Origin of the sequence: Janthinobacterium sp., assembly GCF_031995485.1 — a bacterium.
Lineage (GTDB): Bacteria > Pseudomonadota > Gammaproteobacteria > Burkholderiales > Burkholderiaceae_D > Janthinobacterium.
Window position 1 is genome coordinate 1 of record NZ_DAMAGB010000010.1, and the last position, 57,228, is coordinate 57,228.

The following is a 57,228-nucleotide window of genomic DNA, read 5'->3' on the forward strand; positions in this document are numbered from 1 at the left end:
GGCTGTAAAGCGCCCTATAATACCAATGATGAAGCCAACCAATCTGATTATTCTCGTATTGTTCTACTCCCGCCATGGCGCCACGCGCCAGCTGGCCGAACTGATTGCGCAAGGCGTGGAAAGCGTACCGGGCTGCGATGCGCGGCTGCGCACCGTGCCGGCCGTCTCCACGGTGGCCGAAGCGACCCAGCCGGAAGTCCCGGCCGACGGCGCGCCGTATGTGGAACTGGACGACCTGCAGGAATGCGCGGGCCTGGCGCTGGGCTCGCCCACGCGCTTCGGCAATATGGCCGCCGCCATGAAGTACTTCTGGGATGGCACGGCCAGCGACTGGCTGTCCGGCAGCCTGTCCGGCAAGCCTGCCTGCGTGTTCACGTCCACCGGCAGCCTGCACGGCGGCCAGGAATCGACCCTGCTGTCGATGATGATCCCGCTGTTCCACCACGGCATGCTGGTGATGGGCCTGCCCTATACCCATCCCGAGCTGATGACCACCTCCACCGGTGGCTCGCCGTATGGCGCCACGCACTGGTCCGGCATCGCCGGCGACAAGGCCATCAGCGACGACGAAAAGCGCCTGGCGCTGGCGCTGGGCCGCCGCCTGGCAGAAAACGCCGTCAAGCTTGCGGGCGCATGATGCACGGCGCGCTGCACAAGTATTTTCACTGGGGCGCGATGGCCAGCCTGGCCGTGCTGATCGTCTGGTGCGTGCTGTGGGAAATGGTCATCGCGCCGCTGAAACCGGGCGGCTCGTGGCTGGCCCTGAAGGCCGTGCCGCTGCTGATCCCCCTGTACGGCGTGATCAAGCGCGACGTGTACACCCTGCAGTGGTCGTCGATGGTCATCCTCCTGTATTTCACGGAAGGCGTGGTGCGCGGCTACAGCGACACCAGCCCCGCTTCGGCCTTCATGGCCTGGGGCGAAGCGATCATCGTCTGCGTCTATTTCTGCTGCGCCCTGCTGTACCTGCGTCCGTATAAAAAAGCGGCCAAGCGCATGGCGAAGGAATTGCTGGAAAAAGTAAATAAGGTCAATATCAAAAAATGAGCGATCGTGCCGACTTCCTTGCCGCCTGCCGCGAACTGCTGGGCGACACCCATGTACTGACCGAGGCTGGCGACATGGCGCCGTTCCTGACCGACTGGCGCGACCGGTTTACGGGCGTGGCGCTGGCCGTGCTGCGCCCCGGCTCGGTGGAACAGGTGTCCGCCATCATGCGCGCCTGCAGCCAGTGGGCGATACCGGTAGTGCCGCAAGGCGGCAATACGGGCCTGGTGCTGGGCAGCATACCGGACGCGTCGGGCACGGCCGTGGTGCTGTCGCTGGCGCGCCTGAACACGATCCGCCAGATCGACCCTGTCAACCGCACCATCACGGTCGACGCGGGCTGCATCCTGCAGACCATCCAGGAGGCGGCCACTGCCGCCGGCTGCCTGTTTCCGCTGTCGCTGGCGGCCGAAGGCAGCTGCACCATCGGCGGCAACCTGGCCACCAATGCGGGCGGCACGGCGGTGCTGCGCTATGGCAATACACGCGAGCTGTGCCTGGGTTTGGAAGTGGTCACGCCGCAGGGCGAAGTCTGGTCCGGCCTGCGCGGCCTGCGCAAGGACAATACCGGCTACGACTTGCGCGACCTGTATATCGGCGCCGAAGGGACGCTGGGCGTGATCACCGGCGCCGTGATGAAGCTGTATCCGCAGCCGAAAGCGAGCATTACGGCGCTGGCCGCCCTGGCCTCGCCAGGCCACGCGCTGCGTCTGTTGAGCCTGATGCAGGACCATTGCGGCGCCAGCCTGACGGGCTTCGAGCTGATGTCGCACTACTGTTTGCAACTGGTGGCCGAGCAGTTCGCGCAGCTGCCGCGCCCGTTCGCGCAGCCGCATGGCCAGTACGTCTTGCTGGAATTGTCCAGCAGCCAGTCCGAAGCGCATGCGATCGAACTGCTGGAGGCCAGCATCGGCGCGGCGCTGGAAAACGAACTGATCGAGGACGCCGTGGTCGCCAGTTCGGTGGCGCAAAGCGAAGGCCTGTGGCAGCTGCGCGAGCATATTCCGCTGGCCCAGGCGCAGGCAGGCAAGAATATCAAGCACGATATCTCGCTGCCGATCTCCCGCATCGCCGACTTCATTGCCGTCACCGACGTGGCGCTGGAAGCGGCGTTCCCCGGCTGCCAGCTGGTGTGCTTTGGCCACCTGGGCGACGGCAACCTGCATTACAACGTGGCGCCGCCAGCGGGCATGACGGACCGCGATTTTCTGGCCAACCAGGACGCCATCAACCGCATCGTGCATGACCAGGTTCACGGCTTTGGCGGCTCCATCTCGGCCGAACACGGCGTCGGCGCGCTGAAAAAGGCCGATCTGGCCCGCTACAAGTCGCCGCTGGAACTGCAGCTGATGCGCGCCGTCAAGCAGGCGCTCGATCCGCAGAACATCATGAACCCGGGGAAGATATTGTGAAAGCGTTAGCCTTGCTGCTATTGGCAGCAGCCAGTACTGCCAGCGCGCAGACCGTCTACAAATGCGTGCAGGACGGCCAGACCAGCTACAGCGAAGCGCCGTGCGCGGCCGGCCAGCTGCAGATCATCGAGGTGCCGCCCCCGCCGCCAGCCGTCGACAAGGGCGCCGCCACGCGCCAGGAGCGCGTCGCCAGCCAGCTCGAATCGGTGCGCAAGCAGCGCGAAGCACGCGAAGACCAGGCGCGCGCGCGCGGCGCGCAGCAGGCCGAGGTACGTGAAAAACGCTGCGCCCAGCTGCGCCTGGAGCAGAAATGGGCGGCGCAGGACGCCGTCGGCGCCGCTGACCGCAACCGCGATGCGGCACAGCTGAAAGTGCGCCGCGCCGGCGAAAAACTCGCCATCGAATGCCTGCATTGAGCGCGCCCGCCAGCGGAACCGCTGCCTCCTCGCAAAGACTGCTGTCGCGCTGGCTGCTGCTGGGTGAATGGCGCGCCCACCCGGTGCGCGCGCTGGTCGCCATCCTGGCCATTGCCATCGGCGTATCGCTGGGCTTTGCCATCCACCTGATCAACGCGGCCGCCTTCAACGAGTTCTCCACCGCCGTCAAGAGTTTGTCCGGCCAGGCTGATGTGCAGGTGGCCGGGCGCGAAGCGCTGTTCGATGAAAGCATCTATCCGCAGCTGGCGCAGCGCGATGGCGTGGCCGTCGCCTCGCCGGTGCTCGAACTCAATGCCGGCGTCGCCGGTGGAACGGAAAAAAGCGGCACGCCGCTGCAGATCCTGGCGCTCGACGTGTTTCGGGTTGGCTTCATCTCGCCCGACCTGATCGGCGCGCCTGCTGACGGCCAGCCGTTCGACACGCTGGCCGACGACGCCATCTTTCTGTCGCCGGCCGCGCTGCGCTGGCTGGAGCTGGCGCAAGGCGAGCAGCTGGCGCTCAAATCCGGCACCGGCAGCGTCTCGCTGCGCGTGGCCGGCTCGCTGCAGCGCGCGCGTGCCGGCCAGCGCATCGCCGTGATGGATATCGGCGCGGCCCAGTGGCGCTTCAACAAGCTGGGCAAGCTGTCGCGGATCGACCTGAAACTGCGCAATGGCGTGAACCGCGACGCGTTCCAGGCGCAACTGGCGCGCGACCTCGAAGCGCAGTATCCGGGGCGCTTCCGTGTCGGCCAGCCCAACGATGAAAACCAGAACAGCCGCAACAATAACCTCAGCCGCGCCTACCGCGTCAACCTGACCGTGCTGGCGCTGGTGGCCCTGTTTACCGGCGCCTTTCTCGTGTTTTCCACCCAGGCGCTGTCCGTGATCCGCCGCCGCAGCCAGTTTGCGCTGCTGCGCGTGCTGGGCATGGAGCGCGCTTCCTTGCTGCGCCAGGTGCTGCTCGAAGGCGCCAGCCTGGGCGTGGTCGGCGCGGCGCTGGGCATTGCGGCAGGCTACGCGCTGGCCGCCGTGGCGCTGCGCTTTTTTGGCGGCGACCTGGGCGCCGGCTACTTTGCGGGCGTGCAGCCGCAGGTGCAATTCACGCCGGTCGCCGCCATCGTCTATTTTGCGCTGGGCCTGGGCGTGGCCCTGCTGGGCTGCGCCGCCCCCGCGCTGGAAGCGGCGCGCGCGGCGCCGGCCATCGCCTTGAAATCGGGTAGCGAGGAAGCGGTCACCACGCGCCTGGCCAAGACCTGGCCGGCGCTGGCCTGCCTGGCGCTCGCCGGCTTGCTGACATTGCTGCCGCCCGTCTTCGAGCTGCCGCTGTTCGGCTACCTGTCGATCGCCCTGCTGCTGATCGGCGCGATTGCGCTGATGCCGCAGCTGGCGGCGGTGGTGTTCCATTTCCTGAACCGCCTCTGGCTGCGCACGACGATCAGCGCCCGTTCGCCGGTGCCGAGCCTGACCCTGGCGCGCCTGGCCAATGCATCCGGCCAGGCCGGCATCGCACTCGGTGGCGTGCTGTCGAGCTTCAGCCTGATGGTGGCGATGGCCATCATGGTGTCGAGTTTCCGCGTCTCGGTCGACGACTGGCTGTTGCAGGTGCTGCCGGCCGACGTGTATGTGCGCGCCTCCGCCGGCGGCAATACTTCGGGCCTCGATCCGCGCGAACAGGCGGCCGTTACCGCCCTGCCCGGTGTGGCGCGGGCCGACTTCCAGCGCCTGCGCAGCGTGTCGCTGGCGGCCGACCGGCCCAATGTGGTGCTGATCGCGCGCCCGATCAACCTGCAGGATCCGGGCAAGAGCCTGGTGCTGGTGGGCGATACCCTGCCTGTTCCGCCCGGTGCGAAACCGGTCTGGCTGTCCGAGGCCACGGCCGACCTGTACAGCCGCAAGCCCGGCCAGACGATTGCCCTGCCGCTGGCCGGCGGCCTGCACGAGTTTTATATCGCCGGCATCTGGCGCGACTACGCGCGCTCGAGCGGCTCGATCCAGATGCCGCTCGACGCCTACCGCGCCATCACGCAAGACATGGATGTCAGCGACGCGGCCATCTGGCTGGCCAAAGGCAGCAGCGCCGCCAGCCTGCAGCAAGGCCTGAAAGCGCTGCCGTTCGGCGACAGCCTGGAAGTGTCGGAGCCGTCCGCGATCCGGGCGCTCAGCCTGCAGATTTTTGACCGCAGCTTTGCCGTCACCTATCTGCTCGAGGCGATTGCCATCGTCATCGGCCTGTTCGGCGTGGCCGCCACGTTTTCGGCGCAGACGCTGGCGCGCGCGCGCGAATTCGGCATGCTGCGCCATGTGGGCGTCACGCGCGGGCAGATTCTCGGCATCCTGGCGCTCGAAGGCGGCGCGCTGACGGCGCTGGGCATTGCCACCGGTTTCGTGCTGGGCCTGCTGATCAGCTTTGTGCTGGTGTTTATCGTCAATCCGCAATCGTTCCACTGGACCATGCAGCTGCACCTGCCGTGGCCCTTGATCGCCACCGTCGCCGGCGCGCTGCTGGCCGCTGCCGCCGCCACCGCGCTGGTCTCGGGCCGCCAGGCACTGTCCGGTGGTCCCATTCGCGCCGTCAGGGAGGACTGGTAATGCGCCGTTCGATTTTGTTATTGCTGGCGCTGGCCCTGCCGGTTTTCGCCGCGCCGCCCGCGTTTGCACCGGTCACTGCGCTGCCGGCCGGCCAGTCCTTGACACTGCCGCACGACTTCGGTGCCCATCCCGCCTATAAAACGGAATGGTGGTACGCCACCGGCTGGGTCAGGACGGCTGGCGGCGAGCAGCTGGGCTACCAGGTTACATTCTTTCGCAGCGCCACCGCCACCGATGCGGACAACCCCAGCGCGTTCGCGCCCAGGCAGCTGATTATCGGCCATGCGGCGCTGTCGGATCCGAAGCTGGGCAAGCTGCTGCACGATGAAAAGAGCGCGCGCGAAGGTTTTGGGCTGGCCTATGCCAAGGTGGGCGACACCGACGTCAAGCTCGATGGCTGGCGCATGCAGCGCCAGCCTGACGGCAGCTACCAGGTGGCGCTGGCGGCGCGCGACTTCAACTTGCAGCTGACACTGGCGCCCACGCAGCCGGTACTGCTGCAGGGCGAAGGCGGTTTTTCACGCAAGGGGCCCCTGCCCGCACAGGCCAGCTACTACTACAGCGTGCCGCAGCTCGCTACCCGTGGCACCATCGCGCGCAACGGCGGCAAGCCGGAGGCGGTGACGGGCACTACCTGGCTCGATCACGAGTGGTCGAGCCAGGTGCTCGATGCAAACGCCAGCGGCTGGAACTGGCTGGGCGCCAACCTCGATGACGGCGGCGCCCTGATGGCCTTCCAGATCCGCAGCACGACAGGTGCTAAACTATGGGCCCATGCCAGCTGGCGCGATGCGTCCGGCAAGGTGACGCAGTTCGCGCCGGGCGAGGTCGATTTCACGCCCACGCAGCTGTGGCGCTCGCCGCGCACCAGGGCCGAATACCCGGTCGCCACCGAAATTCGCACCGGCGCCACGCGCTGGCAGGTCACGCCATTGCAGCCGGACCAGGAACTCGATTCGCGCCGCTCGACGGGGGCCGTGTACTGGGAAGGCGCGGTGACGGTCAAGCGCGACGGCCAGCCGGCCGGCCACGCCTATCTGGAAATGACGGGGTATGTGGCGCCGATGAAGCTGTAATGACCAGCAGTACCCAATATGTAATCAAAGCGAAGACCAATGACAACCAGCACCGAAGCAAGCAGCACCGACAAGACCCCCTCCGCCAGCACCAGCGCGACCGGCAGCAGCCGCGAACTGCAAAAAGGCAGCCTGGCCGCCTTCAAGGGCCTGATGCCCTTCCTGACGCCCTACCGCAAGCAGTTCATCCTGGCCGGCATCGCGCTGGTGGTAGCGGCCGCCTCCACGCTGGCCATACCCGCCGCGTTCAAGCAGATGATCGACCTGGGTTTCGGCGGTGCGGCCGGCTCGAAAAGCATCCAGCACGTCGACCTGGTATTCCTGGCGCTGTTCGGCGTGGCTTCGATCCTGGCGCTGGCCACGGCCGCGCGTTTCTATACCGTGTCGTGGCTGGGCGAGCGCGTCACGGCCGACATCCGCAGCGCCGTGTACCGCCACGTCGTCACGCAAAGCCCCGAGTTCTTTGAAACCACGCAGACCGGCGAAGTGCTGTCGCGCATTACCACCGACACCACCCTGATCCAGGCCGTGGTCGGCACCAGCATCTCGATGGCGCTGCGCAATGTGCTGCTGTTCCTCGGCGGCCTGGTGATGCTGTTCGTCACCAGCGCCAAGCTGGCCGGCATCATTATCGGCCTGCTGGTGCTGGTGATCGTGCCCATCATCGTGTTCGGCCGCAAGGTACGCAAGCTGTCGCGCGATTCGCAGGACCGCATCGCCGACGCCTCGGCCATGGCCGGCGAAATCCTCAACGCCATGCCCACCGTGCAGGCGTTTACGCACGAAAAAATCGAATCGAAACGCTTCGGCGACTCCGTCGAAGGCGCCTTCATGACAGCCATGCGCCGCATCCGCGCGCGCGCCCTGCTGACCATGATCGCCATCCTGCTGGTGTTCGGCACCATCGTGTTCGTGCTGTGGCTCGGTGCGCGCGCCGTGCTCGACGGCTCGATGACGGGTGGCGACCTGGGCCAGTTCATCCTGTACGCCTCCATCGTGGCCGGCGCCATCGGCGCGCTGTCCGAAGTGATGGGCGAAGCACAGCGCGCGGCCGGCGCCACCGAGCGCCTGCTGGAACTGATGGCCGTCAAATCGGACATCATGTCGCCCGCCGCCCCGCTGGCCCTGCCGGCGCGCGCCGCCAACGGCGCCGCCCTGGGCCTGGACGACGTGATGTTCTCGTATCCGTCGCGCCCGGACACGGCCGCCCTGGACCATGTCAGCCTCGATATCCGCGCCGGCGAAACGGTGGCCGTGGTGGGCCCGTCGGGCGCCGGCAAGACCACGCTGTTCCAGCTGTTCCTGCGCTTCTACGATCCGCAAAGCGGCAGCATCCGCCTCGATGGCGTCGATATCCGGCAGCTGGACCTGCATACGCTGCGCGACGCGATCGGCATCGTGCCGCAGGACACCGTGATCTTTTCAAACGACGCAATGGAAAACATCCGCTATGGCCGCGCCAATGCCACCGACGAGGAAGTGATCGCGGCGGCGAAAATGGCGGCCGCCCACGAATTCATCGAGCGCCTGCCGAACGGCTACAAGTCGTTCCTTGGCGAGCGCGGCGTGCGCCTGTCCGGCGGCCAGCGCCAGCGCATCGCGATCGCGCGCGCGCTGCTGAAAAACCCGCCGCTGCTGCTGCTCGACGAGGCGACCAGCGCGCTCGACGCCGAATCGGAACGCCTGGTGCAAAAGGCGCTGGAAGCGGCCATGGTTGGCCGCACCACCGTCATCATCGCGCACCGCCTGGCCACCGTGCAGCGCGCCGACCGCATTATCGTGATGGAAGACGGCAAGATCGTCGAGACGGGCACGCATGCCTCGCTGGTGGCGCTCGGCGGCATCTACGCCAACCTGGCAGCGCTGCAGTTCCACAACGTGCAGATCAACTGAGTCGTGACATGAATGCTTTTTTTCACGCCAGCCTTGGCATTACCGACTTCTGGACTTTCCTGCTCGGCACCATCTTTATCGTGATCCTGCCCGGCCCCAATTCGATGTACGTCTTGTCGGTGGCCGCGCAGCGCGGCGTGCGCCCGGCCTACCAGGGCGCCTGCGGCATTTTTCTGGGCGACCTGATCTTGATGGTGCTGTCGGCCTGCGGCGTGGCTTCGCTGCTCAAAGCCAGCCCTGCGCTGTTTTACGTGGTGAAGTATATCGGCGCGGCCTACCTGGCCTGGATCGGCATGCAGATGCTGGTCGGCTGCTGGCGCAAGCTGCGCGCCAGGGACGTCGCGCACACCACGGCTGACACGCCGGTGGCGGTGAAGGAAAGCGATCCGTTTCGCAAGGCGCTGATCATCAGCCTGATGAACCCGAAGGCGATCCTGTTCTTCATCTCCTTCTTTATCCAGTTTGTCGATCCAGGCTTTTCCACGCCGGCGCTGTCGTTCGTCGGCCTGGGACTGATCTGCCAGGTGTGCAGCTTTACCTACCTGACCGCCATTATCTTTGTTGGTGCGCGCCTGGCCGAAACCTTCCGCCGCCGTCGCCGTCTGTCGGCCGGCATGGGCGGCGGCGTGGGCGCCATGTTCATCGGCTTTGGCGCCAAGCTCGCCACCGCCACACTGTAAGCACGGAGACCGCCTTGACCGATACTGAACTGCGCCAGCGCTGCCACACCGTCGTGCCGGGCCAGCGCCAGCCCACGCCCGCACAGACCTTTGCCGCCATGGCCGCGTGGTGCGAAGCGCACGACGTGGCGCACGACACCTATGGCGAAGGCGCGCTGATCGAGGCGTTCGAAAACAAGATCGCGGCGCTGCTGGGCTTCGAGTCGGCCGTGTTCTGCATCACCGGCACCATGACCCAGGTCACCGCGCTGCGGCTGGCCTGCCAGGACCGCGGCTCGCGCCTGGTGGCCCTGCATCCGACCTCGCATATCCTGCGCCACGAACGCGGCAACCATGAGCTGCTCGACCATTTCAAGGCGCTGTTCATCGGCGACCCGCACCGTCCATGGACGGCGGACGACCTGCGCGCCGTGCCCGATGCGCTGGGCGCGGCGCAGGTGGAACTGCCGATGCGCGAGATCGGCGGCCAGTGCCCGTCATGGGATGAACTGAACGAGATCAAGCACCACTGCCGCGACAACAATATTCATCTGCACATGGACGGCGCGCGGCTGTGGGAAACCCGGGCGGCTTTCGGCCAGCCGCTGGACGCGATCTGCGACGGCTTCGATTCCGTGTATGTGTCGCTGTACAAGGGCATTGCGGGCCTGGGCGGCGCCGTGCTGGCCGGCAGCCCGTCATTCGTTGCCCGCGCCCGCGCGTGGTTCCACCGCCAGGGCGGCAATATCGTGCACCGCACGCCGTATGTGGTGGCCGCGGCAATGCAGTTCGACGCGCGCCTGGCCGCCATGCCGCAGTATTTTGCGCGCACGCAGTGGCTGTACCGGGTGCTGAAGGATTACCCGGCGATCGCCGTCAATCCGGCCCGGCCGCAGGCCAATATGCTGCATTTGCATCTGCCCGTCTCGCGAGAACGGGCGATCGCGATCCGCAACCAGGTGGCTGAAGAGCACGGCATCTGGCTGTTCGGGCGCGCCAGCCATGGCGCGTTGCCGAACCACAGCGTGGTGGAATGGTATGTGGGGGATCAGTTGCTGGAAATGGCCGATGACACGGTGCGCAAGGCGCTGGATTTGCTGGTCGCCGGATTTCAACCCTGAACCCATGAAGAGCCGGGGTCGGACCCTGAGGGTCCGACCCCAGTTTTGCCGCGGGGTTTGAACGCTTGAAACTTGTAGACATGCAGGTCGGGTTAGCCCCGCAGCGCGTAACCCGACACCGCCATTACAGCGGGCGCAGGTCGGATTAGCCCGAAGGGCGTAATCCGACACCACCGGCAAACTCGCTTAAAACTTGTAGTTGTAAGCCAGTCCCAGCAACTGCATGCGGGTCTTGAACAGGCCCTTGGTGGTTTCGCCATTGCCGGTGCAGCCGGTCGTCACCGGCGAGCACAGGTTGGTGTAGTTGACCGCCGCATCCTTGAAGTCGATGAAGCTGTAGGCCAGGTCCAGCGAGGAATTGGCGTCCAGCTTCCAGTTCGCGCCGATCGAGTACTGCATGCGGTCGCTGTCCGGCAGCGCCGGGTGGCGCAGTTCGGCGCTGCGCACGGGCGCCTGGTCGTGGGCGATACCGGCGCGCAGCAGCAGATTGCTGCTGTACTTGTAGTTGGTGCCCAGCGAAACGCGGTAGGTGTCTTTCCACTGCTGGCGTATGCGCTCGTCGCCTTCGGCCGTCGGCGGGAACTGGATGTCGAGGTTTTCCAGGCGCGAGGTGCGGGTCCAGGTGACGTCGCCCATCAGCGCCCATTTGTCATCCATCTGGTGAAAGCCGTTGATCGACAGCGTTTCCGGCGTGCGCAGTTCGACCAGCGCGCCGGAATTGACCTTGCGCGAAGCGGCGGCGATAAAGGCATTGACGGCCGCGTTGTTCGACACCTGCGAAAAGTCCCACACCGTGTTGCCCTTGAGCTTGTGCGAGATCGACGAGCGGTAGGCGATACCGATGCGCGTCGCTGCGTCCATCTGGTACAGGTAGCCCAGGTTGAAGCCGAAGCCCCAGTCCTTGCCGTCCATCTCGGCGTGGCCGTCTTTCGCGCCCACCAGCGCGGCGCCGGCAGCCTGCGCCGCAGCCAGGCCCTGGGTGCGGGCGATATTGGCCAGGAATGCCTGCGAGGTAGCCGGCGCGTGCTGTGCCAGGAACGCCACGGAACCCGGTACGTCGACGGCCTGGCCCAGTTCGGCCTTCATGAATTCGGCGGTCACGCCGAAGCCGAACGAGTGGTGCTCGTTGACCTTGAACGCGACGGAAGGATTCAATGCGATTGCTTCGAGCTTGATATTGCTGATCGCGTAGCGGCCGCTCCACTCGTTGCCGTAATCGAGCTTGGCGCCGTACGGCACGAACAGGCCGGCGCCGACGGTCCACTGGTCGTTGATCTTCTTGCTGGCATACAGGGCCGGTGCGAACACGGCGTCCGGTGCGTAATCCTTGGTGGTGCCGCCGGGCGTACGGTTGGTGAAAGTTGTCGATCCCGTGTCCTGGAACGAGGAATGCGGCAGCACCAGAGTGCCGCCGCCCAGCAGCTGCGTGCCTTCCAGGCGCGACATGCCGGCCGGGTTGTAGAAAATGGTCGAGGCGTCGGACGCTTCGGCGCCATTGGCGTCGGCGCTACCCTGGCCGGACACGCTTTGCGAGCCGAAACGGTAGCCCGAAGCCTGGGCGGTGGTGGACAGGCCGGCCAATGCGGCGGCGATGATCAGTGGCAGATACGATGGTTTCAAGTGAGTCTCTCTTTATCATTGTCATGCTTGGTGTGTGTCGTGCATGGCGACCGCGACTCCAATCACGGTCGGCACCGCCGAAGCATATAATATTTTCGAAAATAAAGCGAACGGTCGCTCTATTTTACGAAGCGAGAGAAAATGGCGGGTGCGTGCGGGCCGGATGCTCGATCAGGAAGCGCTTGAGCATCAGCTCGAGCATCTGCTCGGCCGGCACCGGCCGCGAGATGAAATAGCCCTGCACTTCATTGCACTGCAACGCGTGCAGCATGTCGAGCTGTTCGCGCGTTTCCACGCCTTCGGCCACCACGCTCATGCCCAGCGCATGGGCCATCGAGACGATCGCGCGCACGAATACTTCGCCCTGCTCCGAGCGGCCCAGCTCCATGGTGAAGGCGCGGTCGATCTTCAGGCCGTCCATGGCGAACTTCTGCAGCTGCGACAGCGACGAATAGCCGGTGCCGAAATCGTCGACCAGCAGGCGCACGCCCAGCGCGCGGATGGCCGCCAGCTGCTCCACCGCGCGGTTCTGTTCATCCATCATGGCCGACTCGGTGATCTCGACTTCGATCAGCTGCGCGTCGATGCCATGCCGCGACAGCGCGGAGGCCAGCACCCGGTGCACGTCGCCGCGGCCGAACTGGCGCGCCGAGACGTTGATGGAAACAGGCACCAGCTGCAGGCCATAGGTCTTCCAGCGCGCCATCTGCTGGCACACCTTTTCGATCACCACTTCGCCCAGCTGCGAAATCAGGCCGCTACTTTCGGCCACCGGGATGAATTCCAGCGGCGGTACCATGCCATGCACGGGATGCTGCCAGCGCACCAGCGCCTCCATGCTGCACAGGCGGCCGCTCATGGTGTCGACGCGCGGCTGGTAGACGACCAGGAATTCATCCTGCTCCAGCGCGGTGACCAGGCTCTGTTCCAGTTCGCGCCGGTGGCGGATGGTTTCGAACAGGGCCGGCTGGAAGAAGCGGTGATGGCCCTTGCCCGCTGTCTTGACCGCGTACATGGCGATATCGGCATTCTTCATCAGCACTTCGGTTTCGGCGCCATCGCGCGGATACACGCTGATGCCGATCGAGGCGCCCATCTTGTGGCGCTCCGCGCCCAGGTAGAACGGCTCGTCGAAGGCGATGGCGATGCGCTGCGCCACCTGCTCGGCGCGGCTGTCGTCTTCGACCGGATCGAGCAGCACCACGAATTCATCGCCGCCGAGGCGCACCACATGGTCGCCGGGACGCAGCACGGCGTTCAGGCGCAGCGAGGCGGCGCGCAGCACCTTGTCGCCTTCGGCATGGCCCTGCGTGTCGTTGATGTCCTTGAAGCCGTCGAAGTCGATGAACAGCAGCGCCAGCATATGGCCACCGAGCGCCGCGCGCGCCAGCGCGCCGGGCAGGAACTGCTGCAGCCAGTAGCGGTTCGGCAACCCGGTCAGGCCGTCCTCGTTGGCCACGCGCCGCAGGTCCTGCTCGTGCAGCTTGGCCGCGCTGATATCCTGCAAGGTGACGGCCAGCCGGTCGCCGCTGCGCACCAGGCGCCGGCGTATCCAGCGCAGCTTGAACGGATTGCCGTCGGCCAGTTCGATTTCCTCCTCCGAAAAGCCGGACACCATGGCGGCCCGGTAGTTGTGCATCAGGTCGCGGAAATACGGCTCGTGCGCGCGCGACTGCAGCCGCATGCCCAGCAGCTGCTCGCGGCGCACACCGAAGAAGTCCGCGCCCGGCTCGTTGCAGTCGACCAGTTCGAAATCTATGATCACGCCGTCGGCATTGCGCAGCGCGGCGATGATGTAAAAGCCGTCGCTGGTGCCCTCGGTGGCCATGCGGTAGGCATTGCGCACGCCTTCGGACTGGTGATGGCGCCAGGCCAGGCGCAGCGACAGCCCGGTGGCGATACAGGTAAACGCCAGCAGCAGCAGGCTCACGGCCGTGGCGATGCCCAGATAAATCGTGCGCGTTTCCTGGTACGGCTGCAGCACCTGCGTGTCGGCCAAACCGACCACCGCCGTGAACGGATAGGCTTTCAGCGCGTGCCAGCCGACATAGCGGTTCTGCGCGTCGGCAAACGCCGTGCGCCCACCCGACTGCATGGCGCCGCTGTCGGTGTCGAGGAAACCGGTATCGAGAAACGGCGCGCCTTCGGGCACCAGCACGGTCGAACCCAGGCGCACGCTGAACAGCTCGCCCTCCTCGCCGACCATGGCCGACATGCCCAGCTTGCCGAAATTGACGCTGTCGTAGAATTCGGAAAAATAGGCGGAGCGCACCGAGATCAGCAGCACACCGTCGAAATTGCCGTCGGCGTCGTCCAGCCGGCGCGTAAAATGCACCAGCGTGCCGGCACCGCTTTGCCCTTCCCTGCCCAGCGCGATGCGCAAGGCGCTCGAATTGCTGCGCCAGTGACGCAGCAGAAAGTCGCTGCGCTCGGTATCGCGCAGGCGCTGCATGGGCGCGGTACTGGTGACGGCCTGGCCCTTGCGGTCAAAAATGGCCACCAGCGCAAACTGCGGCATCGCATACATGCCGCGCGTCTTGAGCTGCTCCAGGCGCAGCTTGCCATGGGCATTTTCCCATTCATACTTGAGCTGCAAGGTCAGCTGGTCCATCTGCTCGACCGTGCGCAGCAGATACTGGCTGTAGGCACGCGACAGCGAGGCCACATTGCCCAGCGCCTGCTGCTGCGCGACCTTTTTTTCCGCCTGCAGCTGCAGCAGGGTCGCCGTCCACAGCACGGCCGCCAGCGCCAGGCCCAGCAAGGGCCAGGCCAAGATCAGGCGCAAATTGGCCTTGAGAAAATCGGCCTTGCGCATCTCCACCATGGCAGTGTGATGCCGATCAAAAAATTGTCGCAAAAACATGGTACGCAGGGAGCCGTTTCTTATTATTTCTTTGTGAACACATAAGTTACCACAGAGTCATATGTGCAAGCCAATTTAACATGCGGCCGAAGGGCCTTTCCGTGGCCCGCCAGGCCGCTGCGTTACAATCACCATCCTTACCGTTGGAGCGTACCATGCAGCAATATCAAGATTTGATCAAGACCGTCCTCGACACCGGCAGTTGGCAAGACAACCGCACCGGCATCCGTACCCTGAGCGTGCCCGGCGCCATGATGCGGTTCGACCTGGCCGCCGGTTTTCCGGCCGTGACGACCAAGAAACTGGCGTTCAAATCCGTGATCGGCGAACTGTGCGCCTTCCTGCGCGCCTCGCGCAATGCGGCCGAGTTCCGCGCGCTGGGCTGCAAGGTATGGGACCAGAACGCGAATGAAAACGCGCAGTGGCTGGCCAACCCGTACCGCGAAGGCGAGGACGACCTCGGGCCCGTGTACGGCGTGCAGTGGCGCCAGTGGCCCGCCTACAAATTGCTCGATGCGGATCAGCCGGCGCAGATCGCCGACGCGCAGGCCAACGGCTATACGCTGGTAGCCCCCATCGCCGAGGACGGCGTGCAGAAAGTGCTTCTTTACAAGGCGGTCGACCAGCTGCGCGAATGCCTGGACACCATCATGAACAATCCGGGCAGCCGCCGCATCCTGTTCCACGGCTGGAACCCGGCCGTGCTGGACGCCGTCGCCCTGCCCGCCTGCCACTTGCTGTACCAGTTCATCCCGAATGCCAGCACGCGCGAAATCTCGCTGTGCCTGTACGTGCGCAGCAACGATATTGGCCTGGGCACGCCGTTCAATATCGCCGAAGGCGCGGCCCTGCTGCATCTGGTGGCGCGCCTGACCGGCTACACGCCGCGCTGGTTCACGTATTTCATCGGCGACGCGCACATCTATGAAAACCACCTCGACATGGTGCAGGAACAATTGAAACGCACGCCCTTCGCCGCGCCGCGTTTCGTCATTTCCGAGCGCGTGCCGGACTTTGCGAACACCGGCAAGTACGAACCGGAGTGGCTGGAAAAAATCGAGCCATCCGATTTTTCGCTGGACGGCTACGAACACCATGCGCCGATCAAGGCGGCCATGGCTGTCTGAATGCAGTAGCAAACGCGCGGTTCCGCTCTGGTTATGGAAGCGCGCCTTGCAACTGGCTGGACTTTTTCGCTCCCGCCTTTAATAGTTCCTGCATGATGGCTTGATTTTTGTTCTCGATGGCTTCATCGAAGGCAGTGGTATGCAGATTCTCGTCGATGTACTCGAGATCGGCTTTTTGGGCCAGCAAAAACCTGACGTGGTCAAGATGGTTGAATCGAGCCGAATACCAGAGCACATAGCCGGTATTGCTGCCCTTGAAGTCGGCGCCGTGGCTGACCAGCAGATCAAAGACTTTCCTGGTGACTGGATTGTCGATGTCCTTGTAAGCGTTTGAAAACTTTTCAATCGAGAAAAAAGCGTGCCCGGACTGCTTCAGCGAGAACTTTAACGGTTCTCCCCTGGAAAACACCCACTGCAGCACGTTCAACCGTTGTTCCGGTGACAGTGTTTCACTATACACCGGGGCAAACACCACATCGGTCCAGTTCTGCTCATGACCGGCCTCGGCGACCGGAAAACCTTTTGTTTCCAGCTGTTCCAGCAGATCGACCCGGCCGGCCTTGCCCAGGTCCACCATCAATTCTCGGACATACCCCCATGTTTTTTCGCGGTCGGGGATCTGATCGAAATAGCCAAAGAATTCGGCAGGCGTGCCTGACCTGATCGCGTTATAAGTTTTGGTGGTCGCGCTGGCGTTGTATCGGTAATCGGATAGCTGCTTTTTGGTGATGGATCTGATTTCAGGCGAGAACAGCAACAGCGCACTGACAGCCAGAATGGCCAATGCGATTGTGGCGCCATGCCTGTTATTCGCGTACAGGAAAATCGCCAGTATCACCGTATGGACATGCACGATGCAGGCGATAACAAAGATAAAAAAGGCGATCAGCGCATCGCCGTTGGGGCCACTGCCATCACTGGCCATCGGAAACGTCTTGCGCATCAAGAACAGATAGACGACAGACAGCAAACAGCATAAAAACACGCTGGTCTTGAAATAGGCTTTCATTATTTACCGGGCCTGACATGATGGAAACAGGCAACATATTACAATATAAATATTATTTTACCTGTTCAGTACCTTCTCGATTCCTGCATATCGGAAACGCATGAGATTAACTTTCAAACACTATTTCCTGAATAATCACTTTGCTTGTAAAATCAGCAGACCGACCTAATCAGGAATACGATGGCGATCACACCACTGGCAGCACTGCACCGCAAACTGTTCGACGAAACCGATGGCGGCAAGTTCGCCACGCTCAAGGACAGGCTGATCAAGAAACACGGCGAAACCGACCGGCTGGCCGTGATGGAGATACTGAGCGACTATGCACGCGAGGGCCAGCTGCTGCACTGGCGCAGCTCACTGGTCAACTCCATCGTGGGCCTGATGCAGCCGCAAGAGCTGAAGGACTTTTTCACATGGGCCGTGACGCAACCCACGCTCGCTTACTGGGGCATCGACGGCTTGCTGAAAAGTGCTGGCAAGGAGGCGTACGGCACCGTGGTGGCGCTGGCTGTCGCGGATGCCATGCCGCGGGAAGTCAGGGCCAAGGCCGTGAAAAGCCTGGCCGTGTTCAGCCGCCAGCCATTCGACGCCGGCCTGTCGCAGGACCCCGGCCATTGGAAGCTGGACAGCCTGCGGCTCGATGACGTGCTGGCCTGGCAGCGCGCGGGCTATCCGGACGGTGCGGGCTTTGCGCCGCCAGCCACGCATGCGTCGCTGGCTGATCCTGTATCTGTGCTGGAAAAAGCCGCAGCCCGGCTGGAGAAACGGCTGGCGAAGGAACGCAAGCAGGACCAGGACCTGGCGCGTCCATCGAACTGGCTGGTCATCGCCAGCGAGGCCGACCTGGCCGCCATCGACCAGCACTGGACCTTGCCGGAACAATACCGGCGCTTCCTGGCCCGGTATTCGCCGCTGCGCGTGCATATCGACAGCAAGCGGTATTTCCAGGGTCTGAATCTGTATGGTGCGGCAGAGCTGATCAAGGCGCAGCACGGGTATGCATACAATCCCGTTGACCAGAAGGTCATTGTCGGCTGGCCGGCCAACTATGTGGTGATTGCCGATGCGGGCGCCGATCCGTATTGCCTGGATCTGTCAGCCATCGCTGACGGCGACGCCCCCGTCTACACGGCGGAACATGGTGCTGGCACCTGGGAATTCGTGCGCCATGCGGACAGTTTTGTCGACTTCCTCAAGGAAGTCGCCAAGGCCTGAAACGCCGAGGCAATTTTTCACCCCAGCGGCAACGACTGGGATCGGCCCCTCAGGGTCCGATCCCGGCCTTTTCGCCGTTTGGGGTAAATCTTGACATCAGCCCGGTTCGCCACCCGGTCCACCCGGCCCAGGACCACCTGGCCCGCCCGGTCCGCGGCCGCCCGGCGGACCGAAGCGCGGCTCGCGCTCGCCTTCTTTCGCTGCCGAACTGGCGCCGCCGATACGGTAGGACAACCCCACATACACCATGCGGCCATCGAAACGGCGCGTGCTGGTTTCGCGCAGCGAGGCGCTGTTGATGACAGTTTCCATCTTGTTGGTGCTGAGTACATCCGTCACGTTCATGACCAGACTCAGCTGCGGCGTCACCGTATGGCGCCAGCTCATGTTCAGCGTATTGTTCGGCGAGCGGTAGCCCTGGCCCGACAGCGTCTTGCCCTGCATCTGCAAGGCCATCTGCAACTGGTTGGACGGATTGAGCTGGTAGTTCAGGCGCGCGCGGCCGCTCAGGGAGTTGGCGATGCGCGTGCTGCGGTTGCCCAGGTCGTCCTGCGAGGTCTGCTCGCTGCGTGCCAGGTTGCCGCTGGTATTGAGTGTCAGCGATGGCGTCAGCTTGCCCGACAGGCTGAATTCCAGGCCGCTCGAATGGCTGCCGGCGCCGTTTTCACGCGTGGTCAGCAAGACATTGTCGCTGATGAAGTAACGGTAGTCGACAATCGCGTCCTTGTCGCGGCGGTGGTAGCCGCGCAGGCTGCTTTCCAGGCCGAACAATTTGGTTTCATAGCCGACCTCGAACGAATCGGTCTGCGTCGGTTTGAGTTGCGGGTTGCCGGACGAGACATTGAATTCGTCGCGGTACACCACGTACGGGTTCAGGTCGCCCGCGTTCGGACGGCGGATGCGGTGCGCATAGCTGAAACGCAGGTTGCTTTCGTCGTCGACCTTGTAGGTGGCGAACAGGCTGGGAATATAGTTCACATAGCTGTTGCCCGCTTCGATGCCGCCCGTGATCTGGCGGATGTCGAGGTCGGTGTATTCGGCCCGCAGGCCGGCCAGCGCACCCCAGCGCTCCGACAGGCGCATCTGGTAGGAGCCGTACAGCGCGATGGTGCGCTCGTCGAGTTCGTAGCGGTTGCTGCGCATCGGGTTGACGGTCTCGGCCAGCGTCAGCGGATTGATGTCCGTGTACAGCGTATCGAACCTGCTCTTGTTGTCGGCCACCTTGTAGCCGAGCTTGGCGGTGCCGCCGGCCAGCGGACGCTCGTAGTCGCCGCTGAAGTCGACGATGCGGTTGCCCGTGTCGCTGTGCTGGCGCGCACGGCTGTCCTGCGCGTTGCCGGTGGCAATCGCATAGACGTTGGCGTAGTCGCTGTTGTTTTCATTGTCGGACGACGACACGCGCAGATCGATCTTCAGCGTTTCGCCCGGCAACTCGCCCTTGTGATCGTAGCGCGCCCCCCAGCTGTAGTTGCGGCTGTCGCCATTGCGCAAGGTGCTGCGCACATAGTCGCCGATGGTATTGCCCGCGCTGTCGCCGTTGATGTAGCGGTCGGTCGAACGCGCGTCATTGCTGCGGCCGTTGTACGACACGCTGGCGGCCAGCGTGTCATTGGCGTTCAGGTTGTAGTTGACGGTGCCGTTTACGCCCAGCGAATCGTTCAGGCCGTTGCTGATGGAGCTCTGGCTGCTGGGGGCAAACGCGCCCGTCTGGCGGTCGAGCCGCTCGCGGCTCACTTCGCCCTCCGAATTGCGCCCGTCGTGGCGGAAATTGACGCCGCCCTGGAAACCCCATGGGCCTTCGTTATACGTGCCCGACACGGCCGTGTTGTAGCGGCCGGCGATGCCCTTGTTGGCATTGACGGTGGCAAAGCCGCCCGGCTTGCGGTTGCGCCGCATCACCAGGTTCAGGATGGGGCCGCCACCGGCTTCATTGCCAAACTGGGCGCCCGGATTGTTGATCACTTCCACCGATTCGATATCGTCGGCCGCCATCGCGTTCAGCGTGGCGCCGCGCGAATCGCCCTGCAGCATGGCCGACGGCTTGCCGTCGATCAGGATCTGCACATTGCTGCTGCCGCGCAGCGACACGGTGCCGTCCGGATCGACCGCCACCGACGGTACATTGTTCAGTGCATCGGCGGCGGTGCCATTGGTGCTGCCGACATCGGATTTGACGTCGTAGACCTGGCGGTCGATGCGGCCCGTCGGGCGCTCGGCCGTGACGCTGACGGAAGGCGTGGTATCAGTTGCGGCGGCAGCCTTGGCTGGCGGCGCGGTGGTGACGACGGCGTCGGCCGCCGGTGCGCTCTGGGCCTGGGCCTGGGTGGACAGCAGGCTGCCGCTGGCGAGGCAGCAGAATAGGAGTTTTTGCATGTATGGTCGGGTAATGGGTGGCGATGGTGGCCGCATGGCTTGCCATCTGTAGATGAATCAATGGCATGATTTTAGGTGGCACGCCAGGTGAGAACAATTGGTATTTACTCAGTTTAACGTTTAAAACGGTGTTGTAGCATTCCTGCCTCATCGTGCAGTGCCTCCATGGCACGCGCTGGCCGTGATAGATAGATAGATAGATGGATAGCTAGATAGCAAACACAATTATTTAGGCTATACTGAAGTCTTGCTAATCATTGTTATCAATCGGTAGAGAGCAATCATGATGGAAATTGAACTTGAAGCAGCGACCGATAGCGTCGTGTCGTTCGCCGGACGCCCCTCCGAACTCAGCGACCAGTTGCATGGACTGAAAAACGAGCGCGTGGTGGTGATCGCCATAGATGATATTTCACAGAGCGAGAATGACGCGCTGGAGAACATGTTGCGCGGCGCTGCCAGGCTGTTCAGACAGACGACGGAGGAGCAACTGGCCGAACAGATAGCGTTCCTGGCCAAAGCCTTCGCCCCGAAAGAACCCCCTACGCCGGTCATGTTGAAAGAGGCGGAAATGATGGCGCGCGCGCAGAAGGCCGTCTTCGCTTCTGCCGACTGGCTGACCGCATCGCAGGTGGCCACCGTGGCCGGCTTCAGCGACTCGAACCTGAGCGCCCAGCCCAGCAAATGGCGGCGCGAAGGAACCATCTTCACGGTCCGGCTCGATGGCACCGAATATTTTCCCGGCTATGGACTGGACCGCGACCATGGCTACCGCCCGTTGAAAGCGCTGAAAAAGATCATCGATCTGTTCAAGGGCAGCAAGGAAGGCTGGGGCCTGGCGTACTGGTTTTCTTCCCATAACAGTTTTTTGGGAGGCAAGCGGCCGCAGGACCTGCTGAAGACGGCGCCTGAACGCGTACTTGCCGCTGCGCAGGATGAACTGGAAGGCGTCGCACATGGCTGATCCGGCGACGACGCCGCTGCATCTGACAACATGCAAGTTGCCAGCCGGGACGTCATTGCACAGGATACATCAGAACATCTATGGGGCAATCCAGTTCAATCCTGGCGTCAAAGGCAATGCCCGCTTTTCCCCTGTCGCCAACCCAGCCGGAAAAGCCATTCCGACCCTGTATGCAGGCGACACATTCGATTGCGCTGCCATGGAATCGATCTTTCACGACGTGCCCTACACGCCAGGATTCAAAAGCGTCGCGAAAAGCAAACTCACCGGCCAGGTGCATTCCGAAGTCACTACCGTGTCCGAACTGATCCTGGTCGACCTGCGCACGATGGCCTTGCGCAAACTTGGCATGCAGCGCAAGGACCTTATCGACACCGAGAAAGACCGCTATCCCGCCACACGTGCGGTGGCGGCACAGATCCACGATCAGCAACGCAACGCCCAGGGCTTGCTGTGGACATCACGCCAGGATGACAGCGCCAGGTCCGTAGTCCTGTTCGGTGACCGGATTGCACCAGGCAGCTTGCAACAGGCAGGAAACTCGCGCGATCTGGTCAGTGACGTGGCCGCGTATGAAGCCGTATTGAATCTGGCTGGGCGCATCGGCGTCGAGATCGTTCCCGGCGTCTGAACCTGCAACGGCTTACGCCAGCAAGCCATTCTGCCGCGCCAGCTTCAGCCAGCCCGGATATTCCGTCATCAGCAAATCGTACAGTTCCCCATCGCTGTGTTCGTCGGGCGAGCTGACGGAAAAGTAATTGGCGTTGTCGATCAGGCGCCCGCCCAGTTCATCGAGTTTTTCCAGGAATGGAAAATCGGAATCGGCAAATGCGGCAAGGAATTTGCTTTTCGACTTGCGGCCCTTGCCGATGCCCATGAACTGCCAGAAGATCGGCTCGTTGCTGGCCCAGCGCAATTGTTTTTCCGTCGTTGCCTGGTCGCTGGTGCCGCCGTCCGTTACGAACATGACATACACCGGCAGCTCGGCGCGCAAGGGCCGCGTGCGCTCGCCGCCACGGGCGTCGGGGAAGTAAAAGGCGCGGATCGCTTCCATCGCCCGGCCATAGCGCGTATCGCCTTCGAGCGGATGATGGTCAATCGCGTTGCTGACATAGGTGGTGCAGTTGCGCAAGGCCATCGGATCGGGATGGTGGACGTTCTTGCCGAACAGGAAAACGTCGATCTCGCCGTCGTCATCGAACTTGCAGCCCAGCGCCAGGATACGCTCGGCGAACTGCTGCACCAGGCCATCGCGGTACAGGCGGCCCATGGAGCCGGAAATGTCGAGGCATAAACATACCTTGGCGCGATGCTCGGACAGACCCACTTTCTGCAGCGATACGCCAGCCTGCTTGACCAGGCTGACCAGCTGCGGCGCCTCGCGTTCGACGCGCTTTTCCAGGTTGATCTTGGCTTGCGCCACGGCTGACACAGCTGCCGGGGCGGCCGGGGCCGGTACAGCCTGGGCGACCTCGCCGCCAAAGTGGCGCACCAGCGCATCGAGGCCGCCGTTGAAACCCTGGCCCACGGCCATGAAACGCCATTGCCCGTCCTTGCGGTACAGCTCGCCCAGCATGATGGCTTTTTCCTGTGCAAAGTCCTTGCCGGTAAACGCAAAGCGGGCAAATTCACGCCCGCCAGCCTGCAGGCGCAGATAACCCGACTGCATCTGCGACATCACGCCGCCGCCATCGATGCTGGCCGTCAGCACCACGCGCTCTATGCTGGCCGGCAATCGCGCCAGCTGGAACGCGAACGCGGCATTGTCGCCCTGCGATCCCGCTTTGGCCTCGACCCCGCCGCACGGCGTGCGCGGCTGGTTGAAGAAGGTCATGTAGCGGTCATCGGACAGTTTGCCGGCCCCGTCGAGGCCGAAACAGGCAAAGTCGGGCGACAGCCCTTGCACCGCCGCGCCGATATCGAGCACGCCATCGGCGGCAAACTGCGCCAGCGGCAAACGCTGGCCCTGGGACAAAGCTTCCATGGCATGTTCCTTTACACGATTTACACGATATAGCGGCGCGGATTGGCCGCATTGAAGTTATCTTCGTCTTCCCTGTCCTCGCCCTTGAAGACGACGGGACCGTTGAAGTCGAGCTGCAAGGCATCGCCCTGCCAGCGCAGCCATGGCGTGGCCTCGCTGCCGGGCTCGGACGTTTTGCCCGAAGGCTCCAGCACGATGCTGTCGGCGGACACCCGCGCCAGGCCGATCACATAGGTGTAGACGGTGTCGTCGCCGGCTGCTGGCGACTGGCGGAAATCGAACGCACATTCGACCACCTGCTCGCCGTATTCCATCACCATTTTCGGGCGCATCGAGGCGACCGATACAGCGCCATTGCCCACGGCGGAATAGACGCTGAATACCAGGCCCACCGTGCCGCCGTAGAACTGCGCCAGGGAAGGATGGACTTCGACGGTTTCCGTGGCTGGCTCCTTGCCGGTTGCGCCGGTGACGTCGCCCCGGTGCAGCACATGGGGCATCAGGTCGAAGCTGCCGGCCCGTTCCGGCGCCTGGATAAAACGCATGCGTCCGTCCGGCAGCAGCATGCCGACGCGCAGGTCGAGGTCGTCGTTATCGTCGTCGCCATCGCCGTTATCCGTCCACGTGGCCCTGACGATCAGTTTTTTCGGCGCACCCGCGCCCTTCGCCAGCGACACTTTATGGGTCTGCCCCGCCTTGGTCAGCGAAATTTTGGACAGCGATATCGTCGGCGCCACAGGCTCGGCGGCGGCTTGCGCGACCTGGCCGCCAAAATGCGCAACCAGCGCGTCGAGGCCGCCGTTAAAACCTTGCCCGACGGCCATGAAACGCCACTGGCCGTCCTTGCGGTACAGCTCGCCCAGCATCACGGCTTTTTCATCGGCAAAATCCTTGCCGCCATAGGCAAAGCGGGCCAGCTCGCGGCCGCTGTCGAGCAGGCGCAGAGTGCCGCTGTCCAGCTGCGACAAGGTTGCTGCGCCATCGATGGCGGCCGTGATCACCAGCCGCTCGATGGAAGCGGGCAAGCGATCCAGCTGAAACCGGAAACCGGCTGCGTCGCCCGCGCCCGCCTGCGCTTCGACGCCGCCGCACGGCGTGCGCGGCTGGTTGAAAAACGTCATGTAGCGGTCGTCGGACAACTTGCCGGCGGCATCGAGGCCAAAGCACGCATAATCGAGCGGCACGCCTTCGCCGGCGATACCGATGTGCAAACCGTTGCCCGTGACTGGGCCGGCCAGCGCCAGGCGCTGCCCTTTGATCAGAGGTTCCATGTGGCAAAGTGAGATGAAGAAAAGCGGAAACCGGGACAGCGCAGGCCGTCCCGGCAAGTGAACTGATTAAGCATTAATACCAAACGATACTGCCAGCGGGCCCAGGCCGCCTTTGAAGCCCTGGCCGATCGCCTTGAATTTCCATTCGCTGCCGGCGCGGTAGATTTCGCCGAAGATCATGGCCGCTTCGGTCGAGCCGTCTTCCGACAGGTCGTAGCGGGCGATTTCCTGGCCGTTGTCGCCGTTCAGGCAGCGGATATACGCCTTGCTGACCATGCCGAAGTTCTGCTTGCGATTTTCCGCGTCGTGGATGGTGACGGCCACGGCGATCTTGTCGATATCGGCCGGCACGTTGGCCAGATCGATGGCGACTTTCTCGTCGTCGCCATCGCCGCCGCCGGTGGTGTTGTCGCCCGCGTGAACGATGGAGCCGTCGGCCGACTTCAGGTTGTTGTAGAAAATGAAGTCGGCATCGGAACGGGCCTTGCCGTCCGTTTTCAGCAGGAAGGCGCTGCCGTCCAGGTCAAAAGCGGCGCCGTCGGTAGCGCGCGGGTCCCAGCCCAGGCCAACCACGATTTTTTTCAGGCCCGGAGCTTCCTTGCTCAGGTTGACATTGCCGCCTTTTTGCAAACTGATCGCCATGATGTGTCCTCTATGAATAACTGAGTGGATAAGAAAAATGCCAATTCGGTAAGAGCCGTCAGCCTACCACAAAGTAAATGGATGCCAGACGCGCACTATTGAAAATAATGCCATGAAGAAAAATTTTAGCAAGGCCAGCGCTGCCGCATGTGCCGGAATGACCGATAATGCCGCTTTTGACCGTCCACCATTGCTCCTGATGAGACCAACGTTCCCGCTCCGGCTCGACCTGCTCCCCGGCACCCTGTGCGACGAACGCATGTGGACCAGCCTGGAACGCGCCCTGGGCGACGGCTACACTTGTCATCATCTGCCCTTGCACCTGCCGCGTACCCGCGCCGGCATGCGCGAGCTGATCGCCACGCACAGCGCGCCGCAGTCGCACCTGGTGGGTTTTTCGCTGGGCGCGTACCTGGCGCTGGAGCATGCGGTAGCTTATCCGGAACGCATCGCCTCGCTGACACTGATCGCCAATTCGGCCAAAGGGCTGCAGCCCGACGAGATTGCCACCCGCCAGCGCGTGATCGCCATGCTGGAACGCAATACCTATGCCGGCATCACGCGCCAGCGCCTGCGCGAGCTGCTGCACCCGTCGCACCTGGACGATGCCGCGATCACCGGCCTGATCAGGAAGATGGCGCTCGACCTGGGGAAAGAAGTATTGATCGCGCAGTTTGCCCAGACCTTCGACCGCCCGGACCTGATGGACCGTCTGCAGGACCTGCCCTTTCCGGTGCTGATCGTCGGCGCCGAAGGCGACCAGCTGGTGCAGGCTGGCGACCTGCGCGCGATGGCACAGCGCCTGCCGCACGCCACCTTGCATCTGCTGGCACAGCCGAGCGGCCATATGGTGCCGCTGGAAGCGCCCGGCGAACTGGCCGCCGTGATGGACGCCTTCCTGAACCGGGTTCAATCTGGAGCCTGAGAGCAATTTGAACGATAATGGCGGGTATCGGGCACGGCCCCAACCAATCCAGACAGATGCAATGAACCAACTGACCATTATCGTCGCCACCGACCAGCAGGGCGGCATCGGCATCAACAACACCCTGCCGTGGAAACTGCCGGAAGACCTGGCGCACTTCAAGCGCATGACTACCGGCCATCCGATCATCATGGGCCGCAAGACATTTGACTCGATCGGCCGGCCGCTGCCGAAGCGCCGCAATATCGTGATCACCCGCAATGCCGACTGGCAGCACAATGGCGTGGAAGCCGTCACATCGGTGGCAGCGGCAATCACGCTGCTCGATGGCGTTGAGGGGTTTGTGATTGGCGGCGCGGAAATCTACAGGCAGTCGCTGGCACTGACGAGCCGCCTGATCATTACCGAAATTGGCCAGACCTTCGACTGCGATGCTTTCTTTCCAGCCATTAACAGGGAAGAATGGCAGGAAACGGCCCGCGAGGCGCATGTTTCCGCCGTTTCCGGCTTGCCATATGCGTTGGTGACCCTGCAGCGCAAAGCCTGACATGCGGCTTTTTGACGCGTCATACGCTCGTCACACCATTCAGGCAGTCTGACGCACGGTTTTAGTTATTTCGATATGATATTTTTTTCCCGCAGATGCCGCATTTCTGCGAGAATCCCGTTCTTATTTTTTTTCTGCGATTGCCTGGCCACTTGATCAGCCGGCGGTCGCGCCCTAGTCCGCCCCTCCACACCAGTTCAGGGGCGGCTTGCTTTTTTGGAGACATGCATGAAATTTCGTTTCCCCATCGTCATTATTGACGAGGATTTCCGTTCTGAAAATACGTCCGGCCTGGGCATTCGCGCCCTTGCCGCCGCAATGGAAAAAGAAGGCATGGAAGTGCTGGGCGTGACCAGCTACGGCGACCTGTCGCAATTTGCCCAGCAACAATCGCGCGCGTCGGCCTTCGTGCTGTCGATCGACGATGAGGAGTTCGGCGCCGGTTCGGTCGAGGAAACCGATCATGCGTTGAAGTCGTTGCGCGCGTTTGTCGAAGAGATCCGCCACAAGAACGCCGATATCCCGATCTACCTGTACGGCGAAACGCGCACCTCGCGCCATATCCCGAACGATATCCTGCGCGAACTGCACGGTTTCATTCACATGTTCGAGGATACGCCAGAGTTCGTCGCGCGCCATATCATCCGTGAAGCAAAATCGTACCTGGACGGCCTGTCGCCGCCGTTCTTCCGCGCGCTGGTGCACTACGCCAACGACGGTTCGTATTCGTGGCACTGCCCCGGCCACTCGGGCGGCGTGGCGTTCCTCAAGTCCCCGATCGGCCAGATGTTCCACCAGTTCTTCGGTGAAAACATGCTGCGCGCCGACGTCTGCAACGCCGTCGAAGAACTGGGCCAGCTGCTCGACCATACCGGCCCGGTTGCCGCCTCCGAACGCAATGCGGCGCGCATCTTCAATGCCGACCATTGCTACTTCGTCACCAACGGCACCTCGACCTCGAACAAGATGGTGTGGCACTCGACCGTCGCGCCAGGCGATATCGTCGTGGTGGACCGCAACTGCCACAAATCGATTTTGCACTCGATCATCATGTGCGGCGCGATTCCCGTGTTCCTGATGCCGACCCGCAATCACCTGGGCATTATCGGCCCGATTCCGCTGGCCGAATTCACCCCGGAAAGCATCGCCCGCAAGATCGAGGCGAATCCGTTCGCGCGCGAAGCGAAGAACAAGAAGCCGCGCATCCTGACCATCACCCAGTCGACCTACGATGGCGTGATCTACAACGTGGAAACCCTGCGCGAAATGCTCGATGGCAAGATCGACACCCTGCACTTCGACGAAGCGTGGCTGCCGCACGCCACCTTCCACGATTTCTACAAGAACATGCACGCGATCGGCAAGGACCGTCCGCGCGCCAAGGAATCGATGATCTTCTCGACCCAGTCGACGCACAAACTGCTGGCCGGCCTGTCGCAGGCCTCGCAAATCCTGGTGCGCGAATCGGAACAGGTCAAGCTGGACCAGGACGCCTTCAATGAAGCCTACCTGATGCACACCTCGACCTCGCCGCAGTATTCGATCATCGCCTCGTGCGACGTGGCTGCGGCCATGATGGAAGCGCCGGGCGGCACCGCGCTGGTGGAAGAGTCGATCATGGAAGCGCTCGATTTCCGCCGCGCCATGAAGAAGATCGACCAGGAATGGGGCCAGGACTGGTGGTTCCAGGTATGGGGACCGGACAGCTTCAACGACGAAGGCATGGGCCAGCAGGAAGACTGGATGATACGCGCCGAGGACGACTGGCACGGTTTCGGCGACCTGGCTCCCGGCTTCAACATGCTCGACCCGATCAAGGCCACCATCGTCAACCCGGGCCTGTCGCTGGACGGCCAGTTCGGCGAGACAGGCATCCCGGCCTCGATCGTCACCAAATACCTGGCCGAGCACGGCGTGATCATTGAAAAATGCGGCCTGTACTCGTTCTTTATCATGTTTACCATCGGCATCACCAAAGGCCGCTGGAACACGCTGCTGACGGCCTTGCAGCAGTTCAAGGACGATTACGACAAGAACCAGCCGATGTGGCGCATCCTGCCGGAATTTGCGGCGGCCAATCCACGCTACGAAAAAATGGGCCTGCGCGACCTGTGCCAGCAGATCCATGATTTCTACAAGGCGTACGACGTGGCGCGCCTGACGACGGAGATGTATCTGTCGGACATGATCCCGGCCATGAAGCCGTCGGACGCATTTGCCAAGATGGCGCACCGCGAAATCGAGCGCGTCGCCATCGACGAGCTGGAAGGCCGCATCACGTCGATCCTGCTGACGCCGTATCCACCGGGCATTCCGCTGCTGATCCCGGGCGAACGCTTCAACAAGACCATCGTCGACTACCTGCGCTTCGCACGCGACTTCAACGAGCGCTTCCCTGGCTTCGAGACCGATGTGCACGGCCTGGTGAAACGCGAGGTGGACGGCAAGCGCGGTTACTTCGTCGACTGCGTACGCATGGACGAGAGCGCCTAAAAAGCGTTCATGCTGGCCCTGAACGTTGTTAAGCGCTCTCGGTAAAGCTGCTTAATTGCACGAAAAACGCCGCCTGCCTGCCAGGCGGCGTTTTTCGTTAACGGCGCGTTTTAGCGGCTCGCGCACGCTTGCGGCAGATCAAACGCAGGGCCGTTCCGGCTTCTAAGATGGGCGCCTCGCTGGCTACATCGTGGTGGGACGGGGATGGCGCTCAAGGTCTGGCTGGAGGTCATGCAACAGGCGGCGGCCGGCACGGGCGCCCTGCTTGGTGCAGCCTTGCAGCAGGCCCAGCTGTCGTTGTGCGGCACCGGCGATGCGCCGCACGGCATCGTGCTGTTTGCGCATGCCGATACGGCGCTGCTGCAGGCGCTGGCCATCCTGTGCCGGCAGGCGCGCGTGCTGGCGATTGCCGCCGGCGCGCGGCCATTGACGTGCACCGAGCAGCGTGCCGTGATGGCGGCCGGCGCGCGCGATCTGCTGCTATGGCTGCCAGAAGCCGTCGATGCCGGCCAGGTGCTGGCGCGGCTGCAGCGCTGGCAGGCGGTGGCGCAATTGCTCGAGTCCGAGGCCGTGCGGGGCCGGCTGGTCGGTCACAGCTGCGCCTGGCGCTGCCTGCTGCACGACGTGGTGGAAATGGCCGCCTTCAGCCAGGCGTCCGTGCTGATCACGGGCGAGACCGGCACCGGCAAGGATCTGCTGGCGCAACTGATCCATCGCCTCTCCGCCTGCCGCGGCGCGTTGACCGTGCTCGACTGCACCACGCTGTCGCCGGAACTGGCCGGCAGCGAACTGTTCGGCCACGAACGGGGCGCGTACACGGGCGCGGCCGGCGCGCGCGACGGCGCGTTTGCGCTGGCCGACGGCGGCGTGCTGTTTCTCGATGAAATCGGCGAACTGCCGCTGACCATGCAGGCGCAGCTGCTGCGCGCGATCCAGGAGCGCAAGTACAAGCGCATCGGCGGCAGCACCTGGCAGCCGACCGCGTTCCGCCTGGTGTGCGCCACCAACCGCGTGCTGGAAGACGAGGTGGCGCGCGGTGCTTTCCGTGCCGACCTGTACTACCGCATCGCCGGCTGGCGCTGCCAGACGCCGCCGCTGCGCGAGCGCCAGGACGACATCCTGCCGCTGACCATGCATTTTCTGCGCGAGCTGGCGCATGCGGCGCCGCCCGCGCTGGACCAGGCAGTGCGCGAGTACCTGCTGCTGCGCGCGTATCCGGGCAATGTGCGCGAACTGCGCCAGACCGTCACGCGCCTGTGGCAGCGCCACTGCGGCCCCGGCCCGATCACCATCGGTGCGCTGCCGCCGGAAGAACGGCTGGCCGCGCCGCACTGGCCCGACCAGCAGTTCGAGGCGGCGATCCGGCACGCGCTGGCCCTGGGGCTGCAGCTGCCCTGCATCACGCGAGCCGCCGCCGAGGTGGCGATCCGCCTGGTGCTCGACGAGGAGCGCGGCAGCAACCAGCGCGCCGCCGCCCGGCTCGGCGTCACCGACCGCGCCCTGCAGATCCGCCGCAAGGCCGCTGCCTGCGCAGACAAGGCGGCGACACCATGACTTACGCCCCGGGCGCCACCCCGGTCAGCACGATGCGGCTGCCGCGCCGCCGCCAGCGCCCGCTCTCGCCACCTTGCGGCACGGCCGGGCGAAAATGCGGCAACTGCCACCGCAGCGCCTGCGTCAGCGCCTGCTCCACCGCGCGCGGGCCGCCGTCGCCGTTCTCGGCCGACTGCCCGGCCAGCTGCGCCGCCTGGCCCGCCACGCGCACGAAGCGGCGCGCCACCTCCAGTTCGTCCTCGCCAGACAGTTCGGCGCCGAATTCCAGCTCCAGCGCATTGCTGGCGGCGCGGCCCAGCGCCGAACCGAGCGCCGTGCCCACGCCCGGAATCGGGATCATCGAGCCGAGCGCGCCGCCGACGAAGGGCAAGGCCGTCTTCGCCACCGCCTTCAGGGCGCCGCCGAGGGGCCTGGCAATCTTCTTGACGCCCTTCCAGACACTTTTGAAAACCTTGCCGAGAAACTGCTCCAGTTCCTGTTCGCTGGACACCTCCAGCAGCTCCATCGCCAGCTCCAGTTCTTCCTGTTCGCCAAACAAGGCTGGCTGCGCGCCAAACTCCATCACTTCAAAGCCCGCGCCGGCGCGCTGCCGGCACTGGCCGCATTCGCATTCAAGTTGATGCATGATGATCTCCCTGGTCAGGTCAACCCCAAGTCTCGCCCATCACTTCCATCTCCAGTTCGCGCCGCTGGTTGGTCAGCACGCCGCGCCGGTGCGTGAACATGTCGCCATGGATGTCTTTTTCGATCTGTCGCCGCTGGGCGGCGGACGATAACGGCGCCACATAGACCACATGCTTGCCCATGTCCAGGCCCATCATCTTGCCGCACAGGTGATGCTGCTTGAGGCGCCGCCGCAAGTTGTCGGTCTGGCCGCTGTAGGCGCGCCGGCCATCCCTGGTATCGAATTCGATCAGGTACAGGCCCGCACCGGTGCCTTTCGGGTCCTTGACGGCGGCCTCGATATTTCCCAGCGACTGGTATTGCAGGCTGGCGCCCTGCGGGATGCGGCCCAGCGTTGCAGCGAGCACCGGCGGTACCTCGCCCTGCCCTTCATCGACGCCCTGATCCGGTTCGTCCTGCTGATCGAATCCCGGTTCAGGCCCGAGCGCCGGCTCTGGCACGGGATAGGGTACCGGATAGCTGCCCCAGCCACGGAAACGCGGCGGCAGGTACGGCAAGGGATACGCGGGATAGCGTGGTGGCGGCCGTCGCGGCTGGTAGCGTGGCGGCATGGGCCGGCGCGGGCCGCGCAATGGCGGCCGCGCACGCAGGCCGCCGCCCCGGCCACGCCCGCCGCCGCCGGGGCGGCGCAAGCGTTCGTCCTCCCACTCCTGCTCGTCCTCGTCTTCCCATTCCTGTTCCCATTCCTGCCCTTGCTCCCATTCCTGTTCCTGTTCCCACTCCATCGCCTGGGCCGGCTGCACGCCAAACGGCAGCACTTCAAATGACTCGTTCATATCGCCTCCTCACATGATCTTCCAGCAGCCCGATCACCTGTGCCAGCTGCGCCGGCACATGATCGGCCCGCAACAAAAACGTCAGCGCTCCCGCGCCGCCGTCCGTCTGCGCCAGTGCCCGCACGCCGGCCTGCGCCAGCGGCCCCTGCAGCCGGGCCAGGCCGGGCAGGCGCTGCACGGGAAACGTCCCGCCAAGGCTGGCGATGCCAGCCCGTTGCATGCTGCCGCGCCACTGCGCCACATTGGCTGCCAGCCGGGCGCGCAGACTGTCGCCATGGCGCAGATTGATATCGAGCGCCCGGCGCGCCGCCGCCAGCACCGCCGCCGACGGCGGGCTGGCATGCACGCGCGTCTGGCTGTGCGCCTCGAAGCGCCGCAGCACCGCACGGCTGGAACCCAGCAGCGCCAGCGGCACGCCAAAGCCCTTGGCCAGCGAGGCGGCGATGATCAGGCGTTCGCCGACCAGGCCATGCCGGCGCGCCGAGCCTCCGCCCCGTTTCCCGCTCAAGCCCAGTACCTGCGTGTCGTCCAGCAGCAGATAACCGCCGCCGTCCTCGGCGATCTGCGCATAGCGCGCCAGTGGCGGCGGCTGCTCGCTGCCCGGCACATAACCGTCTGCCACGATCAGCGGGCGCCGTCCGGCGCGCCGCCAGCGATGCGCCAGCTGCTGTAGCGCCGCCACCTCGCCCGAGCGGAACAGCTGCAGCGGCAATCCCAGCGCCTGCGCGCGTTCGGCGCCCCAGCGTGCGATCGGATAGCTGCCGCCGTCGATCAGGATGGCCAGCGGCTCGGCAGCGAGCATGCCGAACAGGTCCCAGAACAGATGCAGCGTCGACGGCAGCAAACAGGCGCCCTGGCAGCCCTGCAAGCGGGCCAGCTCGGCCGCCAGCGCGCGCGCGCCGGCCGGCTCCTGCAGCGCGGCCGGCTGGCCCAGCGTCAGCGCCTCCCACGGCGCCAGCAGCGTTGAGGGATGGCGCATGCCCAGGTACAGGGCACTGGTAAAATCGAGCATGCGCGCCCGCTTCCTGCTTACCCCTGCACGCTGCGCAGCTGCTGGCTGAGGCGCTGGCGCAGCAGGATCGACGGCATGGTCGCTTCGACCGCCGGGTCGCTGGTATCGACCGACAGGTCGACCCCGGTGGCGGCGCGGTAGCCGTGGATATAACCCTGCACCTGCGGCCGCCAGAAGCGGGCCCAGTTGAACGCCTGGGTCGGCTCGTAGATATCGCTCCAGTTGCCGTAGCGCACCGACAGCAGCAGCTGTTCGCCGAAGATGGCCAGGTTACGGAAGTGCATCACGCTGGTATCGGTCCAGCCCTGCAGTTTTTTCATGGCGTCGACGCGGTCCATCCACGGTTCCGGATACGCCACCATCACGCGCGTGGGCAAAAACTCGCGGAACTCGGGCCGCGCCAGCATCCATTGCTGCATCAGCATTTCGATGCGGGCGGTGGATGGCAGGTCGCCGAACTGGTTGTGCGCGCCCTGCGACAGGATCAGGTGGATCTCCTTCAGGGCATTCAGTACCGGGAAGGCGTCGGCCTTGACGGTGGTGTCGTCATCCTGCTTGTAGAACGAGGTCAGCAGCCGCAGCAGGTGGTGGAAGGCTTCCAGGAATTTCGAGCGGCTGTCGGCTGGCCGGAAGTGCTGCACTGCCTTGCCATCGAGCCGCACGCCGTAATGATGGTCATACTCGTAGTTGCGGCGCATCACGGTCAGCCGATGCTGCTCATCCTGGGTATAGCCCCACAGCAGATTGTTCAAGGGACGCAGCATGTCGATTTCCGTGTTCGACAGGGGATCGAGATGCCTGCCCGGCGCGCGCAGGTTCTGGAAGCGCTGCGTGATGGCGTTCATGGTTTGCACCAGCATGCCTTCTTCGTGCCAGTACGACCAGATCAGTTCGAGCAGGCAGGGATTGGCCAGTTTTTCCTGGATGATGCCGAAGCACAGGTCCACTTCGCCTTCCTGTCCACGCGGAATGCTGACCGGAATATCGGGCAGCTTGCGGCGGATCACGGCCAGGTAGGGCAAGGTCTGGAAGCCGTCGACATTTTCCAGGTAGTCGCTGCGCAGCACGGTTTCCAGGTCGCGCCCCAGCGGAATGTCGCGCCGGTCCAGATACGCATTGTCTTCGGCCGGGTTGAAGGCGAGCGGCTGATTGAGCACGCCGCAATTGACCATCACGAACGCTTCCGTCGCCACCTTCAGCACGCGATAGGAATCCGCGTCCGAGAACGGCAGGGCACGCCGCTGCTTGAGCTGCTGGAATACCTCGGCCTTTTTCACGAAGCGTTCCTGCTCGAAGCCGCGCACGCCGGCCACGTCGCTGCAGAACAGGCTGTCCATGAAGTGCAGGTAATTGGTAAACGACATGGCCTCGGTGCTGTTGCGGATCAGCGTCCACAGCGGCAGGTCTTCGGTCGGTTCGGTCTCCGTGCGCGACAGCGACACGCCCACATTGCCGGAAATCGGCGTCGGCTGGCGCTCTTCCGTGTCGTACTCGGCGTCGACCGCCAGCATGGCGTTCGGGCTCAGCCCCTCCGGCGTAGGCAGCAGGTTGTACACCTCGGGCCGCTGCGACAGCATCATCTGCGCCGCAAACCGGTGCATGCCGGCGCGCCGCACGCGCGTGAAAAACGCATGCAGCTTGCCGCGCAGCGGCATCCACGGCGAGGCCGCCAGCACCTGCACCAGCGCGCGGCCGTCGGCACTCTGGTCGCCATCGAACGAGACGGTGGCCACCGCCCGGTCGCCGACGCGGCCGAAATTGCAGTCGCTGGGCTGGCAGTCGCCGGTTTCAAATACCAGCTCCACCTGGGGATTGATCTGCGGCTGGAAACACAGCATGGCGCTGCAGCCGGCCTGCACCTGCACGCATTGCGGCGCCGTGGCGGGGAAGTTGCCGTACATGCCCACGTAGCTGCCGCTCGGCAGGTGGGAAAACACGGTGCCGCCACCGCCATCGGTCCAGCGCACGCCGACCAGCATGGCCGGATCCGTCACCCAGGCAGCCGGATCGAACTGCTGGCAACTGGCGTCGCCATTGCGGTACAGGCTGATGGCGGCATTGACCACCATGCGCCCGCTATCGCGTTCATGTACGGTGACGGCGATGCTGCCCCCTTCGTCTTTCGGCCCTGCGCCTGCCTGGCCAGCGGCCCTGTGTTTGCTGCTCATGTCATTCTCCTCAATGGATAATCAGTCGTGACGCCAGCTGCGGCAACGGTGCGCCAGGCAGCCTGCCATGGCGCAGCGCGCTATGGCGTAGTACATCTGCGCACAGTTCCGACGTGTCGAGCGTGGCGCGCAGGGCCCAGTGGGTCAGCAAGCGCCCCAGCAATTCACTTTCGTCCTCCGGGCTCAGGCCACCGCTGGCGCGCGCCTGGCCCAGCACCGCAAACACCAGCGTGGGCGCCGCCTGGTACATCTGGCGCGGCGCCGCGCTCCAGCGCCGGAACAGCTGCGCCAGCAGGGCTGGCTGGCGCGTGTGCACGGCCATCACTTCGGCCAGCGAGCTGCCCTGCAGGGCAGGCGGGCGATGCTGCACCAGCAGGCCCACCAGCGCCGCCATGCTGGCCTCCAGCTGGCGCAGCAACTGCTGCTGGGCCGGCGGCAGTCCCTGCGGCGGGTAATATGACAGCCACAGCTGCTCGATGCGGGTCCACTGCGGGTGCGGATACAGGGCGCGGCCCATGGCGCAGCTCAGGCGCACGCGCAGCCACGGCACCGGATGCGGGTCGTCCAGGTTCAGGCGGAACACAAACACGCGCGGCAGGCTGACCACGCCGATCAGGCCCAGCGTGGCGGCCACGCCAACCCGTGCCAGCGACCAGAAATCGGCGACGATCTCGGAGATCCAGCGCTCCCACAGCTGCCACACGTGCACTGCTCCGCTGCCGCCATGCTGCATCGCCTGCAACACCGGGCGCAATGACGCCACCAGGTCCAGCAGCGCCGCGCCCTGGTGGCCGATCTCGTGCACCAGCGAGGAAGCGATGCCGCTGCCGATCATGCGTTCGCGCGGCAGGCGGATGATGGCGACCGGATTCTCGCCGCCGCCCGGCAAGCGCGTGCGCGCACGGCGGATCGCGGCGCCCGGCCCCCGGTCCAGGTAGCAGATCAGCGGCGGGCTCTGGTAATAGCGCCCGGGCAGCGCGAGCGCATCGGCGGCAACGATATCGAGTCCCGACAGCCAGACGCCCGTCTTGTGCTCGCTGCGCTGCGTGATGACCTCGTTGAACAGGTCGAACTGGGTCAGCGCCGCATTGAATTTCAGGCGCAGGAAAGTAAAGCGGCGCTGTGCCTCGGCCGGCGTGGCAGTGCTGGCACGGTTCTCCAGCTCGCGCCGCAGCCACCACTGGAACTGCGTCACCAGCCGCCGCAGCTCGCGCCGGCCCTGCACCAGCTGGCTTTCGATGGCCGACTGGGCGCTGGGCATCAGGGCGGCGGCCAGCACCGTCGGCTCGATCAGCGCGAACGGTTCCAGCCGTCCCAGGCGCGCCAGCAGCGAGCGTGCTTCCTGGGCCAGCATCCAGCCGGCATAAGCGCCGATGGCCATGATGTCAGACGCCGTACAGGACGATTTTCTGGCCCTGGCGCGCCCAGCGGCCGCTGGCCCCGCGCCCGCCCTGCCCCGGCCCCTGTCCCGGCCTTGCCGCGCCGCCGCCATTTTGCGCGGATGAACCGCCGGGGCGCGCCAGCAGTCCCGGCGCGAACTGGCGCGCCGCCGCGCTGGCCGCCGACTGGGCAACCGCGCGCGGATCGCCGCCCTGGCGTGCCTGCGTGGCCCGGTTGACGGTGTCGGCTGCCAGGCGCACGAACTGCTTCGCGCCTTCGAACTCGCGGTCCTCGTTCGAACTGCTTTCCGCCTCCAGGCCCAGCGCGTTGCCGGCCGCCGAGGCCAGGCCGCTGCCGATCTTGGCGCCCAGCGGGCCGCCGAAATAGCCGCCGATGGCGCCGCCAGCCAGCGGAATCGCCTTTTTCGCCACGCCCTTGAGCACGCCGCCGACGGCCTGGCCGATCGGCGACTTGATGACGCTGCCCGCCACCGAGGCGGCCTTGCGCAGGAAATTGCCGAGAAACTGTTCCAGTTCGGCTTCATTGCTGACCGACAGCAGTTCATTGGCCAGCTCCATTTCCTCTGCTTCCGAGAACAGCGCGTTGCCGCCCTCGCCGCTCCATTCGCCCTGGCCATATTCGAACTGCTCCGCTTCGAAGGCAGACGTTTCCTGGCCGTATTCCATGGTGGTACGATCGATGTCATGCATGATGAGCTCCCGTGAGTAAAACGTTACCGGACGGCCAGGCCGCCCGCCCCTAACAACCGGACACGACGATGTGCCCGCCTTCGCGGCGCCAGCGTCCTGCCGCCGGTGGCCGCGACGCCTGCGCCGCATGCTTGAGCAGGCCAGGCGCCAGCGTGCGCGCGGCCTGCAGCAGCGCTGCCGCCACCTTGGGTTGCGGCGCGCCGCTGGCCCCGCCGTGCCGCGCCAGTTCCGTGGCGACTGAACAGATCAGCTGCACCGTGCGTCTCGCCAGTTCGAATTCCTTGTCTTCCGGGCTCAGCCCTTCCAGCTCCATGCCGAAGATGCGCGCCATGCGCCGCAGGCGTTCCGGTGCCGCGCCGTGCAACGGCAGCAGCGGCGCCAGTATTTGACCCAGCAGTTGGCGCAGCGGCCGTGCCAGCGGCGTGCCGCGCAACTGGCGGCCGGCACCGGTGGTGGCCAGCAGGTGCGAGAGATAGGCGCCGACATCGCTCGCCGTGCGCACCTCCAGCAAGCGGGTGGCCAGCGCCAGTTCATCTTCCTGCTGCAGCGGCAGCGCGGCGGCGGGCAAGGCCATTTCCATTTCGGGACGGTAAGCGAGCAAGCGACTGGTCATGACAGGCTCCGGCAACTGAAAGTCAGGGGCAAGCAGCCCTGGTGCCGTTTTTTTTGCAAGGCCCGTGCCAGCGCCCGGACCTGGAATATCACCCAAATCCGGCGAAATACGCTTCGCCGATGGTGTAACAACCATGGTTTCCGGCGAACCCAGTTTCGCTTCAATATGAGCTTTTCTGACAAGCTTAATTTATCGAAAGTTTTGCGTATCTAATATGCGACAGTAGACGTTTTCAGGTAAAAATATTTCCTTACTGCAAAATAAAAAAAGCAGGCAAGTTCCTTCAATACCTGACAAAAAATGCCCATCTGCAACCAATGCACAATGTGATCAAACCGAAAATATCGGTTTGGAAACGCTATTTCTTATGAGCAGGCTCTACAATGACGGGGCTTACCACAACTTGCCCAACGGAAACTAAATGAGCTACCCGAACGTGCGCCGCGTGCTGGCGTCAACTTTATTGAGCCTGCTGGCCGCCTGCGGCGGCGGTGGCGGCGGCGACAGCGCGCAACCATCGGCACAGCGGCCGGAAGTTGTCGTCACGCTGCCAGTGACAACGCCGGCCACGCCCGCTGCGCCAGGTACGGTCACGCCGCCGGTGGTGGCGCCGTCACCCGCACCGGCTCCCGTTGCCGCGCGCACCTTTACGCGGGCCGAAGCCGCGCGCTTTCTCGGCCGCGCTACCATGGGCCCGAACATGGCGGCGATCGATGCACTGGCCGCCAGCGACAGCGACGCCTGGTTTACGGCCCAGTTCGTCAAGCCGCAGACCCTGCACCGCAGCTATATCGACCAGATGCTGGCGACCCAGGCGGCCGGCGGCGCCAAGGTCAACTACACGGCGTTTTATGAGTCGTTCTGGCTGCAGGCCATCCAGGGCGAAGATCAACTGCGCCAGCGCGTGGCGTTTGCGCTGTCGGAAATTTTCGTCATCTCGCTGCAAAACGAATCGGTCAAGGCGCAAGTGCGCGGCACCGCCAGCTATGTCGACATGCTGGGGCAGCATGCATTCGGCAACTTCCGCAACCTGCTCGAAGGCGTGGCGCTGCACCCGATGATGGGCCTGTACCTGTCGCACCTGCGCAACCAGAAAGAATCGGGCACGCGCACGCCCGACGAGAATTTCGCGCGCGAAGTGATGCAGCTGTTTTCCATCGGCCTATACCAGCTCAATGCGGACGGCAGCCTGAACCTGTCGAGCGGCAAGCCGGTTGATACCTATGCACGCGAAGACGTGGCCGGCCTGGCCAAGGTGTTTACCGGCCTGAGCTGGGCCGGCCCGGACCAGTCCACCAACCGCTTCAATGGCGGCACGGCCGACCCCGACCGCGACTGGAAACCGATGCAGATGTATCCGGCCCTTCATTCGAGCAGCGAAAAACGCTTCCTGGGCCAGACCATTTCCGGCGCCACCAGCGGCGAAGCCGATATCAAGGTGGCGCTCGACACCCTGTTCAACCATCCGAACGCGGCGCCGTTCTTCAGCCGCCAGCTGATCCAGCGCCTGGTCACCAGCAACCCGAGCGCCGCGTATATCGGCCGCGTCTCGGCCGTGTTTGCCAACAATGGCAAGGGCGTGCGCGGCGACATGCAAGCCATGGTGCGCGCCGTCCTGCTCGACCCGGAAGCGCTGGCACCTGCCGGCACCACCCTGCGCACCGGCAAGCTGCGCGAACCGCTGCTGCGCCTGGCCGGCTGGATGCGCGCCTTCGACGCCAAGGCGACGACGGGCCGCTATCGCATCTATTACCTGGACGACCCGTTGACGGGCCTGGCGCAAAGCCCGCTGAACGCCGCCTCCGTATTCAATTTTTTCCGCCCATCGTATGTACCGCCCAATTCGGCGATTGCCAGCGCGGGCCTGGTGGCGCCGGAACTGCAGGTCAGCTCGGAACCGTCCGTGACAGGCTACCTGAATTTCATGCAAGAGGCGATCAATACGGGTGTGGGCGAAAGCCGCGAAGTCAAACCCGACTACACGAAGGAACTGGCGCTGGCCGGCGACGCCAATGCGGTGGTCGACCGGGTCGACCTGTTGCTGCTGCAGGGCGCCATGCCATCGCGGCTGCGCGGACAGATCGTCGGCGCCGTCAATACCATTACGCTGCCGGCCGCCACGGCCGGCAATGCCACGCAGGTCGCCAATGCGCAGGCCAACCGCGTCAAGCTGGCGATTTTCCTGGCCATGGCCTCGACCGATTACCTGGTGCAGAAATAAGCAAGGACAGACTCATGACCACCAACGCGCCCCATTTTTCCCGCCGCCGTTTTCTCGGCTCCATGCTGACCCTGGCCGGCACCAGCGCCGCGCCGTTCGCGCTGAACCTGGCCGCCATGGGCAACGCCGCCGCGCAGTCGGCCAACGATTACAAGGCCATGGTGTGCCTGTTCCTTGCCGGCGGCAACGACACGTTCAATACGGTGCTGGCCACCGACCCCACTTCGTGGAACGAGTACCTGCGCGTGCGCAATACCGGTGGCAGCGATTCGATCCATCTGCCGGGCGTGAGCGAAACGGGCGGCGTGCTGCCGATCACGCCGGCCACGGCACAGGCCGGCCGCAGCTTCGCGCTGCACCCCAGCCTGGGTCCGCTGAAAGAGCTGTTCGACGGCGGCCGCGCGGCCGTGGTGGCCAATGTCGGCACCTTGATCGCGCCGACCACCCTGGCGCAGTACAAGGCACGCAGCGTGGCGCTGCCGCCCAAGCTGTTTTCGCACAACGACCAGCAGTCGACCTGGCAGTCAGGCCAGCCCGAAGGCGCCAGCGTGGGTTGGGGCGGCCGCCTGGGCGACCTGACGGTGGCAGGCAACACCAACGCCATGTTTACCGCCATCTCGGCGGCCGGCAATACGGTGTTTCTCAGCGGCCGCCAGGTACGCCAGTTCCAGGTCGGCCAGGGCGGCGCGGTGGCGATCCGTGGCGCCAGCGGCAACCTGTTCGGCACGCCTGCCGGCTCCACCGCCCTGCAAGCCATCCTGGCCGATGCCGGCAACGACCTGATCGAACAGGAACAAAAAGCGGTGGTGCAGCGCGCCATCTCCAGCCAGGCCATCCTCAGCAGTTCCATGCTGGCGGCCGGCCCGACCGGCGTGCCCAACCCATCCACCTACATCAATCCGACCACCGGCGTGGCGGCAGTCAATCCGCTGGCGGTGCAGCTGCAGACGGTGGCGCGCATTATCGGCGCGCGCGGTGCGCTGGGCGCGAAGCGGCAGGTGTTTTACGTGACCTTGGGCAGCTTCGACACCCACGACCGCCAGAAAGTGCTGCATGCCGACCTGATGGCGCGCCTGGCGCACGCGCTCGCCTACTTCGACACCACGCTGGCCGCGCTGCAGGGCAGCGATCTGCGCAACCAGGTCACCACCTTCACGGCGTCGGACTTCGGCCGCACCTTTACCAGCAATGGCGACGGTACCGACCACGGCTGGGGAGCGCACCACTTCGTGGTGGGCGGCGCCGTGCGCGGACGCGATATCTACGGCGCCTACCCGACTACCGGACTGGGCCATGAGCTCGACGTGGGCTCCGGCTCGCTGCTGCCGACCACCTCGGTCGACCAGTACGGCGCCACGCTGGCCAAATGGTTCGGCGTGCCGGACAGCCAGCTGGGCGAGGTGTTCCCCAACCTGGCCAATTTCAGCAAGCGCGACCTGGGTTTCATGACCGCCCAGCCTGCTTAGCCGTTGACGCCGATGGTCAGCGTGACGACATAGCCATCGGTGACATTGCCCGTCACGCTGGCCATCTGCAAGCTGGTGCCGTCACTGAAGACATTGTCGGTGGCATAGCTGATCTGCGCCAGGTTGCGCACGCTGGACGCATAGCCGCTGGCCGTGTAGACCTCGTTCAGCGTTGCCAGCGGAAACGTGAATTGCGAGGTCTTGACACGGTTGCTGGCGGCCGCCGCTCTGGCCAGGCTCGGATAGACCTCGAAATGCACGTGCGGCATGCGGCCGGAGTAACAGCCCGGAAAGATCGTCGTGAACGACAGGCTGCCCGTGCTGTCCGTTTCCTGTACCCCGCGCAGGTAGTTCTGTGCCGTCACGCCGCTCGAATACAGCGAATACAGGCCGTCGCGGTCGCAATGCCACAAGTAGATCGCGTAGCCGGCCAGGCTGGCGCAGCCGGCGTTGGCGTTGACCAGCTGCAGCCTGATGGTCAGCGGCACGCCCGCCGCCACGCCGGTGGCGCCGTTGAAACTGCTGCGGATATCGCTGCGCACCACGCCGGTCTGGTTCAGCACGTTGATAATGCTGCCGCCATTGGTATTGGTGCCGTCGGCCGGATACGGGCCGCCCGTTTCTTCCGGAATCACCGCACAGGCGCCTGCGGTGGTAGTGGTGGTCGTGGTGCCGCTGCTGCCGGTGCCGGTGCCGGTCGAGGCGCTGGCCGTGTCGCTGCCGCCCGAGCCACCGCAGCTGATCAGGGGCAAGGTGGCAGCGCCCGCCAGCACCCAGCGCAGCAGCCGGCGCCGTTCCAGCGCCTGCCGCTGCATCACTTCGAGGTCGGACGCGAGGCCGAAATCATGCAAATCCATATGTACTCCGCTAAATGGGGCAAGCCGGCCAGCGCCGGACTGAGGCTGGCGCACAGGAAGCAGAATTGCATGGCTTTATCGCCGATGCTGCCTCTCACCCTGCTGGCTGGCTTGCGGTTCATGGTCAGGCCGTTGTATTGACCAGGTTGCCGCTGGACGACAGGCTGCCGCCTGCGCTGGCCGAACCGAGGCTGCCCGACAGCGCTTGCAGGAAGCTGGCCAGCTTGTCGGAACTGCCGCTGTTGGCGCTGCCGCCCAGTGCGCTCAGCAGGCTGGAAAAGCTCGACTGCAGCTCGCTCAGGCTGCTGTCGGTGGTGGCCGCGCCGTCGCTGCCGCCCGACGACGACAGTTTGGACAGCAGGCTTTGCAGGTCCGACTCGATATTGCCCGGCCCGCGCCCGCCCGCCGGTGGTGGCCCCGACGGCGGCTCGCCGCCCTCTTCGCTCTCGCCGCCGCTACTGCCGCCGCCGCTTTGCGCGCGCAGGCTGCCCATCAGCTGGTGCAGGAAGGCGCCCAGCGCCTGGCCCGCGTCCTGGGTGCCGGCGGTACCGGTCGCGGACGCATCGTCGGACGTGTCCGACTCGCCGTCGGCCACCGTGACGCCGATCGACGACAGCGCGCTGGAAATGGCGTCTAGAAAAGCCCCGTCGTCAGGCTTCGGCGGCGGCGTGCCGCCCACGCTGCTGTAGCTATTGCTGTTACTGGTGCTGCTGGTTCCGCTCAGGCGGCCAAATGCGGCCAGTTGGCTGGCGGCATTGCCGGAATTGACGGCGCTGATACTCATGGCATGCTCCCTGGACAAGAATTGATCTTATTTTTCACCGCGTGGACGGGGACCGCTGTCCGGACCCTGGCGCTCTTCCTCGCGCCGCGCGTCCACCTCTTTGCGCTGTTCCGGCGTCAGCACGGCCAGCAGCTGCTGCTCCAGCCGCGCATGCTGCAGGCTGATCTTCGCCATGGCCTGCGCCGCGCTGTTGGCCAGTGCGGCAGCCCTGGCGTCGTCATAGCTGTTGGACGCGGCCAGCTCGCGCAGTTGTTCGTGCGCCTTGAAGGCGATCTTTTGCTGTTCGCGCAGCAGCGGCGCCTGGGCGTGGGTGGCGGCAAATACCTTGTCCTGCTGCGCTTCGCTCAGTGCTACTTCGTGCAGGAAAGGCGGCAAGCCGTCGCCCAAGCCGCGGCCAGGGCCCGGCGGCGGACCTTCCATGCGCGCGCCGGGACCGAATCCGGGACCGCGGTCCGGCCCCTGCTGGGCGGAAGCTGCCAGCGGCGCGCCCAGGGCGGCGGCCAGCAGCAGGGAGATGACTGCGCTTGTCGTTGCTTGCTTCATGCTTGAATTCCTCTCGTTTCAATGAGCTTCGATTGTCCGTTGCTTGCGTGTAAAGCAACGTTAGCGCAGGGTAAAAAGATGTAAAGCCCGACGGCCGGCAAACAGGAACGCGCCTGTGTAAAAACGGGTAAAACGGCGCCGCAGGCGCCTGGCGGGCTGCTATCATGGCCGGTCACGATGGGAAACAGCAGAGAAAAGCACACGCATGAGCAAGGTATTGTTAATCGACGACGACGTCGAACTGGTCGGCATGTTCCAGGAGTATCTGGAGCAGGAAGGTTTTGAAGCGAAGGCCGTGCATGACGGCGAGCGGGGCGCGGCCGAGGCGCTGACGGGGCAATATGCGATCGCCATCCTCGATGTGATGATGCCGCGCATGAATGGCCTGGAAACCCTGCGCCGCATCCGCGCCGGCAGCCGCATGCCGATCCTGATGCTGACGGCGCGCGGCGACGATACCGACCGCATCGTCGGCCTGGAGCTGGGCGCCGACGATTACGTCACCAAGCCATGCACGCCGCGCGAGCTGACGGCCCGCATCCGCGCCATCCTGCGCCGCTCGCAGGCAGTGCCAATCGACAACTCGGCCACCGCGCCGTTGATCGTCGGCCAGCTGACCATGTGGCCGGAGCAGCGCCGCGCCGCCTGGGCCAGCGTGCCGCTGGAACTGACCAGCACGGAGTTCAACCTGCTCGAGGTGCTGGTGCGCAATGCCGGCAAGCCGGTCAGCAAGAACCAGCTGTCCGAACTGGGACTGGGCCGTCCCATGGCCCGCTTCGACCGCAATATCGACGTGCACCTGAGCAGCCTGCGCCGCAAACTCGGCAGCCTGGACGATGGCCGTTCCTGCCTGCAGACCGTCTACCGGCTTGGCTACCAGCTAATCAAGGAATAAGCGTGGGCCGCCTGTTCTGGAAGTTTTTCCTGTGTATCCTGCTGGCCCAGGTGGCCGCCACCATCGGCATCGGCGGCACTTTCTGGCTGAAAAGCCGCGCCGCCCAGCAGGCGCGCGCGCTCGACATCGATACCAGCCCGCCGGCGCAGATGGCGATCGAAGCGGCCACCGCCACGCTGGAAGCGGGCGGCAGCGCGGCGCTGCGCCAGTTCCTCGGCAAGCTCGAACGCATGCGCGTGATGGCCATCGACGGCAAGGGGCGCGAGCTGATGGGCCGTACCGTGCATCCGGCCATGCTGAACAAGGCGCGCGCGCTGCTGGAACAGGAGCAATCGCGGCCCGTCGTGCGCCAGGCCACCGGCAGCGATGGCGTGCAATATCTGCTGTTCCTGCCCACTTCCGAACATTTCCGCAACGCCGGCACCGATGCCGCCCGCGCCACGCTGAACGCGATGGGCATGGCCGGCAACCGCGCCATGCCGCAGGGTCCCCGCATGGATGGCCAGGGCATGCCGCCGCGCCAGCCGTGGCAGCCGCCTCCCGGCCAGGGGTCCGATGCGAACGGCATGCGCGACATCGCCGGCCGCGACGGCATGGGCGGCGGCATGCCGCCCGGCCCGCGCATGGACTCGCCCTACCGCACCTTTATCCCGGTTATCGCCGCCACCGCCGCCAGCCTGCTGTTTGCGTTCCTGCTGGCCTGGTATTTTTCGCGCCCGATCCGCGACTTGCGCGCCGCCTTTGAAGCGGCCTCTGGCGGCGACCTGGCGCCCCGCTTCCAGGCGGCTACCAAGCGCGGCGACGAACTGACCGACCTGGGCCGCGATTTCGACCGCATGACGGGCCGCCTGCGCAGCCTGATGGACAGCCAGACGCGGCTGCTGCACGATGTCTCCCACGAACTGCGCTCGCCGCTGGCGCGCCTGCAGGCCGCCATCGGCCTGGCCCATCAGCAGCCAGACAAGCTGGCCGCCTCGATGGACCGCATCGAACGCGAAAGCGTGCGCATGGACAAACTGGTGGGCGAACTGCTGACCCTGTCGCGCCTGGAAGCGGGCGCCGTCAACCCGCTCAATGACGACTTCAGCATCGCCGACCTGCTGCACGATATCGTGGAGGACGCCCGCTTCGAGGCCGAAACGGACCAGCGCCGCATCGGCATCACCGTCAGCGGCGAAGCCGATATCGCGCACACCGTCGTGCACGGCCAGGCGGAACTGCTGGGGCGCGCGGTGGAAAACGTGGTGCGCAATGCCATCAAGCACAGTCCCGACGCAGGCGTGGTCAGCGTGGTGCTGTCACGCCATCAGGACAGGCAGGCAATACATATCGCCGTGCTCGATCATGGTCCCGGCGTGGCCGAGGCCGACCTGGCGACCATCTTCGAACCGTTCTTCCGCTCCAGCAATACCCAGAAGTCCACCGACGGCCACGGCCTGGGACTGGCGATTGCCCAGCATGTGGTCAAGGGCCACGGCGGCAGCATCGCCGCCCGCAACCGCAGCAGCGGCGGCCTGTGCGTGGAAATCTGCTTGCCGGCCAGGCAGCCAGGCTGACGGCGCAGCCGGTCCGATTCAGGCCTGGGTGTCGATAATGCTGCCCAGCGTCGAGCTGGCGGAACGCGCCGGGCTGCTGCCCGTATCCGCACTGCTGGCCTGCTGGCTGTCCTGTTTCTGCTGCGCCTGCTGAGCGGCGGCCGCCTGCAACTGCGCGATCTGCGCCTGCAGGGCCTGGATCTGCTGCGCCAGCTGCTGCTGCAGCTTTTGCGCCGTTTCCGTCTGTTCGCCCTTCTGCGACTCCGTCAATTCCTTTTGCGCCGCCGTGATCTGCTTTTGCAAGGCGGCGATTTGCGTGGTGCTGCCGGAACTGCCGCTGCTGGCCACTGCGCTGAACGAACTGCCTGAACTGATAGCCGATACCATGATGATTGCTCCTGTCTGTTTCGATACTATAATTATCGGCAAAGTTTCCTGTAGATAAAGATGCGCAAGTGTAAAGACAGGTAAAGGGAATTGCGCGCAGGCGCTTGAAAACTGGCACACTGCTCGATTGCCCTCTCCCCGGCTGACAAACAATGACAAGCCTGCTGCCCGCCCTGCCCGACTTCCTGCCCCGCCAGCGCTTCGGGGTAACCGAATACCCGGTCCATCATGTACGCGGCGGCACCTCGACCGGCCTGGTGCTGCATGCGCGCGCCGTGCCGGCCGACCCGCTGCTGCGCGACGAACTGCTGCGCCACCTGATGGGCGTGCCGCTGGCCGGCCGCCTGCCCGGCAACCGGCAGGTCACGGGCCTGGGCCGGAGCACCCCCACCAGCAACAAGGTCTTCCTGGCCGAGGTGGAGCAGCACGAAGGCCGGCCGCGCCTGGTCAGCACGCTGGCGCAGCTGGCCAGCGAGCACGGCGACATCGACTGGAGCGTCAATTGCGGCAATATGTCGTCCAGCCTGCAGCTGTGGGGCCTGGACAGCGGCGTGATCGAGGCGCTGGCGATCGGCACGCACGAGGTCGATATCCGCAATACCAATACGGGCGTGGTCACCACCTCGCGCATGACGCGGCTGGAAGATGGCAGCTTTGCCGCTGCGGCGATACCCGGCGTGGCAGGCAGCTTTCCCGCGGTCGACCTGTTCCTGCACCACCCGGTGGGCAGCAAGACGGGACAGCTGCTGCCCACCGGTGCCGCCAGCGATATGGTCGCCGGCCATACGGTGTCCTGCGTGGACGTGGCCGTGCCGATGGTGATGGCGCTGGCCAGCGAGTTCGGCAAGACAGCGCAGGAATCGATCGCCGAGCTGGAAGCGGACGCCGCGTTCATGCAGGCAATACGGCGCGTATGGAGCGAGGCCGGACTGTTGATGGGCTTGAGGAAGCGCGACGGCACGCTGTTGAGCCTGGCGGAGCTCGAATGCAGCGAAACGATACCGAAGTTCTGCATCGTGGGGCCGGCGGCAGCTGGCGGCAATATCGCCGTGCGCTACTTTACGCCGCAATCGGGCCACGCCTCGCTGGCCGTATCGGGTGGCTGCTGCCTGGCGGCCGCCTGCCTGATTCCGGGCACGGTGGCGCACGGCGTCGCGCAAGGCATGTCAGTGGTGGGAACGGAGTATGACTATCATGCGGTCGGCATCGACAATCCGGCAGGCAGGCTGGACACCACTATCGTGGCGCGCCAGCGGCAAGACAGCATGGGCATGACGCTCGGCATCCTGAGCGCCGCCTACCGGCGCAGCGCGCAGATCCTGCTGCGCGGGCACATGCCCTTGTACCAGCCGTCGCCCGAACTGGCGGCCTGGCTGGCAAGGAGGTAACTTACGCCTTCGGCAGGGTGACGCCGCTCTGGCCCTGGTATTTGCCGTCGCGGTCCTTGTACGAGGTCTCGCACACTTCATCGCTTTCAAAGAACAGTACCTGCGCGCAGCCTTCGCCGGCGTAGATTTTTGCCGGCAGCGGCGTGGTGTTGGAAAACTCCAGCGTCACATAGCCTTCCCATTCCGGCTCGAACGGCGTCACGTTGACGATGATGCCGCAGCGTGCGTAGGTCGACTTGCCCAGGCAGATCGTCAGCACGCTGCGTGGAATGCGGAAGTATTCGATGGTGCGGGCCAGCGCGAACGAATTCGGCGGAATGATGCAGACATCGCTTTTCACGTCGACAAACGAGTTCGAATCGAAGTTTTTCGGATCGACGATGGTGCTGTTGATGTTCGTGAAAATCTTGAACTCGTCGGCGCAGCGGATGTCATAGCCATACGACGAGGTGCCGTAGGAAATGACTTTGCGGCCATCGACGGCGCGCACCTGGTTGGGCTCGAACGGCTCGATCATGCCCGTCTGTTCCGCCATGCGGCGTATCCATTTATCGCTTTTAATCGTCATCGCTGGGGCATCTTTCTAGAATATCGGAATGGCTGGGGCGCGCCGCCCGGAGGGGCGCGGCCCGGATGGCAGGATTTTACGCGAAAACCCGCTGCCGTTGGCCCCTGCGCATGGAAATTCGTGCCATGCGTCAGCGTTTTTCCAGCAAGGCCGAAATCATCTCATGCACCACCGTTGCCGTCAGTCCGGGCGACTCCATCGGGAACAGATGGCCGCCCGGCACCTGGCGGAAAAACTTGCCCACCAGTTTTTTCGTCGCCGCCAGCCCCGCCTGCCGGCACTCGACCGAGTCGAGGCCGCCGATAAAGCCGACCGGCACCGGAAAGTCCCCTTTGACCAGCCCGCCGATATGGTGCGGCAAGCCGCGGTACACATCCGTTTCCACTTCGCGCGTAAAGCGCAGCTGCACGCCATCGGGATGCGGCGCCAGCCCGCTGTCGATATAGTCGCGCAGCACCTGCGGCGCCCAGACGGAAAAAATATCCTTGGCGGCAAAATGCTCGTAGGCCGACTGCGCATCGGGCCAGACCTTGCGGCGCCGCGCCGAAAACCGCGCCGGCGAAAAACGCTCGCCGATGGTGGTGTTCCTGGCCAGCCGCACGAACAGCGCGCGCCAGCCCGCCACCACGGGCGAATCGAGCAGCACCACGCAGCGCACCAGGTCCGGCCGCTGCCGCGCCGCCATCACGCTCAGCATGCCGCCCAGCGAATGGCCGACCAGGATCACGGGCGCGCTGTAGCGGCGTTCCAGGTCATCGGTCAGCTCGCGCACCAGCTCGGGCCAGCCGGCACTGACGGGATAGCGCGGGTCGTGGCCGTGCATGTCCAGCGCCTGTACCTGATAATGTTCTTCGAGCAGCGCGAACAGCTGGCGGTAGGTGCCGGCCGGATAACTGTTGGCGTGGGCAAAATGAAGCTGCGGTCGTGTCATGGTGGCGTTTGCTCGGCAATGCGATGGCTGATTGTAATGGCAGGCCGGCAAGATGGATCAGAGCACTTGCTCTAATTGCCGGGAGAGCTGCGCCATGCCCGGCACGAACGACGCCAGCACTGCCCCCAGTTCGGCAACCGATTCCACCACGCAAAAAGCGCCGTCGAACGCATGATGGCGGTTCATGTGGTTGCGCACGATAATGCATTCGAGTCCCGCCGCCTGGGCGGCGCGCAGGCCGCGCGGCGCATCCTCGACCGCCACGCAAGCGCTGGCGGGCAGGCCCAGGCGCTGCAAACCGGCCAGGTAGCCATCGGGGGCCGGCTTGCTCTCGGCATAGCTTTCGCGCGTCAGCGCAAAATCGAGATGCTCGCGCAGGCCGCCGGCAGCATGGCTGAGCTCGAAATGTTCGCGGTAGGCGCTGGTCACCACGCCCATCGCCACATGGGGCCGCAGGCTGCCCAGCACCTCGGCCATGCCCGGGATAATCAACTGCCGCGCCTGGCGCAGCCGTTCGGCAAACAGCTGCTGGCGCCGCGCGCGCAGGCGGTCGACCAGGCTGATATCGTGGCCCTGCCGCAGCAGCAGATGCCAGGCGCCATAGTGATTGTCGAGAAACCAGTCGAAAAACTGTTTCGGCGTCAGCTCGATACCATAGGGCAGCAGCACCTCGCGGTTGCTTTCATAAAACAGCTGCTCCGTATTGACCAGCACGCCATCGTTATCCCACAGCACGCCCTCGATGGTTTTCATGGCAGTTCTGCTTGCAGACGCTTACTTGAAGAAAATATCGTAGGACAGCTTGAGTATCAGCATCACCAGCAGCACCAGGAACAGCACCCGCACAAAGGCGGCGCCACGGCGCACGGCAATCCAGGTCCCCGTCAGCGCGCCCAGGATATTGCATACCGCCATCGGCGCGGCCACTGCATACACGACGTGTCCGGCAGGAATAAAGAAGGCCAGCGCGGCCACGTTGGTGGCGATATTGACCAGTTTCGAGCAGGCCGAAGCGAGAATGAAGTCGAAGCCGAACACGCGGATAAACAGGAAAATCAGGAAGCTGCCCGTGCCCGGCCCGAACAGGCCGTCATAAAAACCGATGGCGCCGCCGATGATCACGGCCAGGATGCGCTCGCGCGGTCCCACCGTGCGCGCTTCGCGCAGGCTGCCGAAGTCCTTCTTGATAAAGGTGTAGATCGCCATGATGATGATCAAAACCAGCACCATCGGCCGCACCACCTGCTGCGGCACATACGACACGGCCGCCGCGCCGAGGAACGACATGGCAAACGCGGCAGCCACGGCCGGCAGCACCAGCAGCCACGGCACATGCACCTTGCCGATAAACGAGCGCGCCGCGAACGTGGTGCCGCAGGCCGACGCCAGCTTGTTGGTGCCCAGCAGGGACGTCGAGGCCATGTTCGGCATCAGGTTGAACAGGGCCGGCAGCTGGATCAGCCCGCCCCCGCCCACGGCAGCATCGATCAGGCCGGCAAAGAAGGCAAACAAGCACAGCAGTGAAATGGTCAGCATGGCGGTCACGGTAGGATGGGAACAGCAGGCAGTATAGGCGCGCCAGATTTTTCTGGATGCAACTTCATATTGCGGAAAGCGCAATCAGGCATAACGCTTGACGAAATGGCGGCCAATACGGTCTACTGCCCTTTTATGCTGCCGGGAGCACGAATGTCGATCAAGCTGATGTGGGAAATCCGCGCCTTTTGCACGGTGGTCGAGAAGCGCAGTTTCGTGCATGCCGCGCGCATGCTGGGCCGCTCGCCGTCGGCCGTCACGCGCGCCATCCAGTTCTTGGAGGAGGCGATCGGCGCCGAGCTGATCCTGCGCACGCAAAAACAGTTCACGCTGACAAACGCCGGCGAAACCTATTACGCCTCGGCCAGGCATCTGCTGGAAACGCAGGCCGAAGCGGAAGACCAGCTGGCCGAACTGAGCAACTCCCCGCAAGGCTGGGTGCGCATCTCGGCGCCCGAAATCCTATCGCTGGGCTTCCTGCCGAAACTGGTGGCGCAGTTCTCGCGCGACTACCCGAACGTTTCGGTCGATATCCACTTTTCGGACAAATCGATCGACCCGATCCAGGAAAAGCTCGACTTCGCCATCCGCGGCGCCTTCCCGCAGTCCAGCGAGCTGATCGGCTACCCCCTGTGGAACTACCGCCGCTACATGTACGCCGCGCCCGACTACGTGGAGCGCATGGGCGCGCCCGCCGAGCCGGAAGAGCTGGCCTTTCACGACGTCATCATGCACTCCGCCCCCCGCATCCTGCGCGACTGGCATTTTGTTTGCGGCGAGCGCAACGTGCGCTACCAGGTCCAGCCCCGCTTTCGCTTCACGTCCGGCATCGCCACCTTCCAGGCCGCGCTGGAAGGCGCCGGCATCGCCCGGCTGGCCAGCTGGCTGGCGGAGCCGGCGGTGGCCAGCGGCGGGCTGGTGCGCGTTTGTCCGGCGTACCGGCTGACCTCGTCAAAGGAACTCGATCCCAGCATGCATGCGGTGTATGGCACGTCGCGGATGGCCAAGGGGGCAAGGCTGTTTCTCGAGTACGTGAAGCAACGGGGGCTGGAGATACCGGATGAGCGAGCGCAGCTGGCTGAAAGTTAACGCCCATGCCAGTACCGTGGACGGCTGCGGCGATACTGCTCGACAGCGAGCGCCTCCCCGAACGCCATCATTACCGCGCCTGCGACATCGGTACGCAGCCTGGCGATCCCCATCTGCCCATACCGCTGATACACCTCCGCCTTCGGATGCCGATAACGGTTGCGATGCCCCACCTGGAAAATCGCCAGCGACGGCTCGACCGCATTCAAGAACGCCTGCGTAGACGAGGTGCCGCTGCCATGATGCGGCGCCAGCAGTACGTCGGCCGCCAGCGCCGCGCGCGAACGCATGTAAAGCTCGCCTTCCTGCGCCGCCTCGATATCGCCGGCCAAGAGAATCGCATGCCGGCCGGCCGTAATTTTCACGGTACAGCTGCGGGCGTTCGGTTTCAGGGCGATATCGTGATGAGCCTCAAGCAAGGGATGCAGCATCTCGAAGCGCACGCCTTCCCAGCTCCAGCGCTGGCCCGCCACGCAGCGCATGTGCGGGCGAGCCAGCCGGCGCTGGAAGGCGACGGCCGGGTGGCCATCGGGCAAGGACGACGACAGCCAGCCCACCGGCACATTTTTCAGCAGGGAGATCGCGCCGCCCGCATGGTCGGTATCGCTGTGCGAAATGATCAGGCCATCGAGCTGGCCGATGCCGCGTGCGCGCAGGTACGGCACGATCACGCGGCTGGCGCCGTCGGAGTCCAGGCCATACGCCGGCCCCGTGTCGTACAGCAGCCGGTGCTGGTGCGTTTCCACCAGCAGCGCCATGCCCTGCCCCACGTCAAAGGCGGTGACCCACAGCTGGCCCGGTGGCGGACTCGATGGCAAGGCCGTCAGCAGCGGGATCCAGCTAAGCATGCCGGCCCAGCGGTGCGGCCAGCCGCGCGGCGCCAGCAGCCAGGCCGTGCCGAACAGGGCCCAGCAAAAACTCCACGCGGGCGGCGCCGGTGCGGTCCAGACGGCGAAGCGGCGCGCACCCAGCCAGTCGAGCACCTGCGCCAGCATCTGCACCAGAAAATGCGCCAGCAGCAGCACCCCGTCGCACAAGGGCGCGGGCAGCAGGCTGCCCAGCAGCGACAGGGGCGTCACCAGCAGGCTGATAACGGGAATCGCCAGCGCATTGGCGACCGGGGAGACCAGCGACACCTGCGAGAACAGCAGCATGGTCAGCGGCACCAGTCCCACCGTTACCACATATTGCGTGTGGGCGCCCAATGCCAGCGCAGTTCTTGCCCGCTGCCAGCGGCTGGCATCAGCTTGCACATGGAGCGCAGTGCGGCCCACGGTGGCATATAAAATCGTCGCCACCGCCCCGAACGACAGCCAGAAACCGGGCCACAGCACGGCCCACGGGTCAAGCAGCACCACCACGCCCAGCGCAAGGCACAGCACATGGGTAATGCTGGTGATGCGCCCCAGCCACAACGCCAGCGCCACCACGGCCAGCATGTACAAGGTGCGCTGGGCCGGCACGCCGAAGCCGGCCAGCAGCACATACAGCAAGGCGGTCACGGCACCGGCCAGCGCGGCCACTTTTTGCGCGGGCAGGATCAGCGGCAGTTGCCGGCCGGTGAAAAACGAGCGCCGCCACAAGGCGCCCGCGCCCAGCGCAAACATGCCTGCGATCATGGTGATATGGAGGCCCGAAATGGAAATCAGGTGGCTCACGCCCGTGCGATTAAACACCTGCCAGTCCGACTGGGGAATCGCGCGCTGGTCACCCACCACCAGCGCAACGATCACGCCCGCATACTCTTTTCCCTGCAGGCTGCGCAGGATGCGCGAGCGCAGCGCCGCGCGGCTGGCCTGCACCACGTTATTGAAACCGGGTACAAAGCTGTCCAGGCGTACATTGGGCGTAGCGAGGCGCGGCGCCGGCCGCACATGGCCGGTGGCGCGCACGCCCTGCTCCAGCTGCCACACTTCATAGTCAAAGCCATGCGGATTCGCATTGCCGTGCGGACGCTGCAGGCGCACCGTCAACTGCCAGCGTTCACCGGGCTGCACGTCGCCCACGTCATTGGTGACTTCATCGCGAAAACCGGCATACCAGGACAGCGCGATCAGCGGCGGAACGGCGGCGCCGGCCGCACTGTCCACCGCAAAATTGAAGCGCACGCCCTGCTGGAACTGGTAGGGCAGGCTGGCCACGGTACCAATGATCGTGATGTCGCGGCCTTCGTCGGCCAGCGCCAGCTGGGGTGCGAGCGCCAGTTGCGCCAGCCAGGCGGACCAGTAAAAACCCAGGGCCGCGCCGCAAGCGAGGCAGGCGCCGGCGCGCACCAGCCGGCCACGGCATTGCCAGAGCAGCGCGCCGGCCAGGCCGGCGACAAGCAGCAAGGCCAGCGCCGGATACGGCGGCAGACTCGCCTGCGTCTGCAGCCATGCGGCACCAAAGGCAAAGGCAAGCAGGAAGAGGCGCATGACGGTTGGGCGGCAGTCGGGTAGCGAGCCGCCTACTGTAGCCCTTCCGGCACGGGCCGGGTTTGCGCCAGATCATCGCTGTCCGGCACGGTATAATCGACCCCGCATCCCTACACCCAGGCTTTCCATGACTTCCTCCGCTTTACCTGCAACCAACCCTGACGACCTCGCCGAAGACAACAACGACGCCACCCTGGTCCAGGAACTGGGCGAACTGGCCGCGCATGTGCGGCTGGTCAAAATGGAAGGCCGCGTGTTCGTGCGCTTTTCGGGCGAAGTGCGGGCCGGCGGCTTGCGCGTGCCGTATGCGCTGGTGCCCGCGCAAGGCGTGCTGGCGCGGCCGGCCAAGTGGCGCAAGATGGACCGCGACGCGAAACTGGCGCTGGTGCGCGAGCGCGCCAGCGCGGCCGTCTTCGAGGAGCTGCGCCGGCATGTGACCGATTTCGTGGCCGATATCGCCGGCCAGAGCGAGGATGTCGATGCCGACCCGATGCTGTTCCTGCATACGCTGGACGACATGCAGACGTCGGAGCCGGCCGGCATGGTGTTCGACCGCATCCGCCAGCGCTTCAACCACGCCATCGAGCGCCAGCAGGAAGAGCAGCATGCGGCGCGCACGCGCCAGAGCATCAACCTGGCCGAATATCCGGCTTCGTTCGAGATGGCGCGCCGGCTGCCGCGCCGCTTTGTCGCGCTGCTCGGCCCCACCAACTCGGGCAAGACGCACCGCGCGATGGAAGCGCTGGCGAAAGCCAAAAGCGGCATCTATCTCGCTCCCCTGCGCCTGCTGGCGCTGGAAAACTACGAGCGCTTGCAGGAAGCGCGGCCGCACGGCAAACCGCTGGCAGTCAATCTGATCACCGGCGAAGAGCGCCGCACGGTCGATGGCGCCACCCATGTGGCCAGCACGGTGGAAATGCTGGACACGAAAACCATGGTCGACGTGGCCGTGATCGATGAAATCCAGATGCTGGCGGACCCGGACCGGGGCGCCGCCTGGACCGCAGCCGTCTGCGGCGCCCCGGCGCATACCGTCTACCTGGTCGGCGCACCGGAAGCGCGGCGCGCGATCGAGGCGCTGGCCGAGCGGCTGGAATGCCCGCTCGAAGTGCATGTACTGAAACGCATGGCGCCGCTGTCGATGGAGCCGACGGCCGTGCGCAAGGTGCGCAACCTGCGCCGCGGCGACGCAGTGATCGCGTTTTCGCGCCGAGAAGTGCTGATGTGGCGCGACATGATCACGGAGACCGGGCTGTCGGTGGCCACCGTCTACGGCAACCTGTCGCCTGAAGTGCGGCGCGCGCAGGCGCAGCGTTTTCGCGACGGGACGGCCGATATCGTGGTCGGCACCGATGCGCTGGCGATGGGCCTGAACATGCCGATCGCGCGCATCGTGATGACCACCAGCGTCAAATACAATGGCCGCGAAGAGGAAGAGATTTCGGCCGCGCTGGCGCGCCAGATCGCCGGGCGGGCGGGCCGCTACGGCGTGCATGAAGAAGGCCTGGTGGCCGGCTACGACAACGAGACGCATGAAGTGATGCGCGCGCTGCTCAAGGAAAAGCTGCATCCGCTCAATACCAGCGGCTTTGCCGTGGCGCCATCGCTCGAGCATCTGCACCGCATTTCGTCGGTGACGGGCGAGCAGTCGCTGAGCAAACTTCTGCGCCGCTTTATCCACAATATCGACGTGCCGGACGGCTTTTTCTTCCCGCGCATTACCGAAGACCAGAAGGAGCGCGCCATCTGGCTCGACACGCTGCCCTTGTCCGTGGCCGACAAGTTCACGCTGTCGCTGGTGCCCATTTCCAGCAAGGTGCCGTCACTGCAGACGGCGTGGGAGCACTGGGCGAAGAATCTGTCGCTGGGTAAAACCAGCACGCTGCGCCAGCATGCGTACGGCGGCGGCACGCAGAACCTGCAGCAGGTGGAAGACACCTGCCGCTACTACTCGGCCTATGCCTGGCTCAGCTACCGCCTGCCCGAGTTCTTCCCCGATATCGAGGTGGCGCAAAACCTGTCGCGCGACGCATCCGAGCGCGTGGACTCCATCCTGCGCGCACATAATGCGGCCTCGCGCGGGCGCAGCAAAAAGTTTCGCGCGTAGCGCTCATGCCATTAAGCCGGCGGATTTTGCGCTCACCCCTGACGGCAAAATACCGGGGTCGGACCCTGAGGGTCCGACCCCGGAATTTGCTTTTTGGGTTTAAAACTCGTCAACTTGATGGCGCGGCTATTTATCTTAACTCCCAGAACCAGACTTCGTCGCAGGTCCAGTAGCATTCCGAGCCGCACACCTTGACGCCGGTCGACGGCAGCAGGATATCGATATGCCCCCCGGTGCCGCCCAGGTAGCCGGGGATGCGGAAAAACGCCACGATGCCCATGCGGTTGCCGATGCCGGCAATCGCTTCGTCCCTGGCAAATTTTTCGGGCGCCCCGAACATCGACGGGCTGGCCAGCATG

General features: G+C 64.7%; 48 protein-coding genes (1 of these 48 only partly in view). 24 read left to right on the plus strand and 24 right to left on the minus strand.

Annotated elements, in window-relative coordinates; genetic code table 11:
• Positions 1-28 precede the first annotated feature (28 nt).
• The 9 genes from wrbA to RTQ46_RS09015 are packed head-to-tail and all read left to right on the plus strand — an operon-like array spanning position 29 to position 10,215.
• Positions 29-637: an NAD(P)H:quinone oxidoreductase gene (gene wrbA, locus RTQ46_RS08975; protein WP_312436105.1), complete on the plus strand. Its 609-nt coding sequence runs from the start codon at positions 29-31 to the stop codon at positions 635-637.
• On the plus strand, positions 637-1,047 hold the full coding sequence (locus tag RTQ46_RS08980) for a DUF2069 domain-containing protein (RefSeq protein ID WP_312436106.1): 411 nt from the start codon (positions 637-639) through the stop codon (positions 1,045-1,047). Before wrbA ends, RTQ46_RS08980 begins: the two co-directional genes overlap by 1 nt.
• Positions 1,044-2,459, plus strand: a complete 1,416-nt coding sequence (locus RTQ46_RS08985; protein WP_312436004.1) for an FAD-binding oxidoreductase — start codon at positions 1,044-1,046, stop codon at positions 2,457-2,459. The genes RTQ46_RS08980 and RTQ46_RS08985 overlap by 4 nt, the downstream gene beginning before the upstream one ends.
• On the plus strand, positions 2,456-2,875 hold the full coding sequence (locus RTQ46_RS08990) for a DUF4124 domain-containing protein (RefSeq protein WP_312436005.1): 420 nt from the start codon (positions 2,456-2,458) through the stop codon (positions 2,873-2,875). The genes RTQ46_RS08985 and RTQ46_RS08990 overlap by 4 nt, the downstream gene beginning before the upstream one ends.
• On the plus strand, positions 2,863-5,466 hold the full coding sequence (locus tag RTQ46_RS08995; protein WP_312436006.1) for an FtsX-like permease family protein: 2,604 nt from the start codon (positions 2,863-2,865) through the stop codon (positions 5,464-5,466). The genes RTQ46_RS08990 and RTQ46_RS08995 overlap by 13 nt, the downstream gene beginning before the upstream one ends.
• Positions 5,466-6,542, plus strand: a complete 1,077-nt coding sequence (locus RTQ46_RS09000; RefSeq protein WP_312436008.1) for a carotenoid 1,2-hydratase — start codon at positions 5,466-5,468, stop codon at positions 6,540-6,542. Before RTQ46_RS08995 ends, RTQ46_RS09000 begins: the two co-directional genes overlap by 1 nt.
• 39 nt (positions 6,543-6,581) lie before the next feature.
• Positions 6,582-8,435, plus strand: a complete 1,854-nt coding sequence (locus RTQ46_RS09005) for an ABC transporter transmembrane domain-containing protein (RefSeq protein ID WP_312436009.1) — start codon at positions 6,582-6,584, stop codon at positions 8,433-8,435.
• A gap of 8 nt (positions 8,436-8,443) precedes the next feature.
• Positions 8,444-9,115, plus strand: a complete 672-nt coding sequence (leuE, locus tag RTQ46_RS09010; protein WP_312436011.1) for a leucine efflux protein LeuE — start codon at positions 8,444-8,446, stop codon at positions 9,113-9,115.
• 14 nt (positions 9,116-9,129) lie between these two features.
• Positions 9,130-10,215 (plus strand): threonine aldolase family protein, encoded by a 1,086-nt coding sequence (locus RTQ46_RS09015; protein ID WP_312436012.1) that lies wholly within the window; start codon positions 9,130-9,132, stop codon positions 10,213-10,215.
• Positions 10,216-10,401: 186 nt separating this feature from the next.
• Here RTQ46_RS09015 and RTQ46_RS09020 read toward each other — a convergent pair whose 3' ends face one another.
• Positions 10,402-11,835, minus strand: a complete 1,434-nt coding sequence (locus tag RTQ46_RS09020; RefSeq protein ID WP_312436013.1) for an OmpP1/FadL family transporter — start codon at positions 11,833-11,835, stop codon at positions 10,402-10,404.
• Positions 11,836-11,959: 124 nt separating this feature from the next.
• Positions 11,960-14,659: an EAL domain-containing protein gene (locus RTQ46_RS09025; protein ID WP_312436015.1), complete on the minus strand. Its 2,700-nt coding sequence runs from the start codon at positions 14,657-14,659 to the stop codon at positions 11,960-11,962.
• A gap of 194 nt (positions 14,660-14,853) precedes the next feature.
• On the opposite strand from RTQ46_RS09025, the gene RTQ46_RS09030 reads away from it, so the two are divergent.
• Positions 14,854-15,825 (plus strand): thymidylate synthase, encoded by a 972-nt coding sequence (locus RTQ46_RS09030; protein WP_312436017.1) that lies wholly within the window; start codon positions 14,854-14,856, stop codon positions 15,823-15,825.
• A 31-nt stretch (positions 15,826-15,856) separates the two neighbouring features.
• Here the strand turns inward: RTQ46_RS09030 and RTQ46_RS09035 are convergent, their stop codons facing one another.
• Positions 15,857-16,834 (minus strand): ankyrin repeat domain-containing protein, encoded by a 978-nt coding sequence (locus RTQ46_RS09035; RefSeq protein ID WP_312436018.1) that lies wholly within the window; start codon positions 16,832-16,834, stop codon positions 15,857-15,859.
• A gap of 180 nt (positions 16,835-17,014) precedes the next feature.
• On the opposite strand from RTQ46_RS09035, the gene RTQ46_RS09040 reads away from it, so the two are divergent.
• Positions 17,015-18,052 (plus strand): SMI1/KNR4 family protein, encoded by a 1,038-nt coding sequence (locus RTQ46_RS09040; protein WP_312436019.1) that lies wholly within the window; start codon positions 17,015-17,017, stop codon positions 18,050-18,052.
• A 96-nt stretch (positions 18,053-18,148) separates the two neighbouring features.
• Here RTQ46_RS09040 and RTQ46_RS09045 read toward each other — a convergent pair whose 3' ends face one another.
• Positions 18,149-20,425: an outer membrane beta-barrel family protein gene (locus RTQ46_RS09045; protein WP_312436021.1), complete on the minus strand. Its 2,277-nt coding sequence runs from the start codon at positions 20,423-20,425 to the stop codon at positions 18,149-18,151.
• 283 nt (positions 20,426-20,708) lie between these two features.
• Here RTQ46_RS09045 and RTQ46_RS09050 point away from each other — a divergent pair, with 283 nt between their 5' ends.
• On the plus strand, positions 20,709-21,389 hold the full coding sequence (locus tag RTQ46_RS09050) for a hypothetical protein (protein WP_312436022.1): 681 nt from the start codon (positions 20,709-20,711) through the stop codon (positions 21,387-21,389).
• Positions 21,382-22,020, plus strand: coding sequence for an RES family NAD+ phosphorylase (locus RTQ46_RS09055; RefSeq protein ID WP_312436023.1), 639 nt, complete (start codon positions 21,382-21,384; stop codon positions 22,018-22,020). Before RTQ46_RS09050 ends, RTQ46_RS09055 begins: the two co-directional genes overlap by 8 nt.
• Positions 22,021-22,032: 12 nt before the next feature.
• Here the strand turns inward: RTQ46_RS09055 and RTQ46_RS09060 are convergent, their stop codons facing one another.
• The 3 genes from RTQ46_RS09060 to RTQ46_RS09070 all read right to left on the minus strand — a co-directional run bounded on the left by RTQ46_RS09060 (position 22,033) and on the right by RTQ46_RS09070 (position 25,286).
• The gene (locus RTQ46_RS09060) at positions 22,033-23,373 is read right to left on the minus strand and encodes a VWA domain-containing protein (RefSeq protein WP_312436025.1); all 1,341 of its coding nucleotides are present in this window, start codon (positions 23,371-23,373) and stop codon (positions 22,033-22,035) included.
• 20 nt (positions 23,374-23,393) lie between these two features.
• Complete coding sequence (locus tag RTQ46_RS09065; RefSeq protein WP_312436026.1) at positions 23,394-24,644, minus strand: TerD family protein; 1,251 nt, start codon at positions 24,642-24,644, stop codon at positions 23,394-23,396.
• A gap of 66 nt (positions 24,645-24,710) precedes the next feature.
• The gene (locus tag RTQ46_RS09070) at positions 24,711-25,286 is read right to left on the minus strand and encodes a TerD family protein (RefSeq protein ID WP_312436028.1); all 576 of its coding nucleotides are present in this window, start codon (positions 25,284-25,286) and stop codon (positions 24,711-24,713) included.
• Positions 25,287-25,485: 199 nt separating this feature from the next.
• Between RTQ46_RS09070 and RTQ46_RS09075 the strand changes: the two genes are divergently transcribed.
• The 4 genes from RTQ46_RS09075 (at position 25,486) to RTQ46_RS09090 (ending at position 30,805) form a co-directional block, all read left to right on the plus strand.
• Positions 25,486-26,211, plus strand: coding sequence for an alpha/beta fold hydrolase (locus tag RTQ46_RS09075; RefSeq protein ID WP_312436029.1), 726 nt, complete (start codon positions 25,486-25,488; stop codon positions 26,209-26,211).
• A gap of 61 nt (positions 26,212-26,272) precedes the next feature.
• On the plus strand, positions 26,273-26,758 hold the full coding sequence (locus RTQ46_RS09080; RefSeq protein WP_312436031.1) for a dihydrofolate reductase: 486 nt from the start codon (positions 26,273-26,275) through the stop codon (positions 26,756-26,758).
• Positions 26,759-26,986: 228 nt separating this feature from the next.
• The gene (locus RTQ46_RS09085) at positions 26,987-29,251 is read left to right on the plus strand and encodes an arginine/lysine/ornithine decarboxylase (RefSeq protein ID WP_312436032.1); all 2,265 of its coding nucleotides are present in this window, start codon (positions 26,987-26,989) and stop codon (positions 29,249-29,251) included.
• A gap of 204 nt (positions 29,252-29,455) precedes the next feature.
• Positions 29,456-30,805 (plus strand): sigma 54-interacting transcriptional regulator, encoded by a 1,350-nt coding sequence (locus RTQ46_RS09090; protein WP_312436033.1) that lies wholly within the window; start codon positions 29,456-29,458, stop codon positions 30,803-30,805.
• A 1-nt stretch (position 30,806) separates the two neighbouring features.
• Here the strand turns inward: RTQ46_RS09090 and RTQ46_RS09095 are convergent, their stop codons facing one another.
• From RTQ46_RS09095 to RTQ46_RS09125, 7 genes are read right to left on the minus strand one after another with little or no spacing between them, the layout of a single operon-like run.
• Positions 30,807-31,430, minus strand: coding sequence for a hypothetical protein (locus RTQ46_RS09095; RefSeq protein WP_312436035.1), 624 nt, complete (start codon positions 31,428-31,430; stop codon positions 30,807-30,809).
• A 19-nt stretch (positions 31,431-31,449) separates the two neighbouring features.
• A complete protein-coding gene (locus RTQ46_RS09100; RefSeq protein WP_312436036.1) occupies positions 31,450-32,265 on the minus strand; it encodes a GIY-YIG nuclease family protein in 816 nt (271 codons plus the stop codon).
• Positions 32,249-33,277: a hypothetical protein gene (locus RTQ46_RS09105; protein WP_312436038.1), complete on the minus strand. Its 1,029-nt coding sequence runs from the start codon at positions 33,275-33,277 to the stop codon at positions 32,249-32,251. The genes RTQ46_RS09100 and RTQ46_RS09105 overlap by 17 nt, the downstream gene beginning before the upstream one ends.
• A 17-nt stretch (positions 33,278-33,294) precedes the next feature.
• Positions 33,295-35,445 (minus strand): hypothetical protein, encoded by a 2,151-nt coding sequence (locus RTQ46_RS09110; RefSeq protein WP_312436040.1) that lies wholly within the window; start codon positions 35,443-35,445, stop codon positions 33,295-33,297.
• Between the two features lie 10 nt (positions 35,446-35,455).
• Entirely contained in the window at positions 35,456-36,826 is a 1,371-nt protein-coding gene (locus RTQ46_RS09115; RefSeq protein WP_312436041.1) for a hypothetical protein, read from the minus strand.
• A gap of 4 nt (positions 36,827-36,830) precedes the next feature.
• Positions 36,831-37,535, minus strand: a complete 705-nt coding sequence (locus RTQ46_RS09120) for a hypothetical protein (RefSeq protein WP_312436043.1) — start codon at positions 37,533-37,535, stop codon at positions 36,831-36,833.
• 49 nt (positions 37,536-37,584) lie between these two features.
• On the minus strand, positions 37,585-38,148 hold the full coding sequence (locus tag RTQ46_RS09125; protein WP_312436044.1) for a hypothetical protein: 564 nt from the start codon (positions 38,146-38,148) through the stop codon (positions 37,585-37,587).
• A 421-nt stretch (positions 38,149-38,569) separates the two neighbouring features.
• Between RTQ46_RS09125 and RTQ46_RS09130 the strand changes: the two genes are divergently transcribed.
• Positions 38,570-40,369, plus strand: coding sequence for a DUF1800 domain-containing protein (locus RTQ46_RS09130; RefSeq protein WP_312436046.1), 1,800 nt, complete (start codon positions 38,570-38,572; stop codon positions 40,367-40,369).
• Positions 40,370-40,383: 14 nt separating this feature from the next.
• The gene (locus tag RTQ46_RS09135) at positions 40,384-41,835 is read left to right on the plus strand and encodes a DUF1501 domain-containing protein (RefSeq protein ID WP_312436047.1); all 1,452 of its coding nucleotides are present in this window, start codon (positions 40,384-40,386) and stop codon (positions 41,833-41,835) included.
• Here RTQ46_RS09135 and RTQ46_RS09140 read toward each other — a convergent pair.
• From RTQ46_RS09140 to RTQ46_RS09150, 3 genes are all read right to left on the minus strand, one after another.
• Positions 41,832-42,692 (minus strand): intradiol ring-cleavage dioxygenase, encoded by an 861-nt coding sequence (locus RTQ46_RS09140; RefSeq protein ID WP_312436049.1) that lies wholly within the window; start codon positions 42,690-42,692, stop codon positions 41,832-41,834. The genes RTQ46_RS09135 and RTQ46_RS09140 overlap by 4 nt on opposite strands.
• 124 nt (positions 42,693-42,816) lie before the next feature.
• On the minus strand, positions 42,817-43,476 hold the full coding sequence (locus tag RTQ46_RS09145) for a hypothetical protein (RefSeq protein WP_312436050.1): 660 nt from the start codon (positions 43,474-43,476) through the stop codon (positions 42,817-42,819).
• Positions 43,477-43,503: 27 nt separating this feature from the next.
• Positions 43,504-44,019, minus strand: coding sequence for a Spy/CpxP family protein refolding chaperone (locus RTQ46_RS09150; protein ID WP_312436052.1), 516 nt, complete (start codon positions 44,017-44,019; stop codon positions 43,504-43,506).
• Positions 44,020-44,224: 205 nt separating this feature from the next.
• On the opposite strand from RTQ46_RS09150, the gene RTQ46_RS09155 reads away from it, so the two are divergent.
• Positions 44,225-44,914 (plus strand): response regulator transcription factor, encoded by a 690-nt coding sequence (locus RTQ46_RS09155; RefSeq protein WP_312436054.1) that lies wholly within the window; start codon positions 44,225-44,227, stop codon positions 44,912-44,914.
• 2 nt (positions 44,915-44,916) lie between these two features.
• Positions 44,917-46,470 (plus strand): ATP-binding protein, encoded by a 1,554-nt coding sequence (locus tag RTQ46_RS09160; RefSeq protein ID WP_312436055.1) that lies wholly within the window; start codon positions 44,917-44,919, stop codon positions 46,468-46,470.
• Positions 46,471-46,488: 18 nt separating this feature from the next.
• Here RTQ46_RS09160 and RTQ46_RS09165 read toward each other — a convergent pair whose 3' ends face one another.
• Positions 46,489-46,836, minus strand: coding sequence for a FlxA-like family protein (locus tag RTQ46_RS09165; protein ID WP_312436056.1), 348 nt, complete (start codon positions 46,834-46,836; stop codon positions 46,489-46,491).
• Positions 46,837-46,988: 152 nt separating this feature from the next.
• Here RTQ46_RS09165 and RTQ46_RS09170 point away from each other — a divergent pair, with 152 nt between their 5' ends.
• Positions 46,989-48,224 (plus strand): PrpF domain-containing protein, encoded by a 1,236-nt coding sequence (locus RTQ46_RS09170; protein WP_312436057.1) that lies wholly within the window; start codon positions 46,989-46,991, stop codon positions 48,222-48,224.
• 1 nt (position 48,225) lies between these two features.
• On the opposite strand, the gene dcd is transcribed toward RTQ46_RS09170, so the two are convergent.
• The 4 genes from dcd to RTQ46_RS09190 all read right to left on the minus strand — a co-directional run bounded on the left by dcd (position 48,226) and on the right by RTQ46_RS09190 (position 51,259).
• A complete protein-coding gene (gene dcd, locus RTQ46_RS09175) occupies positions 48,226-48,792 on the minus strand; it encodes a dCTP deaminase (protein ID WP_065309048.1) in 567 nt (188 codons plus the stop codon).
• Positions 48,793-48,922: 130 nt separating this feature from the next.
• Complete coding sequence (locus RTQ46_RS09180; RefSeq protein ID WP_312436060.1) at positions 48,923-49,723, minus strand: alpha/beta hydrolase; 801 nt, start codon at positions 49,721-49,723, stop codon at positions 48,923-48,925.
• A gap of 57 nt (positions 49,724-49,780) precedes the next feature.
• Entirely contained in the window at positions 49,781-50,476 is a 696-nt protein-coding gene (locus RTQ46_RS09185) for an HAD family phosphatase (RefSeq protein ID WP_312436061.1), read from the minus strand.
• Positions 50,477-50,497: 21 nt separating this feature from the next.
• On the minus strand, positions 50,498-51,259 hold the full coding sequence (locus RTQ46_RS09190) for a sulfite exporter TauE/SafE family protein (RefSeq protein ID WP_312436062.1): 762 nt from the start codon (positions 51,257-51,259) through the stop codon (positions 50,498-50,500).
• A 153-nt stretch (positions 51,260-51,412) separates the two neighbouring features.
• Between RTQ46_RS09190 and RTQ46_RS09195 the strand changes: the two genes are divergently transcribed.
• Positions 51,413-52,348, plus strand: coding sequence for a LysR substrate-binding domain-containing protein (locus RTQ46_RS09195; RefSeq protein WP_312436063.1), 936 nt, complete (start codon positions 51,413-51,415; stop codon positions 52,346-52,348).
• Here RTQ46_RS09195 and RTQ46_RS09200 read toward each other — a convergent pair.
• Positions 52,345-54,762: a DNA internalization-related competence protein ComEC/Rec2 gene (locus tag RTQ46_RS09200; protein ID WP_312436064.1), complete on the minus strand. Its 2,418-nt coding sequence runs from the start codon at positions 54,760-54,762 to the stop codon at positions 52,345-52,347. The two genes, RTQ46_RS09195 and RTQ46_RS09200, sit on opposite strands and share 4 nt — an antisense overlap.
• Positions 54,763-54,889: 127 nt before the next feature.
• On the opposite strand from RTQ46_RS09200, the gene RTQ46_RS09205 reads away from it, so the two are divergent.
• Positions 54,890-56,869, plus strand: coding sequence for a helicase-related protein (locus RTQ46_RS09205; RefSeq protein WP_312436065.1), 1,980 nt, complete (start codon positions 54,890-54,892; stop codon positions 56,867-56,869).
• A 130-nt stretch (positions 56,870-56,999) separates the two neighbouring features.
• On the opposite strand, the gene RTQ46_RS09210 is transcribed toward RTQ46_RS09205, so the two are convergent.
• A protein-coding gene (locus tag RTQ46_RS09210) for a T6SS effector amidase Tae4 family protein (protein ID WP_312436066.1) crosses the window boundary here: on the minus strand, positions 57,000-57,228 show its end. It continues 230 nt past the right edge of the window; 229 of the gene's 459 nt are visible here — the last part of the coding sequence; its start codon lies off the right edge, out of view; the stop codon is at positions 57,000-57,002.

Excerpts from the sequence above, each read along its gene's own strand:
- wrbA (WP_312436105.1), top strand. The coding sequence starts at position 29 with ATGAAGCCAACCAATCTGATTATTCTCGTATTGTTCTACTCCCGCCAT.
- RTQ46_RS08980 (WP_312436106.1), top strand. The coding sequence starts at position 637 with ATGCACGGCGCGCTGCACAAGTATTTTCACTGGGGCGCGATGGCCAGC.
- RTQ46_RS08985 (WP_312436004.1), top strand. The coding sequence starts at position 1,044 with ATGAGCGATCGTGCCGACTTCCTTGCCGCCTGCCGCGAACTGCTGGGC.
- RTQ46_RS08995 (WP_312436006.1), top strand. The coding sequence starts at position 2,863 with ATGCCTGCATTGAGCGCGCCCGCCAGCGGAACCGCTGCCTCCTCGCAA.
- RTQ46_RS09000 (WP_312436008.1), top strand. The coding sequence starts at position 5,466 with ATGCGCCGTTCGATTTTGTTATTGCTGGCGCTGGCCCTGCCGGTTTTC.
- RTQ46_RS09005 (WP_312436009.1), top strand. The coding sequence starts at position 6,582 with ATGACAACCAGCACCGAAGCAAGCAGCACCGACAAGACCCCCTCCGCC.
- leuE (WP_312436011.1), top strand. The coding sequence starts at position 8,444 with ATGAATGCTTTTTTTCACGCCAGCCTTGGCATTACCGACTTCTGGACT.
- RTQ46_RS09025 (WP_312436015.1), bottom strand. The coding sequence starts at position 14,659 with ATGGTGGAGATGCGCAAGGCCGATTTTCTCAAGGCCAATTTGCGCCTG.
- RTQ46_RS09030 (WP_312436017.1), top strand. The coding sequence starts at position 14,854 with ATGCAGCAATATCAAGATTTGATCAAGACCGTCCTCGACACCGGCAGT.
- RTQ46_RS09035 (WP_312436018.1), bottom strand. The coding sequence starts at position 16,834 with ATGAAAGCCTATTTCAAGACCAGCGTGTTTTTATGCTGTTTGCTGTCT.
- RTQ46_RS09040 (WP_312436019.1), top strand. The coding sequence starts at position 17,015 with ATGGCGATCACACCACTGGCAGCACTGCACCGCAAACTGTTCGACGAA.
- RTQ46_RS09045 (WP_312436021.1), bottom strand. The coding sequence starts at position 20,425 with ATGCAAAAACTCCTATTCTGCTGCCTCGCCAGCGGCAGCCTGCTGTCC.
- RTQ46_RS09050 (WP_312436022.1), top strand. The coding sequence starts at position 20,709 with ATGATGGAAATTGAACTTGAAGCAGCGACCGATAGCGTCGTGTCGTTC.
- RTQ46_RS09055 (WP_312436023.1), top strand. The coding sequence starts at position 21,382 with ATGGCTGATCCGGCGACGACGCCGCTGCATCTGACAACATGCAAGTTG.
- RTQ46_RS09060 (WP_312436025.1), bottom strand. The coding sequence starts at position 23,373 with ATGGAAGCTTTGTCCCAGGGCCAGCGTTTGCCGCTGGCGCAGTTTGCC.
- RTQ46_RS09065 (WP_312436026.1), bottom strand. The coding sequence starts at position 24,644 with ATGGAACCTCTGATCAAAGGGCAGCGCCTGGCGCTGGCCGGCCCAGTC.
- RTQ46_RS09070 (WP_312436028.1), bottom strand. The coding sequence starts at position 25,286 with ATGGCGATCAGTTTGCAAAAAGGCGGCAATGTCAACCTGAGCAAGGAA.
- RTQ46_RS09075 (WP_312436029.1), top strand. The coding sequence starts at position 25,486 with ATGAGACCAACGTTCCCGCTCCGGCTCGACCTGCTCCCCGGCACCCTG.
- RTQ46_RS09080 (WP_312436031.1), top strand. The coding sequence starts at position 26,273 with ATGAACCAACTGACCATTATCGTCGCCACCGACCAGCAGGGCGGCATC.
- RTQ46_RS09085 (WP_312436032.1), top strand. The coding sequence starts at position 26,987 with ATGAAATTTCGTTTCCCCATCGTCATTATTGACGAGGATTTCCGTTCT.
- RTQ46_RS09090 (WP_312436033.1), top strand. The coding sequence starts at position 29,456 with ATGGCGCTCAAGGTCTGGCTGGAGGTCATGCAACAGGCGGCGGCCGGC.
- RTQ46_RS09095 (WP_312436035.1), bottom strand. The coding sequence starts at position 31,430 with ATGCATCAACTTGAATGCGAATGCGGCCAGTGCCGGCAGCGCGCCGGC.
- RTQ46_RS09100 (WP_312436036.1), bottom strand. The coding sequence starts at position 32,265 with ATGAACGAGTCATTTGAAGTGCTGCCGTTTGGCGTGCAGCCGGCCCAG.
- RTQ46_RS09105 (WP_312436038.1), bottom strand. The coding sequence starts at position 33,277 with ATGCTCGATTTTACCAGTGCCCTGTACCTGGGCATGCGCCATCCCTCA.
- RTQ46_RS09110 (WP_312436040.1), bottom strand. The coding sequence starts at position 35,445 with ATGAGCAGCAAACACAGGGCCGCTGGCCAGGCAGGCGCAGGGCCGAAA.
- RTQ46_RS09115 (WP_312436041.1), bottom strand. The coding sequence starts at position 36,826 with ATGGCCATCGGCGCTTATGCCGGCTGGATGCTGGCCCAGGAAGCACGC.
- RTQ46_RS09120 (WP_312436043.1), bottom strand. The coding sequence starts at position 37,535 with ATGCATGACATCGATCGTACCACCATGGAATACGGCCAGGAAACGTCT.
- RTQ46_RS09125 (WP_312436044.1), bottom strand. The coding sequence starts at position 38,148 with ATGACCAGTCGCTTGCTCGCTTACCGTCCCGAAATGGAAATGGCCTTG.
- RTQ46_RS09130 (WP_312436046.1), top strand. The coding sequence starts at position 38,570 with ATGAGCTACCCGAACGTGCGCCGCGTGCTGGCGTCAACTTTATTGAGC.
- RTQ46_RS09135 (WP_312436047.1), top strand. The coding sequence starts at position 40,384 with ATGACCACCAACGCGCCCCATTTTTCCCGCCGCCGTTTTCTCGGCTCC.
- RTQ46_RS09140 (WP_312436049.1), bottom strand. The coding sequence starts at position 42,692 with ATGGATTTGCATGATTTCGGCCTCGCGTCCGACCTCGAAGTGATGCAG.
- RTQ46_RS09145 (WP_312436050.1), bottom strand. The coding sequence starts at position 43,476 with ATGAGTATCAGCGCCGTCAATTCCGGCAATGCCGCCAGCCAACTGGCC.
- RTQ46_RS09150 (WP_312436052.1), bottom strand. The coding sequence starts at position 44,019 with ATGAAGCAAGCAACGACAAGCGCAGTCATCTCCCTGCTGCTGGCCGCC.
- RTQ46_RS09155 (WP_312436054.1), top strand. The coding sequence starts at position 44,225 with ATGAGCAAGGTATTGTTAATCGACGACGACGTCGAACTGGTCGGCATG.
- RTQ46_RS09165 (WP_312436056.1), bottom strand. The coding sequence starts at position 46,836 with ATGGTATCGGCTATCAGTTCAGGCAGTTCGTTCAGCGCAGTGGCCAGC.
- RTQ46_RS09170 (WP_312436057.1), top strand. The coding sequence starts at position 46,989 with ATGACAAGCCTGCTGCCCGCCCTGCCCGACTTCCTGCCCCGCCAGCGC.
- dcd (WP_065309048.1), bottom strand. The coding sequence starts at position 48,792 with ATGACGATTAAAAGCGATAAATGGATACGCCGCATGGCGGAACAGACG.
- RTQ46_RS09180 (WP_312436060.1), bottom strand. The coding sequence starts at position 49,723 with ATGACACGACCGCAGCTTCATTTTGCCCACGCCAACAGTTATCCGGCC.
- RTQ46_RS09185 (WP_312436061.1), bottom strand. The coding sequence starts at position 50,476 with ATGAAAACCATCGAGGGCGTGCTGTGGGATAACGATGGCGTGCTGGTC.
- RTQ46_RS09190 (WP_312436062.1), bottom strand. The coding sequence starts at position 51,259 with ATGCTGACCATTTCACTGCTGTGCTTGTTTGCCTTCTTTGCCGGCCTG.
- RTQ46_RS09195 (WP_312436063.1), top strand. The coding sequence starts at position 51,413 with ATGTCGATCAAGCTGATGTGGGAAATCCGCGCCTTTTGCACGGTGGTC.
- RTQ46_RS09200 (WP_312436064.1), bottom strand. The coding sequence starts at position 54,762 with ATGCGCCTCTTCCTGCTTGCCTTTGCCTTTGGTGCCGCATGGCTGCAG.
- RTQ46_RS09205 (WP_312436065.1), top strand. The coding sequence starts at position 54,890 with ATGACTTCCTCCGCTTTACCTGCAACCAACCCTGACGACCTCGCCGAA.